The sequence below is a fragment of the Allobranchiibius huperziae genome (assembly GCF_013410455.1).
Classification (GTDB): Bacteria; Actinomycetota; Actinomycetes; order Actinomycetales; family Dermatophilaceae; genus Allobranchiibius; species Allobranchiibius huperziae.
Map to the genome: position 1 here is coordinate 3,134,688 of NZ_JACCFW010000001.1, position 56,485 is coordinate 3,191,172.

The following is a 56,485-nucleotide window of genomic DNA, read 5'->3' on the forward strand; positions in this document are numbered from 1 at the left end:
TACCTCTCAGCAACGGGATCGTGCGTCCCTTGGCAGAAACAGAACAACGACGGGTGAGTTCCTGACTGCGGGGACCGGAATCCCCTCTCACAGTGGCGCGACCGTGCCGGATTCTCACCGGCTTCCTCGGTCCCGTCGCGGGGTCAGTCAACCACCCCCGGACCCGGGCGTCGAGGCGCCCCGCTCCTACGCACCGTCGCCAGGTCGCGCAGGCACGCGGACGGGGGCCGGTGACGTCGTCGTCACCGGCCCCCGTGCTCCCTTTCCCCCTGGAGGGTCTGATCAGCCGACCGGCTGCAAAGGCACCTCCGCGTCGGTCGACTCATCCGGTGTACGTCGAGCGACGGCCTGCGCGTACCGGGTGCCCGCCGCGAGCAGCAGCAGGCCGACAGCCATGAAGGATCCGGCCCGGACCAGACCGTCGAGCGCGGCCAGGTCGTAGAGGAACAACTTGGCCAGGGCGGCCGCCACCAGTCCCAGACCGGCGACCGTGAGCCCGGCGGTGTTGGTCGTGGACCTCAGTCCCAGGGCGAGGGCCGCCATGGCCCCGGCCATCAGCGCGGCGGACACGACCAGTTGCGCGGCGTGGTAGCCGCCCTCGCCGCCCACTCCGGCCCCGAAGGTGAGGACGGTGACCAGCAGGCTCCAGAACGCCGGGACGGGTGCGATCAGCAGCAGCGGCAGCTGGGCCGGGCCGCTCGTCACCCGTCGGGCCGACCACAGGGTGCCGAGCACCGCGGCCAGCACGACCAGGCCGGCGAGCGCGTCGGTCGGACCGGTCGTCCGGGCGGCGTAGGCCGCGTCCCACGCGACCGCGGGATGCACCAGGTCGGCCTGCACGCCGACCGCGAGGATCGCGAAGAACGTGCCGATCCCCCAGACGGGCAGCGACCGCTGCTGATGGGCAGCAGCGAGCAGCCCGAGGGCCACGACGGCGATCAGGGCGGGGAGCAGGTGCCCGCGCGTGGTGGTTACGCACACCTCCAGGCCCGCGATGCTCGCGACGACCGCGGCCGCCGACAGGGTGAAGGCACCGACCGGCCGGGCGATGACCAGCGCGGCCACGGTGACGGTCGCCAGGACGGCCGCGGCGAGGATGCTCCACGGTCGCTCGATCATCGGGATCGCGACGAGGAACGGCAGGGACGCCACGGCGTACACCAGCGCGCCCACCGGATCGGCGCCCTTGCCCCGAGGCAACAGCACGGCCACCAGGTCGAGTGCTGCACACGTCGCGGCGGCGACGATCCGCAGCACGAAGTGGTCGCCGTCGTGGAAGACCTCCGCGACGAGCAACGCCAGGACGACGGGGATCGTGCGGACCGGGCCGACCGTCACCCAGCCGCGCAGCTTCTCCGGGACGATGCCCGCGGCCTGCAGCAGGAGCAGGAAACCCACGAGTTCGAGGTTCACGTCACCGGTGATGAAGGGGGCCAGGCCGACGATAGCGAGGAACGCCAGGACGGTCATCGGCTGCGAGCGCCAGTACGTCGACAGGGTCACCGCCCCGGTCGCGACCGACCCGGCGAGCGCGAGCCCGGCGATCGGGGAGAGCCAGTGGTAGTAGTCGGTCGTCGCGACGACCACCATGAAGAGCCCGGCGAAACCGGTCGTGGCGAGGGCGACGGCGCCGGTGCGGCCACCGGTGCGCCCGAAGAGCCGGACGCCCGCGGCGATGAGGACGACGGAGAGCGCGCTGCCTGCGCCCACCCGGGCCGCGGGGCCGAAGTAGCCGGCCTGTGCGGCCAGCACAAGCATCATCACCACGCCGATCAGCGTGATCAGGACGCCGAGTCCGGCGAGCAGTCGGCTGATGACGCCGTCGCGCTGCCACCACGGGGTGCGCGGCGGGGGCGGAATGGTCGGCGGCGGGGGTGGATAGCCGCCACCCGGCATCTGCGGACCGGCTGCGTACGGCTGCTGGTGCGGGCGGGATGCGTACGGCTGCTGCGGACCGGCGTGGGGCTGTGAGTTCGACGCTCCGACGTACGACTGGGCCGAGATCCCTCCCCCGGCGTTCAGAGGGAAGGGCGCGCGCTGCGGACCCGGTCCGCCGGCGGCATGGAAGACCGCCGGCGGTCGACCGTCTGCCGGCGGTGTTGGCTGGGTGGGTTGGGTATCTCGGGACGGGGTGGGGAGCTGTGGTGTGTTCATGCGCTTCAGCCTGCTGACCTACGGTGATACGCGGATCGGGGCGATTACGCACCCCGCGTGAGTACTTCTACTCAGGCGGCCGGGGCGGACCGCGTAGGAGAGCGGGCACGTCCGGGTGGTCAGTCCAGGCCCTGCTCCAGGGCGTAGCGCGCCAGCTCTACACGGTTGCCCAGGTGCAGCTTGCGCAGCGTCGCCTGCACGTGGTTCTCCACGGTGCGGTGGCTGATCCCGAGGCGGGTCGCGACCTGCCGGGCCGACAGGCCCTTGGCCACGAGTCGCAGCACCTCGGTCTCGCGGTCGGTGAGGGCGGGCAGACCGGGCGTCGCATCGGTCGGTGCGGCGTTCGCCGTACGGCGGTATTCGCCGAGCACCAAACCGGCCAGGCCGGGCGTGAAGACCGCCTGCCCGTGGGCGGTGCGGGTGACGGCGTCGATCAGCTCCGGGGCGGACGCACTCTTGACCAGATAGCCGCTGGCGCCGGCCTTGACCGCGTCGAGCACGTCGTCGCGTTCGGACGATGCCGACAGCACCAGCACGTGGGTGTGCGGCGACACCTCGCGCACCGCGGCGGTGGCCTCGACCCCGCTGCCGTCGGGCAGGTGCATGTCCATCAGGGCGACGGTGGGGACGGTCGCTGCCGCCCGGCGCTGTGCCGTGGCGACTGAGTCGGCGGTCGCCACGACCTCGAACCCGGCGTCGGTCAGATCGCGGCTCACGCCGTCGCGCCACATCGGGTGGTCGTCGACCACCATCACGGTGATCGCGGCGGCCTCGCTCATGTCGTCCCCTTGGCCAGGTGGATCTCCCACTCGGTGCCCACTCCCGGACCAGTCTCCAGCACGGCGGTGCCACCGAGAGCGCGTACGCGGCCCTGGATGGAGTCGGCGACGCCCATCCGCCCTTGGGCGCGCGCCTGGTCCAGCCGGCCGGGCGGGATGCCCGGCCCGTCGTCGCGCACCGTCAGCACCACCTCGTCCCCGAGGTCCTCCAGCAGCACGTACGACGACGCGTCCGGCCCGGCGTGCCGCTCGGTGTTGTGCAGGGCCGTGCGGACGACGGCGACCAGCTCGTCGACCCTGTGCCGAGGCAGCTCGATCGCGTCGGCGGGTGCGGCGAAGGTCGCGGTCGGAGGCAGCACCGCGCGCACGGCGTCGCGCAGGTCCGTGTGGGCAGTGGATCGCTGGTCCGGCAGCGCGCGGGACCGGCTCAGCAGCACCCGCAACGCGTCCTCCTGCTCGCCTGCCAGCTCCGCCAGGCGCGCACCCTCGCCGCCGACCTCGCGCCCGCGGCGGCGGACGAGGGCGAGCACCTGCAGCACCCCGTCGTGCACCTCCCGCGCCAGCCGGTCGCGCTCGTCGGTCGCGGCCTGCATGCGGATCGCGGTCTGCAACTCGGTGTGCGCGCGCCGGGCGATCTGGGCGCCCGCGCCGATCGCCAGACCGACCGTGCCGAGGATCGGCAGCGTCGCGTCGAAGAACCACCGGCCGAGCTGGTCCAACGCGCTCAGACAGACCAGGCCGATGACCAGCCCGGCGATCATGCCCGCGATCCGTCCGCGCAGGATCGCAACGGAGACAACGGCGTTCGCCACCCAGAAGGTGGTCGGCAGCGGTTGTTGATGCACGTAGAAGTGGTGCGGCACGACGGCGATCGTGCTGAGGACCAGCAGCAGGGTGACGACGACCTCGGCGACGACGAGCGGCGTACGCCGGGTGCGCGGGAGCAGGTAGGCGACGCCGAGGTAGGTCGTCCAGGCCAGCTGCAGGGCGATGAGGACCCAGCTCAGGGCGACCCGGTCGTAGTGGCCGTGCTGCACGATCTGGACGCCGACGGCGTACGCCATGGTGGCGAGGCGGAAGACCTGCGCGGCACGCCAGATGGGGAGCGTGCCGTCGGTGTCCCGCGCGCTGTCGGGCCGGACGTTGGAGCTCACGCACACGGTGTAGCACCTCGGGGGCCGCGCGCGCGCCCGCTCGCGCGGGTCCGTCACCCGACCGTGGCACAGATAGGCCCGAGAGCCACAGGTCGTCCTGTGGCTCTCCGACCTACCTGCGCCAGAGTGGGTCAGGGGGCAGGGACGGGCAGCGGGGTGTCGGCGACCGGCTCGGGCACGTGCTCGGTCGACGTACGCGCGAGCACCGCGGCGCCGGCGGCGAGGACCGCGAGGCCCGCGACGCCGGACACCACGAACGCGGGACGGACGCCCAGCAGGACCCCCAGCAGCCCTCCCAGCGCGATAGCGGCGGTCGACGACGTCTGCATGAGCCCGTTGACCGCGGCGGACACCCGGCCGCGCTGAGCCGACGGCGTGCGGGTGATGAACAGGGCACCGAAGCTTGCGTTGGAGATGCCCACTCCCGCCCCGACGACGACGAGCAGACCGAAGTACGCGATCACTGTGGTGGCCACGCCGAGGACTCCGAGCGCAGCGGCCGCGGCCGACAGACCGGTGAGCATCGCCCACGCGCGGGTCCGATCACGCGCGATCCGTCCGGCGAGCGCCGCGCCGGCGACCGTGCCCACGCCCGCTGCGATCTCGGAACAGCCGAACTGCGCGGCGCTCACCCCGATGTCGTGCCGCGCCAAGGAGACCTCGAGGACGTTCAACCCCTGCAGGACCACGACCAGCGGCACCATGCAGGAGAGCAGGCACCAGAGCAGCCGGTCACGGCGCACCGCGCCCAGGTCGGGCATCAACAGCTGCCGGAGTCCGGGTCCGGTGGCTTCGGCGGCCAGGGCCCGTCGGCGCACCTTCAGCCGCAGCGCCACCACGGCCAGGTAGAGGTAGCAACCGGCGGCGACCAGCATCGCACCGCCACCGCCGACGGCGCTGTAGAGGACACCCCCCGCCCCGGCCCCGAGCGGCGCCAGCGCCGCGGTGAGCGCCTGTTGTCCACCGACGGCGGCTCCGACCCTGTCCTCGCCCACCACCATCGGCACCAGCACGCTCCACACCGGCGCGATCAGGGAGGTCCCGACGCTCAGCAGGGCGATCGCCGCACAGGTGAGGGCGAAGCCGGGCGATGTGGCGAGCACCAGACAAGCGGCGACCTCGGCCGCGATGCCGACCATGAGCACGCCTTGGGAATCGCGATGGTCGGCGGCTCGCCCGATCGGGCCGGCACAGAGGATGACCGGCACCACCTCGGCGAGGAGCAGCACCATGATCCGGCCCGAGCCCGCCCCCTGCGCGGTCAGCCGGAGCAGCTGCACGATGAGCACCATCCCCGCCCCCGCGGCGGCGACGGAACGACCGACGGCCAGCCTGCGGAAGTCACGCACGCGCCAGACCGAGTCGTGAAGGGTTTGTTTCATATTGTGAAGTTACTGCTTCACGTCGGTATCTGCAAGAGTTGCAGCCATGGATCTGCGCATCTTCACCGAACCCCAGCAAGGCGCGTCGTACGACGACGTGCTGCGCGTCGCCCGAGCGACCGAGGACCTGGGCTTCGACGCCTTCTTCCGCAGCGACCACTACCTGCGGATGGGTGACGGCAACGGAGCGCCCGGTCCGACCGACGCCTGGATCACGCTGGCCGGCCTGGCACGGGAGACCTCCCGCATCCGGCTCGGCACACTCGTCACATCAGCGACCTTCCGCCACCCCGGCCCGCTGGCGATCTCGGTGGCCCAGGTGGACCAGATGAGTGGCGGCCGGGTTGAATTCGGTTACGGAGCAGGCTGGTTCAGCGCCGAGCATGCGGCGTACGGGATCCCCTTCCCACCAGTGAAGGAGCGCTTCGACTGGCTCGAGGAGCACCTCGCCGTCATCACCGGCCTTTGGTCGACGCCGGCGGGCGAGACCTTCTCCTACGACGGTGCGCACCTGCAGCTGCACGATTCCCCGGCCCTGCCCAAACCGGCGCAGGCCCGGGTGCCGGTCATCATCGGCGGCCACGGCAAGCGACGCACGCCGGCGTTGGCGGCGCAGTACGCGACCGAGTTCAACGTGCCGTTCTCCAGCCTGCCGGACACGTCCGCCATCTTCGAGCGGGTGCGAGCCGCCTGCGCCGAGCGCGGCCGGGACGCGGGCGAGCTCACCTGGTCGGCCGCACAGGTCGTGTGTTGCGGCAGAACCGAAGAGGATCTTTCACGACGCGCCGCGGCGATCGGCCGCCCGCTGGGCGACCTGCGGGAGCACGGCCTCGCCGGTACGCCGGCCGAGGTGGTGGACGCGCTCGGCCGGTTCGCCGAGGCCGGGGTGCAGCGGGTCTACCTGCAGGTGCTCGACCTCGCCGACCTGGATCACCTGGAGGTCATCGCCTCTGACGTCCTGCCGCAGGTCGGCTGAGCCATGGCGCGACGGGAGCGGACGGAGCGCACCCTCACCGACGTCCGTGCGCTGCGCGCACTGGCGCATCCGGTGCGTCAGCAACTCGTCGAGGACGTGCTGAGCACGGATGAACCGCTCACGGCGACGGAGGCTGCGGCCCGGTGTGGGATCACCCCGTCGGCGATGAGCTACCACCTGCGCGCGCTGGAGAAGTGGGGGATGGTCGAGCGGGTCGACTCCGGCGACGGGCGCGAACGACCGTGGCGCAAGACCGCGGACGGGTTCAAGATCGACAACTCGGACGGCACCGACATGCCGCTCGCCGAGCAGGAGACGGTGGTCACCGAGTTCCTGCGCTCCGCCACCCAGAACCTGGTGTCCGGGATGCGTGAGGACGACGACTCGCTGACGCTCTGGCGCGCGAGCCTGCTGCTCACCGAGCAGGAGACCAACGAGCTGGACGCCGAGCTCTCCCGGCTTCTCGACCGGTACCGCGACCTGCACGAACCCGGCGACCCGGGCGTGAAGCGGCGTCGTACGTTCTGGCTCAATGCCTCCGCGGAGCCGCGACCGACCGACTGAGGGCCGCCCCCGTCATCGAGCGAAGCGGTCATGTCCCCACCACTCGAGCATGAAGGCTCCGCTCGATGGAGAGAAGGGGTGCGCGGTCAGTCGATGGCGGCGCGGTAGCGCGCGACGGCCTGTTGCACGAGCCGCTCGTCAGCTCCCAGCGGCGCGGTCACGAGGTCGGCGCCGGCCTGGTGCAGCTTGTCGTGGAAGTGTCCGGGGCCGAGCAGGTAGGCCGCGATGGCGACCCGGCTCGCGCCGTCGGCACGCAGCCGGGCGACCGCTTCGGGGATGCTCGGCGAGCTCGCGGATCCGTAGCCCAACAGCACCGGGCCGGACCCGGCGCGGCGTTCGGCGAAGAGAGCAGCGGCCTGCTCGGCGTCCCGCGCCGCCTGCGGCCGGCTCGAGCCCGCCGCTGCGAAGACCACCGCGTCGCTCGGCTCGACGCCCGATTCGGCGCACCGCGCGATCATCGTGTCGGCGAGCAGGGGCGCCGGGCCGAGCGCGCTCGTCGCCCGGGTACCCGGATGGGCACGGACCACCCGGTCGATGTCGACCTCGACGTGGTAGCCGGTCGAGAGCAGCAGCGGCACGATCACGGGCGGGTTGGACGCGTCGTACAGATCGGCGACGACGTCGCCCGGGCCGGGTGCCTGGACGTCGACGTACGCCGCCTGGACGCGGACGCCAGGCAGCTCCCGTCGTGTCGCGGCGAGCAGATCGAGCACGACCTGCTGACCGGCCGGGTTGGCGGTGCCGTGTGCGCAGAGAACGAGCGGCGGCATCCGGATCGCGTCGTCGTTCAGGAGATTCCGAGGTCGTTCGGGCCGTACGCCCACAGGTAGGGCACGCCGCCGTCGGCCTGGATCCGCTCGGCGGCACCGGTCGCCCGATCGGCGATCACCGCGACGGCGACCACCTCGGCGCCCGCCTCGCGCGCGGCGGTGACCGCGTCGAGCGCGGACCCGCCGGTGGTGGAGGTGTCTTCGACGATCAGCACCCGGCGACCCTGGATCGAGGGACCCTCGACGCGTTGCTGCAGCCCGTGCGACTTGCCCTGCTTGCGCACCACGAACGCGTCCAGCGCCGGTCCGTCGTCGTCGGCGGCAGCCGCGTGCAGCATCGCGGTGGCGACCGGATCGGCGCCCATGGTGAGCCCGCCGACCGCGTCGTACGCGAGATCGCGGGTGAGGTTGAGCATCACGCGGCCGACCATCGGGGCGGCCAGCCCCGAGAGGGTGATCCGGCGAAGGTCGAGGTACCAGTCGGCCTCCTTGCCGGAGGACAGCGTCACCCGGCCGTGCACGATCGCTCGCTCCTGGATCTGCTGCAGGAGGTTGCGGCGGTCGACTTCCACGGAGTGCGTCACGGCGAAGGAGCCTAGCCGGGGTTACTTCTGCGGGCGGTGGGCGCTCGCCAGGCGGCCGCGGCGTACGAGCGGACGCGGGACCGTACGCAGCGCGGTGGTGATGACCTTGTACTGCAGCCCCGGCACCGAGATGACCTTGCCCTTGTCGACATCGGCCAGGCAGTCGCGCACGAGCCGGTCGGCCTGCAACCACAGGAACTCCGGCGAGCCCTTGTGGTTGATGCCGGCGCGCTCGTGGAACTCGGTGTGCGTGAAGCCCGGGCACAGGGCCGTCACGGTCACGCCGGTGCCGACGAGCTCACCGGCGAGGGACTCCGAGAACACGGTGACGTAGGACTTGGCGGCCGAATAGGTACCCGAGGCCATGAAACTCGCCACCGACGACACGTTGACGATCGCGCCGTGGCCGCGTTCCTTCATCGCGAGCGCCGCCGAGTGCGAGAGCACCATGACGGTGCGCACGAGGATGTCGAGCGAAGCGATCTCGTCCTGCACGTCGTTCTGCAGGAAGCGCTTCTTGAGCCCGTACCCGGCGTTGTTGACGAGCAGATCGACGGGCCGCTGCGGTTCGCTGAGCCGCCAGGCGACCTTCTGTACGTCGAGGGGATCGGTGAGGTCGGCGGTCACCACCTCGACGCTGACGCCGTGCCGCGCCTCGAGGTCGGTCTTGAGCGCCTCCAGCCGGTCGGTGGAGCGCGCGACGACCACCAGGTCGTACCCGCGCTCGGCGAGCTGGGCGCAGAACGTGGCACCGATGCCCGCGCTGGCTCCGGTGACGAGGGCGGTCTTCGCGTGGTTACTCATGGGTTCGGAGTGTAGGCAGCCTGCCGCGCCCGACGTCGGGTCGGCGCCCGCCCAACGAGCTCGAGGCGAGGTACGGGACGGTTCACGCATCGTTCACGCCGGGTTCAGCAACTGACGGTGGCGACCGCGGACGCACAGTCATTAGACAGGCCATCATGCGAACCCTCACGACATTCAGCCGGTGGAAGCGACGGGGCGTGACCGCCGTCGTCGCCACTGCGCTGGTCAGCGGCGGCCTCGCGGCCACGTCCGCGGCGTCCACCCCCACGGTCCACAAGGGCCTCACGATCTCCAGCACGGGCCTGCGTCCCGGGCAGATCAAGCACGTCTGGCTGATCATCCTGGAGAACAAATCGTACGACGCGACGTTCACCGGCCTCAACCAGAACAGCTACCTGTGGAAGACCCTGCCCAGCCAGGGCGTCCTGCTGAAGAACTACTACGGCACCGGGCACTACAGCCAGGACAACTACATCTCGATGGTGTCCGGGCAGGCGCCCGAGCAGGACACCCAATCGGACTGCAGCGTCAAGGACTTCGACTTCGGCAGCAACAAGGACATCGTCAAGACGGGCGTCGACCGCGGCCAGGTCGCCTCACCGGCGAAGGCGAACGCCGCCAACGGATTGAACGGCTGCACCTACCCCCGCGACACTCCGACCCTCTTCAACCAGCTCGACGCGGCGCACGAGAGCTGGAAGGGCTACGCGCAGGACCTGGGCAACCAGGCCGGCCGCGAGGACGCGGCCTGCGGCGGTCCGGGCACCTCGGCGAACGACCCCACGACCAACCCCCGCTACATGAGCGCCGACCCGGCACACCCGCTGCCGCCGGGCGTCACCAGCCTCACCGGCGCCCAGGCGAACGACCAGTACGTCGCCAAGCACTTCCCCTTCCCGTGGTTCCACGGAGTGACCGGCACCAAGAACGCCGACGGCAGCACCACCCCGGGGTTGACGACACCGGCCGGCGGTGGCTCGGACTGCGACTCCAAGCACATCGCCAACCTGGACAACGCCGGCAACGGGCTCTTCCACGACCTGCAGAAGTCCTCGACCACCCCGGCGTTCTCCTGGATCACGCCGAACAACTGCAGCGACGCGCACGACGCGATCTGCAAGGGCAACAACCTGTCCGGGTCCTTCTCCTCCACCGGCCAGCCGATCTACCAGTCGCCCACCCCGAACCCGGAGTCGACGACGCCGAAGAACTACACCGGCGGCCTCTACGCCTCAGACCTCTTCCTCAAGTACTACGTGTCGATGATCGAGAAGTCGCCGGCGTTCAAGGACGGCGGCCTGATCGACGTGACGTTCGACGAGGCCAACCCGCCGTTCACCTACACCGGCAACAGCTTCAACAACGCCAACTCCTACGGGCCCACCCAGGGCGACCAGCCGAACGCGACCGCCGGCATCACGGCGGACGCGGCCGGGCAGAACATCTACGGACGCAACGTGGACACCGAGCCGACCGGTCCGAACTCCACGCTGCAGACCGACGCCTCGGGCAACCAGCTCTTCCCCGGCCCCGGCGACAACGGCTTCATCGACCGACCGCCGGCCTGCACCCAGACCACTCCCACCCGAGTGCCGGCGAACTGTGTGCCGGGAATCGTTCGCGGCGGCTCGGGTGACACACCCGGAGCGCGCACGGACGGCGCAGCGGCGGGCGCGAGCTCGTCGTACGTGCTGGACAGCTCGATCGTGGCGGACGACACCGGGCGTGAGGTCACCGACACGACCGACAAGACCGGCCCCGGCGGCACGAGTCCGATCCCGGCGGGCAGTTTCGTCGGCACGGTGAGCGACACCGGCCCGCAACCGGCCGCCTCGTCGAAGGGCTCGGTCATCGACGGCTCCTTCCAGCTGGTGGACGAGAACGGCAAGCCCGTCACCCCGACCGGTGCGGTGACCTCGGTCTCGCTCAGCGCCGAAGGTGCGCCCGGCCAGCTGGCCGCCGGTCAGACGGCCGACCCGTTGTACGACGCGAAGGACGCGACGCCCGGCGGCGGCGACACCGGCAGCGTGCTGATCAGCCCGTACATCAAGCCGGGCAGCTCGAGCACGACGTACTACAACCACTACAGCTGGTTGCGCACCATGGAGGACATCTTCGGTGTCGGCCAGGGCAAGGACCACACGCCGCTGACCGTCGGCACCGTGTCGGGCGGGCTGGACGGCAAGGGCCACCTCGGGTTCGCCGCCCAGGCGGGTCTGACGCCGTTCGGTCGCGACGTCTTCAACAACGCTCGGCGCGTTTGGTGAGCGACGCACCGGCCCGCAGGTACGGCGCATACGCGCGTCGTACCTGCGGGCGCGCCGCCCTCGCGTTGGCCGGCGGGGCTCTCACGGTGGCTGCGGTGGCCGGCTGCGGATCGGCCGGCTCCGGTCGCACCGCCACCCACCCGGCGGCCCCGCAGACCTATGGAAGCCTGCCGTCCTGGCTGCCGCCGGACCCGGTCCACGCCGGTGATGTGGCGGTCGGCACCCCGACCCGTCCCGCGCTGGCGGCCCAGGGAGAGGCGGTCGACGTGCGCCCCTCCACCGGCGGCACGGTGCGCGCCACGGTCGTCGGACCGGCGGTCCCGGCCGAGGGGCTGCCGTACGAAACCCCGTCCACGACATGCACCTTCATCGTAACGCTGCGCGCCGGCGCGTTGCCCGTGCCGGTGCGGGTGTCGGACTTCGGGACGAGCGACCACCTCGGGGCGACGTACGCCGTGCGCCTCGCCGGAGCACGCAAGCCGCCGGCCGTCTTGGCTGCGGGGCGGTCGACGACGTTCCAGCTGCGCACCTCGATGCCCACGGGTGAGGGCGTCATCAAGTGGGCGCCGGACGGGCGCCGCGCGGCGGTGTCCTGGGACTTCGTGGTCGAGACCGACTGACACTCCCCTCATCGGGGGGGTAGAGAAATGCTCGAGGGGTGGGGACATATCCCCACCCCTCGAGCATTTCCCACCCCTCGACGGGGAGCGTCCTTCAGGCGCGGCGGTGCGCGACCCGTCGTACGGCGACGCCCAGGAACGGCAGGAGCGAACGCGCCGACCGGGGCCGGACGGCCGTGCTGCCGGTGACGACGAGACCGATGACCGACCGCTCTCCGTCCCCGATGCTCACGATCACTCCGCGGGGGCCCTCGACATCGAGATGGAGCTCGGCGTCGGCCATGGCGCGGGCCAGCCGGCCGACAGCCCTCGGACCGCTCACATCTGCGACCGAGTCCGGCAACGACGCCTGGGTGAGTGCGGACCACATCGCCTGGGGGTGCTCGCTGTGCAGCACGAGCCGCCGACCATCACCCGCGAGATGGGAGAAGACGCCGTCGACCTCGATGTCCAGATCGGCGGTCACCGAGAGCGGCCGTTCGCGACTGCCCTCGGTGCGCGTCACTTGGCGGTGGCCTTCTCCGAGGTGGTGATGCGCAGGGTGCCGTTGAGCTTCCAGGAGGCGCGCGCGGCGTCCGCACCGGTGGTCTTCGGCACCTCGACGGTCATGTCGACGAACTGGTAGTCGATCGCGGCGCCGCGACCGGTGAGGTAGGACCACAGGTCCTTGCCCAGGTCGGCGAAGCTGGTGACGTCCGTCGGCTGACCGGACGGCGGGGTCGTGTGCTGGCTCATGGATGCTCCGAACTCGAAAGGCTGGCGACAGTCGAACCGCCGCACCGGCACTCGAACGGTGCCAGACATTTTGTACATTAACAGACAATTAGTTCACTAATTTTCAACTTGTCTTCACACCGCCTGCAAGGAACTCGAGGACAGGTCGAGTGCGAAGACCACTATGGCTACGACGCGTGGAACGGCGACGAGCGCACCATGCGTCCGGCAGGTGCATCGATCAGATGCTGGACGTGGCGGGCGCGTGCGGATCCCCGAATGCGGCCAACGATGTCGGCTGCCACTCGCGCCAGGTGCGCAGACGCTCGGCGTAGTCCTGCTCGATTCCTTCGAGGGCGCGGCCGAACACGATTCGCTGCGGCGCTTCCTCGGCATCGACCACAGCGAGCATCGCCTGTCGCGTCGCTGTCGGATCGCCCAAGAGCCAGCCACCGCGGTCGATGCCGTCGCGCACCACGTCGTACTCGGCCATCGAGGTGCTGCGGCGCAGGCCGCTGCTTCCGAATCCGGTGGCGTAAGGCCCGGGTTCGACGCAGGTCACATGGATGCCGAAAGCCGCCACCTCCAGTCGCAGCGACTGCGACAAGCCCTCGACCGCCCACTTGCTGGCGTGATAAGCCCCGAATTGCGCGAATGCCGTGACACCACCTTCGCTGGTCACCTGCACGATGTGGCCGCTGCCCTGTGCGCGCAGGGCGGGCAGGACGGCCTGCGTCACCCACAGCGTGCCCAGCAGATTGGCGTCGAGTATCGCCCGGATCTCCTCGGGACTGATCTCCTCGACCATTCCGAGCTGACCGAAGCCGGCGTTGTTGACGACGACGTCGATTCCTCCGAAGTGGCGCAATGCCTCGGCGACGGCGGCGGTCACCTCCCCCCGATCGGTCACGTCGAGCGTCAGCGCAAGAACCGAGTCGCCGTACAGCCGTGTCAGGTCGGCGAGTCGATCGACGCTCCGTGCCGTTGCCGCCACGCGATCACCACGTTCGAGAGCCGCTTCGGTCCATTCCCGTCCGAATCCCCCCGATGCTCCGGTGATGAACCATGTCTTGGCATTCGGGCTGGTCATTGTGCGTCTCCTTGATTGGTTGGTCGTCTCCACCATGCGTCATATGTGCTCTGACCTGTAGCGATGGTTCAGCGCATCTGCTCTGCGCTTCTCGCATGGCAGGATCGACTGGTGATGGAGACCGTGACGTTGTTGGGCCTACGCATCCTGCGGCAGGTGGCCGTTACCGGGTCCTTCGCCGCCGCAGCCGTTGAGCTGGGCTACACCCAGTCCGCGGTGTCACGTCAGATGGCGGCCCTGGAGAGCGCCGTGGGCGAGCAGTTGTTCGAGCGCGGGCGACGCGGCGTGACCCTGACACCGGCCGCGCAGATCGTGCTGTCAGGTGCCGGCCGTGCGTTGGCCGAACTCGAGACCACGGGCCAGCAACTGGCCGGGCTTCGCGACCGGGTCGGGGGGCGATTGGTGATCGGGGCATTTCCGACGGCTTGTTCGGTGCTGGTGCCTCGAGCAGTGGCGGCTCTGCGTGACGGGCATCCAGCCCTGACCGTGATCATCGATGAGGCGCCCACGCCGGTGTTGCTTCGCCGGATGTCAGCTGGGCGGCTCGACGTGGCGCTCGTCGCGCTGAACGATGAATCGACCGACCGCGACCTCAAGGATCTTGCACGGTTCCCTCTGCCGATCGTGGGCATGCATGTCGCCGTTCCGGCGGAGCACCCTCTGGCGAGGCGCCCGACGGTGCGGCCGGAGGATCTCCTCGACGAGCCCTGGATAGTCGGGGTCGGCGGTTCGGGCGATCCTCAGTTCGGCCCATGGCCAGGCATCGCGAACCCTCGCATCGCGTTCTCCGTCCGCCACTGGACCACCCGACTGGGTCTCGTGGCAGCCGGCTTGGGCATCAGTGTGTTACCCGGAACCATGGCGGTCGCAGTCCCGCCGGGCGTGCGTGCCATCGAGGTGGATGACCCGTCCCACGCCGAACGCAGCAGCGTGCTGCTCGCGCGCAACGACGCCGGGCCCAGAACCCGCCTGGCTGTGAGGGCCCTGCTCGCCCAAGCCACCGCGTTGCGAGCCGAGCTCGTCCACTGAGCCACCCATCCCGATGCCTACGGTCCCGCGAGGGGCAGGAGCAACCCTCCCTCGATCTTCGGTGCACGCACGTCGCGAACGCCGGTTCACCGCGCAAGACCTGATCTGGCGCGGCGCACGAGTGCGCAGCGATCTGCCCCGGCGGGTGTCGGGGCGGGTCATTAGGGTGGCTCGCGTGCGTATCGCGACCTGGAACGTCAACTCCGTCCGCTCCCGCATCGACCGCGTCATGGGGGTGCTGGAGCGTCACGATCTCGACGTGCTGATGCTGCAGGAGACCAAGTGCCGCGACGACCAGTTCCCGGCCATGCCGGTGCAGGCGGCCGGCTACGAGCTCGCGCACGTCGGCTACAACCAGTGGAACGGCGTGGCGGTCATCTCACGCGTCGGCATCGAGGACGTCCAGGTCGGTTTCGAGGACATGCCGACGTACGGCGACCCGGCGGTGAGCGAGGCTCGCGCGCTGGGGGTGACCTGCGGCGGCGTCCGCGTGTGGTCGCTCTACGTGCCCAACGGCCGCGAGGTCGGGCACGAGCACTACGACTACAAGCTCGACTGGCTCGAACGACTGGGGGTCGACGCGGCGAAGTGGCTCGCCGACGACCCGCAGGCTCAGATCGCGCTGGCCGGTGACTGGAACATCGCACCCACGGACGCCGACGTGTGGGACACCGAGTTCTTCGAGGGGCGCACCCATGTGACCCCGCCCGAGCGGGCCGCGTTCCAGGGCATCGTGGACGCCGGGTACACGGACGTGGTGCGCCCGTACACCTCCGAGCCGCGCACCTTCACCTACTGGGACTACACGCAGCTGCGCTTCCCCAAGAAGCAGGGGATGCGGATCGACTTCGCACTGTGCTCCCCCGCGCTCGCCGCGCGGGTGACCGGGGCGTCCATCGACCGCGAGGAGCGCAAGGGCAAGGGTGCCTCGGACCACGCGCCCGTGCTGGTCGACCTGGACTGAGCTCGGACCGACGCGTCCACCGGCGCCTAAGCTGGCCACATCAATCGCCTCCAGGGGGACGCAATGACCGACGACGACCGCACACGGGGCATCCCGCAGACGCCGCACACCAACCCGATCCCGCTGCGCAAACCGCAGCAGCCGCCCACCGATCCGCAGGGTGGGCACTCGGGTGCCGTGGTCTTCGAATCCCCGGCGTCCCAGCCCGTCCAGGGGTATCCGCAGCAGGGGTATCCGCAGCAGGGTCAGGCGTACCCGCAGCAGGGCCACGGGTATCCGTCGCCGGGCCACGCGCACCATCCGGCCCCGGGCTACGGACCCGTCCAGGGGTACGCGCCGCAGTACGCGTACGGCTCGACGACGATGGTGGCCCGTCCGGCGCCGAACACCGCCCTCATCGTGGTCGCCTGGGTCGTCGCGGTGATCACGTTCTTCTACATGCTGCCGTGGGCGATCGCGGCGACGCGCGGCAAGTCCAACCAGTTGGCGATCGGCCTGGTCAACTTCCTGCTCGGATGGTCGTTCATCGGCTGGATGGTGGCGTTGGTGATGGCGTGCGGCGCCGAGCACCACCAGACGATCGTGGTCCAGCAGAACAACTACGCGCCGGGGCCGTACCGGCACTGAGCGCCATGGACGACCCGGTCAGGCGGTCGCTGCGAGCAGGGCGAACGACACCAGCCAGTGGGTCGACATGAAATCGCCCGCCACGATCTCGCGTTCGACGTGCGCGACCTGCCGTGCGCTCGCCCGGGCCACGCGACCGGACCGGTCCGGCGGAAGCAGGCCCTGCAGACGGCGAAGCTGCCAGGCACGCGACAGGGCGAGGCCGAAGAGGTGCACCGCATGCCCGTCGGAGCGGTCCCGCACCTCGGGCAGCTCCAGCAGCGGGTCATCCGGTGCGCCGAGCCCGGGCAGGAACGCCGCCAGCCACGCCTCGTACTCAGGCGCCGGCAGCACCCGTCCCATCAGGTCGGCTTCGCAGAGGGCGGGCGACAGGAAGTCGCTGCCGCCCGGCTCCCACGCCACCGGGTAGCCACGGTCCGCGCCGAACCATTCGCGAGCGCGTGCCGCGATGGCGTCGGCCACGCCGGGGCGCCCCAACGCGGATGCCGCCTCGTGCACCAGAGCAAGCGCGAACGCCGTGTTGGCGTGCGTGCCGTGCCGCACCGGATAGGCCAGTTCAGGCAGCCACGCCAGCACCAGATCGGCGACCACGTCGAAGAGCGGACGGGTCGCGAGCGCCCAGCCGTGCGCGCCGGGCTCCTCGGACTGCTCGGCCGCGAGCGCGAGCGCGGCGGCCCAGCCCCAGCCGTAGGGCCGCTCGAAGCTCGGGCGCTCGCGCAGGTACGCCGCCTCCCGAGCCAGGTGCACGGAGGTGAGCCGCGCGTCGAGGACGGCCCGCAGCCGCGCACGACGCTCGGTGCCGAGCTGCTCCGGTGCCAGGGTGAGCAGCCGCACCGCCGACCACTGCATGTGCACCGACGAGTGCCAATCGAGGCAGCCGTGGAACGCCGGGTGCAGACGGTCCGGCGTGACATCGACGTCGTCCGGCGTCAACGACTGGTGCGCTGCGCCGTACGGGTAGGTCGTTGCGAGGACGCTCGCGATCGTGTCGGCCCACTGCGCAGCACATCGCTCGCGCCAGTCGGCGCCTCGGTCGTCGGTCACGCGGATCGCACTCCTCGGGACGGGAGACCCGAACGTATCTGCCGATGAGTCACGGCACGTACGGCTCCGGCAGCGACCGTGACCGGCTCACCGTGTCGCGGACGCCGTCCTACGGATCTCCCGCACCGCGGTCGGCCACAGGCCGGACCCGGCGATGGCCAGGCCGCCGAGCGCGATGGCACTCACCGCGACGTCGACGCTGAGGCGTCCCTGCTTGGCCCAGTAGACGTCCTGCAGATCGATCAGCAGCGCTGCCTCGTCGGCGATCAGCGCCGTGCCGATGCCGTACGCCAGAGCCGTGCTGGGGTGACGCCGATGCCGCTCCTCGCCCCGGATCGCGACCGCACCGATGCCGGTCAGCAGCACGATCCCGATGTTGTAGTGGTGGAAGTGCCGGCCGCCCACGCTGATGCCGCCGCCGCTGGGTCCGTGGCCGTCACGCAGCCAATGGGTGAGGGCACGGACGCCGACGAACGTCCCGGCGAACGACGCCCACGCCAGCGTGGCGGACTGCTCCCCGTCGTCTAGGTGGTCGCCCCAGGCCCGTCGCAGACGAGCCCCCAAGGAAGCGTTCGCGGTCGTCGTCATGTGAGTCCCATCAAGTGCGGTCGGCGGGGCGGGCCCCATCGTGACGCTCCTTGCTGGGAGCCCGACGGGAAATGGGTGCTGGGACTCTCAGCCCGGTTGCGGATCGCCCTGGCGTCCTTGCGCCTGGAACGCAGGCTGCTGCGATCCCGCTGCACCCAGGTGGTCCGACAACCATGCGAGGGCGGTCCCGCGCACGGACTGGTAGTCGTGGAAGTTGTGCGCGCCGTTCTTCACCACGACCAGTCGGGCCGTCATCGGGGGCCGGACCAGGCCGATGAACTGCTGCGCTCCCGGCAGGCCTTCGATGCCGGGTTCGAGGGAGCCGATCGTGACCAGGAGCGAGATCGCCGGGGCGGGCAGGTGGGCCAGTCGCCAGTCCAGGTCGTTGAGGTCACGCCGCTTGGTGCTCCCGCCCCACAGGTCTCCCGTAGTGGAGTCGTGACGTGCGTTGTAGTACCCCGAGAGCGAGACGGCGGTGACGAACTGGTGCGGTGCCATCATCGCCAGCTTCGCGGCGCAGTACCCGCCGGTCGACTGTCCCATGACCCCCCAGCCGCCGGACGTGACACGCAGATTGGCATGGAGGTCGGCGGGCACGTCCTGCGTGAGGAATGTGACGACCTGCGGGCCGCCGGGGACGTTCGTGCACTCTGTGTCGCGGGGCAGCACCAGTGACGGGTTCAACATGACCAGGATCATCGGTCGCAGACGGTGGGCCCGGATGCCGTCGAGCAGGGCGCTCGGGAAGCCCAATCGCGTGACCAGCTGCTGCACCTCCCCGGGGTATCCCGGGAAGACCTCGACGACGGGGAAGCGTGCCGACGAGTCCGCCGCGTCGAAGTACTGCGGCGGGAGATAGATCAGGGCGCGGGCGCGCTGGCCGGAGCGCCGCCCGGCCAGCTCGACGGAACCGAGCTCACCCTTCTGTGTGTACTGCTTCGCATCGGACCAGTGGGTGGGTTGCAGCGCGGGTGCGCCCCCGCCCGCGTGGGATTCATCCCAGGCGGAGTGGCCACCGGCAGCGGTGGTGACGACACCGGTGGACCCGCCGAACAGATCGGACCAGGACCCGTAGAACGAACCCCAGTCGTTGACGGCGAGACCGACCATGACGAGCGCGACCACCTGCGCGCTGAGGACCAGGACCGTACGCTGTACGACGCCGACCCACCGAGGCCCCCACCGGGGACCTCCCATGACGGCCCCGACCGTTACGACGACCAGGGCGATACCGACGACGACCAGCAGGGGTCCCCCGACCAATGACACAGGCGGATCATAGATACCCCGTCTGATGATTCGGCGAGCAATCGGCGAGAACCACCTGACTCCCGAGGTCCCCGCACCCGTCGTACGCGTGGGTAGCCTGACCGGTCATGGACCCCATGCAGACCCCGGTCGATCACGACGTCGTCATCATCGGCAGCGGCTTCTCCGGCATCGGGATGGCGATCGCCCTGCAGCGGTCGGGCCGTTCGTTCACCGTCCTGGAGAAGGCGCACGACATCGGCGGCACCTGGCGGGACAACCTCTACCCCGGGTGCGCGTGCGACGTGCCGAGCCACCTCTACTCCTTCTCCTTCGAGCCGAACCCGTACTGGTCACGCGCCTACGCCACCGCCGATGAGATCCAGGACTACCTGCTCTACGTCGTGGAGAAGTACGACGTGCGCAAGGATGTGCAGTTCGACGCGCAGGTGACCCGCGGCGTCTACGACGAGAGCCTGCGGGTGTGGCATCTGACCGTCCTCGGCTCCGACGGCGTGGAGACGCACCTGGTCGCGGGCGCGGTCGTCCTGGGCGTCGGCGCGCTGCACGAGCCGTCGCTCCCCGACATCCCCGGGCTGGAGACGTTCGCCGGCGAGGTGATGCACACGGCGTCCTGGGATCCGGGCGCCAGCATGTTCGGCCGCAAGGTGGGCATCATCGGCACGGGCGCCAGTGCGGTGCAGGCGATCCCGCTGCTCGCGGAGGATGCCGACCACCTGACCGTATTCCAGCGCACCCCGGCGTGGGTGCTGCCCAAGGTCGACCCGGAGTACCCCGACGCGCTACAGGACGCCTACGACAAGCGGCCGTGGTTGATGAAGCTGCACCGCGCGAAGATCAGGACCGCGAACGAGCTGCGGGCGATCGCGTTCACCCGCGTGCCCGCGCTCCTGAAGGCCGCATCGGCCGGCGCCGCGGCCAACATCCGCAGGTCCGTGACGGACCCTGAGCTGCGCCGCAAACTGATCCCCGACTACACGATGGGCTGCAAGCGGATCACCTTCTCCAACGCCTACTACCCGGCCCTGGCGCGCGAGGACGTGGACGTCGAGACCGAGCACATCACCGGCGCGGACGCCCGCGGGCTGGTCACTGCCGACGGCGCCCGTCACGACCTCGACGTCCTCGTGCTGGCCACCGGCTTCGACGTCGCGGGCTCCTACCGGCACCTGAATTTCACCGGTGCCCGCGGCCACGACCTCGGCGAGGACTGGGATGCCGGTATCACGTCGTACTACGGGGTGACGGTGCCGCACTTCCCCAACCTGTTCTTCCTGCTGGGCCCCAACACCGCGCTCGGGCACACCTCGGTGTTGATGATGATCGAGGCGCAGATCGCCCTGACGCTGCGGCTGCTGGACGAGCGCGACCGGCGCCGTGCCGGCGCGGTGCAGGTGCGCGAGGCGGTCGCGCAGGCGCACATGGCCGCGCTCGATCGGCGTACGCAGCGCACGGTGTGGATCGCGGGCGGGTGCGACAGCTGGTACCTGGACCAGTTCGGCCGCAACCGGGTGCTCTGGCCCGGCAGCGTGCCGGAGTACGAGCGCGCGACCCGGCGCACCGAGATGGTCGACTACGAGTTCACCGGTTCCCGGGCGTCGGTCTCCTCGAGCAGGTGATGCACGGGGATCCGGCGGATCCCCAACGCGATCGCGATGAGCGCCGCAGCGAAACCGGCGATGGCGGCGCCCAGGAAGATGGTCTGCACCTGCACGACGGCCGCGGCGGCGATCTGCGTGTCGGTGGCATTCGGGATCTGCGCGACCCGGTCGTAGAACTGGTGCAGGCCGAGCGCCGTCAGCAGACCGAGACCCACCACCATCCCGATCATCCGGCTCACCACGACCAGCGCCGAGACGACGCCCTGCTGATCGGGGGCGGCATCGTGCAGGGCCGCGTCGTTGATGGGCGCGATCGACAACCCGATGCCGAATCCCACCGCGATCAGGACGAACCACGCGGGCAGGCTCTCCAGTGACCCGTTGCCCCAGGTGGACATCGCGAGCAGACCGACCGCAGCGACCGCGAGGCCGACCGGGGCGATCAACCCGGGCCCGAACCGGCGCAGCAGCAGACCGCCCACGAGTGCGCCGACCGGCACGGCGACGAGGAAGCGCAACAGGATGAGGGCGCCGTCGCGTTCGGTGCTGTGCGCGACGGTGAGCTGCGCGAGCAGCGGGACGTCGACCACGATCGACACCAGCGCGGTGCCGGCGAAGAGCGAGCACGCGAGCGCAGGGGTGACCCGCCGGCGTACGACGCCGGGTGCGACGAGCGGGTCGGAGACGGTCCGTTGCCGCCAGACGAAGAGCCCGGCGGCGACGGCCGCGACGGGCAGCAGCCACAGACCGAGCGGGCCGATCACCTGCTTGGAGGGGTCGGACGTGGCGAAGGTGAGGATGAGGGCGCCCAGCGCGACGCCGATCAGCGCGGCGCCCGGCAGGTCGACCCGGGCGAAGGTGCGCCATAGGAGCGGGACGGTCAGCACGAGCGCGATGGCGAGCGCGATCATCGCCCACACCCCGATGGGCGTGATCATCCGCGAGGTGTGCGTGCCGTACGGCACGAACGGGCCGCCCCAGCGGATCGAGGAGGTGAGCGCCGAGGGCGCGGTCAGGGCGAGCGTGAGCAGGACGGCGCCGGCCACGCCGGCGACCGCGGTGACCGCCGCGACGGGCCGCCACCAACGCGGGCGGGTGCCGGGCGTCGGACGCACCGGTCCCCCGATGACCCGGACGGCGACCGCGAGCAGCACCCCGGCCACGGCGTTCACCCAGAAGATCGCGCGCCAGTCCCAGATCGTCAGGATGAGGGCGCCGAGCAGCGGGCCCACCACGCTGCCGATCTCCTGGACGGCGCCGACCACGCCGAGCGGTGTGCCGCGTTTGCCGGGCGGCCACAGCTGGGCGACCAGGGCGAGGGTGGCGGGGACGAGCCCGCCACCGCCGAGACCCTGCAATACACGGCCGACGACCAGCACGGACAGCTCCGGTGCCATGGCGGTGATCGCCGAGCCCACCACGAAGATGGCCAGGCAGCCGAGCAGGATCCGCTGCCGGTCCAGCAGGTCGGCGAGCCGGCCGATCAGCGGGAGCACGGCGACGTAGCCCAGCAGGAAGCCGGAGATGATCGGGGTCGCCTTCTGCAGGGAGTCGATGCCGACCCCGACGCCGGTCATCATGTCGGTGAGCGCGAGGACGACGACGTAGGTGTCGGCGGCTGCGAGCGCCACGGCGATCGAGGCGACCCCGAGGAGCGCCTTCGGGCTCCTCTCGGCGGTTGACCTACGAGGGCTTGCTGACATCGACTTTCTCGCCGTACTTGGTGAAGCGCGTCAGGTAGGACGTCGTGTCGCCGGCCGTGTAGAACGGGCCGGTCACGCGGACCTGGCGCAGTTCGTTCGTGCTGGTGATCTCGTACTCCACGTTGTAGTTGAGGCCGGTGGAGTCCTTGCCGAAGCCCAGGGTCTTGTGCACGGCGCTCGAGGGCAGCGTGCCGGTGATGGTCTGCACGGTCTCGCTGCCGTCGCGCTTCTGAGATCCGTACGCGGCGCCCTGGGTGATGGGGAGCAGCGCCGACAGGCCGCCCGGGCCGGAGGAGAACAGCACGTTGGGGTCGGGCGCGCCGTACGTCGAGGGGTTGATCGTGGAGTAGGCCTTCGCGAACGGCAGCTTGGCGTAGACGACGTTGCCGATCGCGACGACGGGGACGCTGGCATTGGCGCCCGCGATCTGGACCCTGAGGTCTCCCTTGAAGGCGGGGGCGTGCGAGCCGTCACCGCTGCCCGACAACAGGCCGCTGGCCGTCGAGGGGACGTTCGCCGAGGAGAGCTCGATGTGGAAGCCGGTCGCGGCGTCCACCACCTTCTTCACCGCCTGCAGCCGCTGCACCGCCGTCTCCCCCGCGGTGGTCCTGGCCGCCGCCTTGCCTGCGGTGCTGCTGCATCCGGTGAGCGTGAGGGCACCGACCAGCAGGGTGGAGCCGGCCGCGGACAGGGCGGTGCATCGTTGCATGCGGTCAACCTATACGCGCGAGTAGGGAAAGGAACTCCTGCTCCGACGTCCGGACCGGCTGCGCGGGTTCCGCGTCGGGGCCCGCGACCGGCGCCGATGGCGCGGCCGTGGTTGGCTGCCCCTCGTGCCGACAACGACATTCGCCCATCGCACCGTGACCACCGCCGACGGGGCCCGCCTCGCGGCGTACGTCCGCGAACCTGCCGACCCCGAGGCGACCACGGTGGTCCTCTCGCACGGGTGGACCCTCGCGCACCAGTCCTGGGACCTCGTGGCCGAGAGACTGCCGGGCGACCTGAGAGTGGTGACGTACGACCAGCGAGGACACGGGCATTCGACGTTCGGACGGGGCAGCAAACGCCCGAAGGACGAGTCCGTGCGACGTCTCGGATCCGACCTCGACGCCGTCATCGACCAGTGCGTGCCGGCCGGGTCACCGCTCATCCTCGGGGGTCACTCGATGGGCGGGATGAGCGTGATGGCGTACGCGGGAGCCCACCCCGGCGCGTTCGACGGGCGGGTGCAGCGGGTGCTGCTGACCTCGACCGCCATCAGCGGTCTCACCGGCGCCGGGGTGCGCGGCGAGGCCGTCGCCATGCAGCTGCTCGCCCGCACTCCCTGGCGGATGGGCAGGCTGGTGACCCTGAAGGGTCAGCGCACGCTCTACGGCAAGGACCCCGACCCCGCGCTGCTGGAGAGCTCGCGCGCGCTCACCGCCCGGACGTCGATGCGCGCGTTCGGCGCCTTCCACGGGGCCTTGATGCAGCACGACGAGACCGCTGCCGCCGCGACACTGGCGAAGGTGCCGGTGACCGTGGTGGTCGGCACCCGCGACCGGCTCACCTCCAAACGGCTCGGCACCGCCCTGGCGAGCGAGATCCCGGGTGCCCGCCTGGAGGTGCTCGACGGCATCGGCCACATGACGCCGTACGAGGTGCCCGACCTCTTGGCCGGACTCCTGGTCGGCACCGCCTGACCCGCTGCGCGCTCGCCGGTTGTCCGCACTTTCGTGTCGACGGGTACACGCAAGTGCGGACAACCGACTCCCAGGGCGTCAGGCGAGGGTGAGGCTCGGCTCGCCCTGCGGCTTGTCGACCGTGACGGTCGCGCCGTCGAGCACGTCTCCGGCGAGGATCGCCTTCGCCAGCCGGTCGCCGATCTCCTTCTGCACCAGCCGCCGCAGCGGTCGCGCGCCGTACGCCGGGTCGTAGCCCTCGTCGGCCAGCCACTGACGAGCCGAGTCGGTCACCTCCAGCGAGATGCGCCGATCCGACAGGCGCCGGCCCAGGGCCGCGACCTGCAGGTCCACGATGCGCGCCAGCTCGGCCTTCGACAGCGGGTCGAAGATGACGACCTCGTCCAGCCGGTTGAGGAACTCCGGCTTGAACGACGTGCGGACGGCGGTCATCACCGATTCGCGCTTGGCCTCCTGCGACAGCATCGGGTCGATCAGGAACTGCGAGCCGAGGTTGCTGGTCATGATCAGGATGACGTTGCGGAAGTCGACCGTGCGGCCCTGCCCGTCGGTCAGCCGACCGTCGTCCAGCACCTGCAGCAGGATGTCGAACGTCTCCGGGTGCGCCTTCTCCACCTCGTCCAGAAGCACCACGCAGTAGGGTCGCCGCCGCACCGCCTCGGTGAGCTGACCGCCCTCCTCGTAGCCGACGTACCCGGGCGGTGAGCCGATCAGCCGCGCGACCGCGTGCCGCTCGGAGTACTCCGACATGTCGATGCGCACCATCGCGCGCTCGTCGTCGAAGAGGAAGTCCGCGAGCGACTTGGCCAGCTCGGTCTTGCCGACACCGGTGGGTCCGAGGAAGAAGAACGACCCGGTCGGCCGGTCGGGGTCGGCGACACCGGCACGCGAGCGGCGTACGGCGTCCGACACCGACTGCACGGCAGCGGCCTGCCCGATCAGCCGCTTGCCGAGGAACTCCTCCATCCGCAGCAGCTTCTCGGTCTCGCCCTCCAGCAGCCGACCGGCCGGGATGCCGGTCCACGACGAGATGACCTCGGCGATGTCGTCGGCGCCGACCTCGTCCTTGACCATCGGGCCCTCGCCCGCGACGCCCGCCGTGGACGACGTGGCCTCGGCGGCCTGGGCCTGGTCAAGCTGAGCCTCCATGGCCGGCAGGTCGCCGAAGCGGATCTTGGACGCCTCACCGAGGTCGCCGTCCCGCTCCAACCGGTCCGCCTGGGTGCGCAATTCGTCGATCTGCGCCTTGAGGTCGCCGACCCTGTTCAAGCCGGCCTTCTCCGACTCCCACCGGGCGTTGAGCGCCGCGAGCTGCTCCTGGCGGTCGGCCAGGTCGGCGCGCAGCCGCTCGAGCCGGTCCTTGGACGCCGCGTCGCTCTCGTTCTGCAGGTGCAGCTCCTCCATCCGCAGCCGGTCCACCGCGCGCCGCAGCTCGTCGATCTCGACCGGGGAGGAGTCGATCTCCATCCGCAGTCGGGACGCCGCCTCGTCGATGAGGTCGATCGCCTTGTCCGGCAGCTGCCGCGCGGTGATGTAACGGTCCGACAGGGATGCCGCCGCGACGAGCGCCGCGTCCGCGATCGCCACCTTGTGGTGCGCCTCGTAGCGCTCCTTCAGCCCGCGCAGGATCGCGATGGTGTCCTCGACGCTGGGCTCGCCGACATAGACCTGCTGGAAGCGCCGCTCCAGTGCGGGGTCCTTCTCGATGTGCTCGCGGAACTCATCGAGCGTGGTCGCGCCGACCAGCCGCAGTTCGCCGCGCGCCAGCATCGGCTTCAGCATGTTGCTGGCGTCCATCGCGCCCTCGCCGGTCGCGCCCGCCCCGACGACGGTGTGCAACTCGTCGATGAACGTGACGACCTGGCCGCCGGCGTTCTTGATCTCCTCCAGCACGGCCTTGAGCCGCTCCTCGAACTCGCCGCGGAACTTCGCCCCCGCCACCATCGCGCCGAGGTCGAGGCTCACCAGTCGCTTGTCGCGCAACGACTCCGGCACGTCGCCGGCCACGATCCGTTGCGCCAGACCCTCGACCACAGCGGTCTTGCCGACCCCGGGCTCGCCGATCAGGACCGGGTTGTTCTTGGTGCGGCGCGACAGCACCTGCACCACCCGCCGGATCTCCGAGTCGCGCCCGATGACCGGGTCGAGCTTGCCCTCGCGCGCGACGGCGGTCAGGTCGGTGCCGTACTTCTCCAGCGCGTCGAAGGTGCCCTCCGGCTGCGCCGACGTCACCTTCGCGCCGCCGCGGGTCGCGGGTACGGCGGCCTCGATCGCGTCGGCGTCCAGGCCGAACTCACCCGTGCGGGCGAGCGCCAGCAGCAGGTGGTCGGTGGAGGTGAAGGTGTCGCCCATCGCGGTCATCGCGGCGCGGGCCTGCTCCAGCACGTTGACGAACGCGCGCGACATGCTCGGTTGCGCGACCGAACTCCCGGTCGCGGCCGGCAACGCGGCGATCGCCGTACGCGCGGTGGCAGCCACCGCCGTGGTCGTCGTCCCGACCGCTTCCAGCAGCGGTGCGGTCGTCGTCTCGGTCTGCTCGGCGAGTGCGAGCAGCAGGTGCGCCGGCTCCACCTGCGGGTTGCCGGCGCTCGCGGCGCCCTGGACGGCGGTCGAGACCGCCTCCTGCGCCTTGGTGGTCAGTTGAAGGTCCACATGATCTCCCTGGTCGGACAGCTGTGTACGACGCTCCGCTCCGAGCGTGCCACTCGGCCACCGGTTACGGAATCGTCTTCGGTCATCTGCCAGATGCAACGCAGGGAAAGTTGAGTCGATTCCGCTCAACTAGGACTTTCTCCGTGACCGCCGATCGCGGCCTCGGACGCGACGCGCCCACCCACCCGGACCGGGTGGGTGGGCACGCGGCGGCCTGCAGAAACGGCCCTACTGGTTGCCGTCGATCGTCTGACCGCTGGTGTACCGCCCGCCTCCGGTCGCCGACGTACCGGCGAGGGTCCGGCGCGTACCGGTCGTCACGTCGTAGGTGAACACCGTGCCGCCGTTCGCGATGTCCGACACGACGGTCAGAGTCGATCCGCGACTCCCCGTCGGCTCCGCGTAGGACCCCAGGGGAAGGGTGCGGTTCCCCTTCGCGGTGTGCAGCACGAACGGCCCCGAGTCGACCTCGCCGCCGACGTTCGTCACGACTCCGGCCGAGGTGGGCCAGATGCCGCCGGCCGCCTGGCCCGGTCCGGCGAGGGCCGTGACGGCGCCGTCGGACCCGACCCGGTAGGTGCGATCGTCGCCGGCCCCGGACCCGCGGCATTCGAGGACGAACGAGCCCGGCGTCCAGGACCGCGTGGGGTCGCACGACCCGTTGACGGCCGGCGAGGGCGGGTTCACCGTCCTGATGACCTTCCCCGTCGCGGCGTCCCGCAGGTAGAGCTGCTTCCCGCTCTGGAGCAGGGTGCGCCCGTCGGGCGACACCGCGATGCCACGCGGGCCACCGGTCGCGACCGGGATGTCGGCGTACCGGGTCCGGACCGTTCCCGCGAACGTGCGGACGGTGACCCCCTTGCCCGAGGCCGGTGCCACCAGGATGCCGTTGCCTGCGAATGCCAGCGCGTAGCCGGTGCCGGAGAGTCGGAAGTAGTACGGCTTCCGGGTGTGCGTGTCCCACGCCGTCACCCGCGTCTGGTCGCCCTGCGAGGTGCTGCCGAAGACCTCCCGGGCCGTGATCACGTAACGGCCTCCGAGGGTGACGTCCTCGATGCGCGCGTCGTCCGAGACGTCGCCCACCTGGACGGTCCCGCCCGCCGGAGAGACCATCACCAGCCGGGCGTGGTCGTCGTCGCGACCGGTCTGGTGCTGCACGGCAGCGGTCCAGCCGATCGCATTTCCGGTGGCCGGCAGCGTCGCGCCCGACGACGCAGCGGGGGCGTGCCCGAGGCCGACAGCCGATGCGGACTGCTGGGCCGCGGGGAGTGCGACGAGTGCTGCGGCGACACCGAGCGCGACGCCGGTTCGTCGGGAGATGCGGGTGGTGGTCATCGGATTCCTCCGTCTGCGTCGGGCCCTGCCCCGACACCTGGGATGTGCGGACTCCCCCAGTGCACTGCCCACCCGCGCCGTAGGACTACAGGACTGAGTCCTAACCCTGACCGATCCAAGGTCTTAGGCCCTCGCTGGCAGCGGTGCGTGCTCCGAGGCCGCCCCCGTACGGGAGTGCGCGCGCGGTGCGATGCTGGGCGCAGCGCACCTCCCACCATCCGCCAGGAGCACCGTGACCGACGCCGCCACCACGAGCACGGCCCATCCGCTCGACCCCTTGTCGGCAGAGGAGTTCCGTGCCACTACGGCGATCCTTCGCCGTGACAAGGGATTCGGGCCGGGGTGGCGTGTTGCGTCGATCGAGCTGCGCGAGCCGTCGAAGGGCCTCGTCCGCGGATTCGAACCGGGACAGGACATCGCGCGCGAGGCGCGCGTCGTCCTCTGGGATCGGGCCGACGGGGCGGCGTACAAGGGCGTCGTCTCGATCACCGAGGACCGGGTGCTCTCGTGGGAGGCCGTGCCCGGTCACCAGCCCAACGCCACCACCGACGAGTGGCACGACTGCGACCACGCGATGCGCGAACACCCCGCCGTGGCAACGGCGCTCGCGAGTCGTGGCGTGACCGACATGTCGCTGGTGCTGATCGACCTGTGGACCTACGGCGGCTTCCTGGTGCCCGAGCAGTATCGCGGCCGCCGGGTCGGCTGGTGCGACGTGTGGGTGCGAGACGCGCCCACGTCCAATCCGTACGCGCACCCGGTCAGCGGCCTGAAGCTCATCGTGGACATGAACACGATGGAGTTGCTGGAGATCGAGGACACCGGTGCACCCGCGTCGCTGCCGAACGGGTTCGCGCCCGTCGACGGTGAGTACGCGCCGGAGCACATCGCCGGATACGCCGCCCGCACCGACCGCACGCTGCTGGAGATCACCCAGCCCGACGGGGTGAGCTTCCAGTTGCGGGGCAACGAACTACGTTGGCAGCGTTGGCGACTGCGACTCGGCTTCAACTACCGCGAGGGCCTGGTGCTGCACCGGGTCGGCTACGAGGACGGCGTCGACGAGGGCGGGCGGCCACGGGTGCGCTCCATCGCCGACCGGCTGTCGTTCGCCGAGATGGTGGTGCCCTACCGCGACCCCACGCCCAACCACGTGCGCCGCACGGCGTACGACATCGGCGAGTGGGGTCTGGGCTTCATGACCCGGTCGCTGGAGCTCGGCTGCGACTGCCTGGGCGAGATCGTCTACGTCGACGCCACGCTGCACGACACCGCCGGCGAGCCGCGCGAGATCCCGCACGCGATCTGCCTGCACGAGGAGGACGCCGCGGTGCTGTGGAAGCACGTCGACGAGCGGGCCGGCGCGCAGGTGCGCCGGATGCGCCGGCTGGTCGTGTCGTTCCACGTCACCGTCGCCAACTACGAGTACCTCGTCTACTGGCGCTTCTACGAGGACGGCAACATCGAGTGCGAGGTGCGCGCCACCGGGATCATGGTGACCACGCCGTACGACGGTGACACCCCGCCGCCGTACGGCACCGTCGTGGACCACCAGACCTACGCGCCGATCCATCAGCACTTCATCGTGGCCCGCCTCGATCTGGCGATCGACGCGGACGGCGACCCGGACACCGCGGGCAACACCGTCGTGATGTCCGAAACGCGACGGCTGCCGACGGATTCCGGCAATCCCTACGGCCTCGCACTCACCCAGGCGAATGTGCCACTGCGCACCGAGTCCGAGGGCCGCCAGGACTACGAGTGGTCCACCCAGCGGTCCTGGAAGGTCACCAACCCGGGCCGCACCAACAAGGTGGACGGGCCGGTCGCGTACAAGCTCGTGCCGGGTGCCGCAGTGCCGCCGATGTTCGACCCCGACTCCCCCGTGCTGGCGCGGGCACGCGTCCTCGAGCACGCCGTGTGGGTGACGCCGTACGACGCCGAGGAGCGTTGGCCCTGCGGCGAATTCGTCAACCAGAGCACGGTCGACGAAGGATTGCCCGCATGGACGAGTGCAGACCGGTCGATCGAGGACACCGACGTGGTGCTCTGGTACACCTTCGGCATCCACCATGTGCCCCGGATGGAGGAGTGGCCGGTGATGCCGGCCGACACCGTCTCGTTCTGGCTGAAGCCGGCGGGTTTCTTCGACCGGAACCCGGCGCTCGATGTCGCGCCCACACCCGGGAAGGCCTGCCACTGAGATCGCACCCGCGACCGGGCGCCCGCACCCGGATCGCCGCGGTGGCTGTCGTCGGCGCACTGCTCGCCGCCTGCTCGGGCGGATCGTCCGCGCCGTCGTCCTCCGCCGGCACGTCGACGACGCCGTCCGCACCGACGACGTCCACGCGCACCGCCACGCCCACGGTCCCGCCCGGCACCGGCACCGCTACCGGCACCAACTCCTATGTCGCCTTGGGTGATTCGTACGCCGCGGGCGTGGGCTCCGGCGGCTCGACCGGGGTCTGCTACCGCTCTGCGCACGGTTGGGCACCCCTCCTGGCTGAGCGCTACGACCTGCAGCTCAGCTATCAGGCGTGCAGCGGCGCGACCACCGCGTCAATGGGCGAGGAGCAGCTGTCCACCCTCGGTGCCGGCACGTCGCGGGTGTCGATCACCATCGGCGGCAACGACGTCGGCTTCGCGTTCGTGCTCTTCACCTGCGCGAGCCCGTCGTGGCTGAGCGACTGCAGGGGAGCGATCAGCGCGGGCCGCAGCACGCTGCGCACCCTTCTGCCGGGGCGCCTGCGGGCCCTCTTCGCCCAGGTCCGCGGCCGCGCCCCGCACGCGAAGGTGACCGTCGTCGGATACCCGCACGTGCTGGGCGATCAGGACTGCAACGCGCTCACCTTCTTCAGCTCCCAGGACCGCTCCGGTCTCGACGCGGGCACCGACGAACTGGACGCCCTGCTACGCACGACCGCCGCGTCGTACGGGTTCGGTTTCGTCGATCCTCGGTCCCGCTTCGCCGGCCACGCTCCCTGCGCGTCCGCGCCGTGGATCAACGGGCTGAGCCTGCCGATCGGTGACTCCTTCCATCCGAACCGCGCCGGGCAGCAGGCGTACGCCGGTCTCGTGGGTCCCGTGCTCGACCCGACCTCCACCGCGTCCGCGCCCCGGGTCACGGTCACCGCGGCGCCGTCGGATCCGCGAGCCGCGGCCGATGCCGTGCTGTCCATGCAGCTGGACCAACCGCAGAACCTGCGCCAGGCACAGGCCGCGGGCGTCTCCACCTCCCTGCTCAAGCAGTACGTGCAGGATCTGCGCTCCGGCGACACCGCCACCGTGGCGCGAGGACTCGCGGGCCTGCGCGCGTTGGATCAGGCGCACGCCGACCGGGCATCGCGCTGACTGAGCCGCCCCCGGTCGGTTGTCAGCGGGTTTCCGGGGCCGGCGCCGGGTATCCGCTGACAACCGGTGGATGCACAGTCAACGACTCTGTGTCCTGACTCACATTCGCCGGTTACCGTGGTCACCAAGGCCGCGTCCGCGGTCGGACGAGGTGCCACATGACGCTGTTGAAGTTCCACGCCCCCGAAGTCGTCTTCGGGGCGGGTTCGCTCGGTGAGGCCGGTTTCGCCGCCGGCCGGCTGGGCGCCAAGCGTCCGTTCGTGGTGACCGACGACGGGATCGTCGAGGCCGGCTGGCTGGCCGAGCTGGAGACGGTGCTGCGCGCCAGCGGCCTGGACCCCCAGGTCTACGAGAAGGTCAGCCCCAACCCCAAGGACCACGAGATCGCCGCGGCGCATGCTGCGTACGTCGAGCGCGAGGGCGACGTCATCATCGGCCTCGGCGGCGGCTCGTGCATCGACGCCGCCAAAGGAGTCGCGGTGCTCGCCGGAAACGGCGGCGACATCCTGGACTACCGCGGCGTCGACCAGGTGCTGTTGCCGATACCGCCCACGCTGATGATCCCCGCGACATCGGGCACCGGCGCGGACGTCTCCCAGTTCTGCATCGTCACCGACACCCGGCGCTCGGTGAAGGTGACGATCATGGGCCGCGCGCTGGTCCCGGACATCTCCATCACCGATCCCCGCCTGCTGCACACCATGCCGGACTGGCTCAACGCCGCGACCGGGCTGGACGCCCTCACCCACGGGGTCGAGGCCTTCGTCTCCCTCGCGCACAACCCGCTCGCGGACATGCACGCCCTGTGCGCCGTCCGCCAGGTGGTCGGCCACCTGCGGACGACGATGGACCATCCCCTCGACGGGGAGGCGCGCTCGGCGATGGCGGAGGCCAGCCTCAACGCCGGGCTCGCCTTCAGCAACGCGATCCTCGGCGCGACCCACGCGATGAGCCACCAGGTCGGCGGCCTGCTCGACGCTCCGCACGGCGTGATCAACGGCGTGCTGCTGCCCCACGTGATCCGCTACAACGCCCAGTCGGCACCGGAGCGCTTCATCGGGCTCGCGCAGGCGGTCGGCCTCGACACGCACGGATGGTCCGGCGAGCAGGCCGCCAACCAGCTCGCCGATCTGGCGCGGACGCTCGCCGACCAGGTCGGCGTACCGAAGGGCCTGTCGGCGCTCGGGGTGACCGAGCAGGATTGCGAACGGCTCGCCGGCACGACCCTGGAGGACGCCTGCCTCACCACCAACCCGCGCAGTGCCTCCGTCGGCGACATCAGGGCGTTGTTCCGGGCGGCCCTGTGACCGCCGATCCCCACCGGGCCGAGGACGTGGACACCCGCCGTCCGGATCTGGCGTCGCTCACCGGCCTGCGTTCGGGCAAGCGGTCCTACTACCGCGAATACCGCGAGTCCGACGAGCGACTCGCCCGCGCCGTGCGGGCGATGGACTCCATCTCACGTGCCCTGGTGCGGACCGTCGAAGGCCCCCGCGGACTGCTCGAGGAGGTCGCGCGGACGGCGAGCGCCCACCTCAGCGCCCAGTGGACGCTGCTGAGCCTCGCGGACGGTCAGCTGCCCGGGGCGCGGCCCCGCTTCGTGGTGGTCGACAGCGAGCGCCGGGTAGTGGAGGACGAGGAGCTTCCGGCCGGCGTACGACGCGAGCTGGGCTCGTTGCGGGCCGGGCACCAGGCACCCGTCATCGATACCCGCGGATGGGTGCGGGTGCCGATGAACCTGGAGGGAGCCACGGTCGGTGGCATCGCGCTGCTGCACGGCCTCCCGAGCGATCCCGAGCCGGGCGACCTGTCGGTGCTGCGCATCCTCGCCAACCAGGCGGCGGTCTCGCTGCACACCTCCGAGCAGTTCCAGGCCGGCACCGCCCTCCACCGGCGCGCTCAACGGCTGCACGACGAGACGGCGGCACAGGCACGTGACCTCGCCGAGCGCACAGCCGCCCTGCGGCGCGCCCAGGACCGTCTGGTGGTCGCGGACCAGTGGTTGATCGTCGACGAGGAACGGCACCGGATCGCCCGCGAACTTCACGACACGGTCGCCCAGCAGGTGCTGACCGTGGGAATGACCGTCGACCTGGCCGAGCGGGACGCCGCGCAGTGGCAGGAGCAGCACGGCGCGAGCACCGCTCCCATCCGGCAGCAGCTGCGCGTGGCGCGGGATCTGTCGCGTGACGTCGTCGACCAGCTGCGGCAGGCGATCTACGCGCTGAGCCAGCACCGCGACGACACGGTGCGCAGCCTGCCGGAGCTGCTCTCGGAGCTGGTGCGCCAGCACGACGGCAAGGTCAGCGTGCGGCTGCGGGTGCACGGCACGGAGATCGCCCTTCCCGAGAGCGTCCGGCACGAGCTGACCCGTGCGGTCGGTGAGGCCCTGTTCAACGTCAAGGTCCATTCGGGCGCCACCCGCGCCGTGGTGCGGGTGAACTACCGCCCCGACCTGGTGATCGTGTCCGTCGCCGACGACGGCCACGGCGACCCCGCGCAGCTGCGGCGAGTGCTCCGGGTGACGATGGCGGCCACCGGCGACGGGCGCCACCGCGGCCTGGCCAACCTGCACGCCCGCATCACGTCCACCGGTGGCGACCTGCGCTTCCGCCGGTCACGGATGGGTGGCGTCGAGGTGCAGATGCGGCTGCCGCTCCCGTTGCCCGACGCACTCGACCCGGGCCTCATCGGGCACCTGCTGGATCCGCCGCCCGTCACCGACCAAGCCACGCCGACGATGCTCGTCACCGGGACCGTACGAGCGCTCTCGCACCGCGTACGGTCGCGGTCATGAGCAGCACCGCAGGCCGGGAGCAGGACACGCGGGCGTCGGACGACGACGCGAGGTCGACCCCGGCGGGCGCGCCGTTGCGCGTCGTCCTGGTCGACGACCACGCCATCGTGCGGCACGGCCTGCGGGCGGTGCTGTCGCGCGAGCCGGACCTCGAGGTCGTCGGCGAGGCGGCCACCCCCGACGAGGCGCGTGCCGTGATCGGCCACCTGCACCCGGACATCGTCCTGCTCGACCTCAAGCTGTCGACGACCCACGAGGCCGAGGGGCTCGTACTGTGCGAGCAGCTCACAGCGGCCTACCCCCGGATCGGCGTGCTCGTGCTGACCACCTTCATCGACGACGCGCTCGTCCTGCAGGCAGTCCGGGTCGGCGCGCGCGGTTACGTGGTCAAGGACGTCGACACCTCCGCGCTGCTGCGGGCGATCCGCGACGTCGGCGCGGGCAAGAGCGCGTTCGACGCGCACAGCGCCGCGGCCATGGTGCGCGGGCTCAACGCGCCCACACCGTCCTCGGATCAGCTCACCGAGCGCGAACGCGAGGTGCTGGCGCTGCTCGCACGCGGACTGTCCAACCGGCAGATCGGCAGCCGTCTCTACGTCGCCGAGACCACCGCGAAGTTCCACGTCGGCAACATCCTGCGCAAGCTCGGGGTGTCCCGGCGCACCGAGGCCGTCTACGAGGCGAGCAAGCGCGGCGTTCTGTAGCGGACATGGACACCGGGCGATCGCGAGCGTCATGAGAGCCGCACAGTTCCGCCGGTTCGGCGGCCCCGAGGTCCTCGAGATCGTCGACCTGCCCGAGCCCCACGCGGGCGCCGGTGAGGTGCGAATCGCAGTGCGTGCGGCGGGCGTCAACGCGAGCGACTGGAAGAAACGATCCGGCCGGATGGATCAGGAACTCCCACAGACCCTCGGGTACGAAGCCGCTGGGGTCGTCGACGAGATCGGTGGCGGTGTCACCGACGTTCAGCTCGGCGACGAGGTCGTCGGGATGGGCGGTGGCGGCGCGGCGCAGGCCCAGTTCGCGGTGCTGTCGACATGGGCTGCGATCCCGCCGTCGATGAGCTTCGTCGATGCCGCCACGCTGCCGTCGACGGTGGAGACCGCTGCCCGCGCCCTGGATCAATTGGGCGTGACGCGCGGCAGCACGGTCTTGATCAACGGCGCGTCCGGGAGCATCGGCAGTGCCGCCGTGCAGTTCGCCGTCCACCGCGGGGCCCGCGTGATCGGCACCGGCAGCGCTGCGTCTCATGGCTACCTGCGCGACCTCGGCGCCGAACCCGTCGCGTACGGCGAGGGAATGACGGGCCGGGTGCGCGCGCTCGCCCCGAACGGGGTCGACCTGGCCCTGGACGTCGCCGGAAGCGGAGTCCTGCCGGAGCTGATCGACCTGGCCGGGGGCTCGGAGCACGTGGTGACGATCGCGGATTTCGCGGGTGCACACGAACACGGCGTGCGGTTCAGCCGCGGCGACTCCGGTCGCGCCGACTACGCGATCGCGCTGGCACTGCGGCTCATCGACGAGGGCACGTTCCGCGTGCCGCCCGTGCACACATTCCCGCTGCAGGAGGTCGCCGAAGCACACCGCGCCGGCGAGTCCGGAGACGTCCGCGCGAAGATCGTCCTCACCCAGGATTGAGTCGATCGGCTCAGCCGTGGGCCTAGAGTCCGGCGGGTGAACTACCTCGTGTGCCCGGACGACGGGGAGCAGCTGAAGGTGGTCCCGGGTCATCGGGACGCCGCGGCCGGTCTGGTGGTGCGGTGCCCCCGGTGCGCCGCGGTCTTCCGGTTCGCGAAGGGCAATCTCACCTCGATCGCCGACCCGGACGGTCGGTAGGCGCCCGCGCGCTCAGGCGATGAGAAGGCGAGCCCCGAGCTCCGCGGCATCGAGGTCGAGGATCTCGCTGTTGCGCTCGACCCATCGGCCTGAGGCCAGATCCCGCCGCAGACTGTGGACCGCGCGCTGTTCGACGTCCGGTCCCACGCCGTGCCACACCGACACGTTGCGACGGACCCGCTCGTCGAGGTAGGCCTCGGGCCGGCGCCAGTACGCCTCGTGGAAGCCGTCCTCGCAGTCCCAGGGGATGGCCACCGGATCCAACCGGGCCCCGATCGCGTCCGCCAGATCGCTCACGGATGCCAGGACCCGCACGGCTCTCAGCGCGGCGAACTCGGGCAGGTAGTCACGGTTCAGCCAGAACAGGCTCGGGTCGCTCGTGTCGAACAGGAGCACCACCACGCGACGTGCCACACGGCGCATCTCGCGCAGGCCGGCGATCGGGTCCTGCCAGTGGTGGAGGGTGAAGACAGCCATCGCGGCGTCGAAGGTCTCGTCACCGAACGGCAGGTGCTCCGCGGAGCCGGCAACGCACGGAGCCGAATGCGGGGGACGCTGCGAGCGCATGAGCGCCGAGGGCTCGATGGCAAGGACATCGCGGTCCGGGGGCTCGTAGCAACCCGTCCCCGCCCCCACGTTGAGCACGGTCCGCGCATCGCCGAGCGCGGCCCAGATGCGCGCGGCGATGCGCGGATCCGTGCGCCGGGTGGCGGTGTACGTGGCTCCGATGGTGTCGTACAACCGGACGGTTGACATGCGGACTCCCTCTTGCCGACCTGAGGAACGTGACCGCCGACTCCGCCGGCGTGACGCTCTACAGCTACACCAGCTCGGCCACCTGGGACTACCGGCCGTCTACACCGAGCAGTCCTACATCTTCGGCACCACCAGCCCGACCTCGCGACGCTGACCGACTCGTCGGCCAACTCTCCCGGGCGCAGGGCGTGCCCCGCCCGCGCATACCGCAGCTCAGCCGGTGCAGTCGATGGTCAGCCAGCCGCCGTGATCCTCCGCGACCTCGTACGGGCGACCGGTCCAACGGCCCCATCGGTCCAGGTCGGCCAGGTCGATGGTGCGCACGTGCCCGAACGTCTCATTGGCATCGGACTCCAGGGGTACGGCGATCACCGCACGCTCGCGGGCCAGTCGGATGGCCTCGGTGATGGCGCGCTCCCCCTGCTCGGGGTCCAGATGCTCCAGCAGATGCAGCATCAGCACCGTGTCAGCGCACCCGCTGGCGGCCGGCACGTGGGTGGCGTCGGCGACGAGGGTGCGGATGCCCAGGCCGAGCCGGCCCGCGACCGCGGACAGCAGTCCGACAGTGCCCGGGGAGACGTCGGACGCGACGGCCGCGACGCCGTCCCGCGCCAGCAGCAGGGACAGGAAACCGAAGCAGCACCCGAGCTCGATGACACTGCCGCTGCCCTTGCACAGGGTCCGGGCACGCGCGTAGACAGGGGCATAGCCCTCGATGCCCTGCGCGCACCCGTCACCACGTGTGGCCACCGTGTCGTCGAGGCATTCGTCCAGGCGTCGGATCGTGTTGCGGTAGAACGCTGTCCAAGCATCGAGCGGGTCGGCGGCGACGGTGCGCACCACCCCCGTCACGATGCGCTCGAACGAGTCGGCACCGCGCACCCAGCCGGGCTCGAACAGCTCGCTCCACAACAGACCGGTGAGGTCCTCATCGACCGTGTCCGCGTTCAGGGCGTGTCGCACGATCAACTCGGGCCCACGCCCCGACAGGTCGAAGTGCGGGGTGCGCACGATGTGCCGCGCACCCGGCGCCGGACGCAGGCCCTCCGGCGCGATGTCGACGGTGCCGTCGGCATAGCGGCCGTTCTGCAGCGGGCGGAACGGGTCGAGCGCATCGGCCCCGCCCACCGTCCCGACCGTCATCGCACTTCCTGAGCCAGCTCCAGCGAGAACGATTCGAGGGAGTCCAGTCCGCGCACCACGTGCACGGCGTCGCAGTACTCGGCGTAGAGCGGCACGTCGCAGCGTCCGAGCCCCCAGGAGTAGCGCGGCTCCGGCGTCAGCCAGATGGTGTGGCGGGCGCGCCGGGTCAGCTCCTCGAACGCGCGCAGACCCGGGTTGTGGCCGTTGCCCCTGCCGTCGCTCAGCACCACGAACGTCGTTCGGGAGTGCACGGCCGAGCCGTACTCCTCCAGGAAGGTGGAGAAGGCGCTGCCGCAGTCGGTGTCGGCGTCGACGTCGATCGGCCCGCCCCCCACGGGGCCGGCCATGATGCGGGTGAGTGCCTCCTCCGGACGCAGCTCGTCGAACATGTCGGTGACCTCGGCCACTTGGTCCACGAAGACGAAACTGCGCACCGAGGACACCAGGGACGCCAGGCCCTGCACGAGGTGCAGCGTGAACTGCGCGGTCGACCGGACAGACAGGGACACGTCGGCGAGCACCACGAGCCGGGGCCGGTCCGGTGTCTTGCGCACGGTCACCGGGCGGAAGGGGATCGCGTCGTACCGCATGTTGGCGCGCATCGTGCGACCGCCGTCGACCGTGCCCGTCGACGAGATCCGGCGCCGCGGGCGCGGCGCGCCGTGCAGCCCGCGGACGATGCGGCGCAGGGACTGCTCCATCGTGAAGCGTTCCCACTGGTCGATCTGCTCGGCCTGCGGGACCTCGTGCTCGCGCTGCTCCATGTCGATCTGCAGGTCGAGCATCTTCTGCAGGTGACGGCGCAGGCTCTCGGACAGCCCGTCGAGCAGCGGGGCCAGCTTCTGACGCATCGCCTCCAGGTCGAGGTCCTCCTCGTCGTCCGCCCCGTCCGGCAGGTCGGAGTCGGCCAGCCAGCCGAGCAACGCCATCTCCTGGGCGACGGACAGGTCGGCGTCCACCTCGACGCCGGGAGACTTGGCGATCGTGCCGGGCAGACCGGGGTTGTGCAGCCGGCGCACCGACAGGCGTACGCGGGCGGCCTCCACCAGCGCGTCGACCTTGTCCTTGGACAGCACCACCTCGTCGGTGCTGGAGGACATGTCGAGCTTGTTCGCCTCCTGGTGCAGGTTGAACTGCTGCACCAGGTCCTCGGGGCGGAAGTAGTCGCGGATGTCGTCGGGCTCACCGTGGCTGTGCCCCTGCGACGGGGTGTCGCCCGGTTCCTGGGACAGCGTGAACTGCTGCAGGTCGCCCTCGTCGGACAGGTCGTCGTGGGCGTGGGAGTGCTCCTCGTCCTTGGCGAGGACGGGCAGCAGGAAGAAGAAGGCGTCGAAGACCGTCTCGAAGGTGGGCAGGTCGCGCCGGTCCTTGATCAGCGTCACCGACAGGGCGGCCCGCAGGGCCTCCCTGTCGGTGAGCAGACCCGGTGTCGCGGCTGCCCGCATCGCGTCGAGGACCTCACTGACGCTGACGCGGACCCCGTGCAGCCGCAGCAGACGCACGAACCGGTGCAGTGCGGCTTCCATGGCCGCCTACAGGGGACGCTTGCGCGAGGCCGAGACGGTGCTGGGCCGGACGGGCATCGGGGTGCGCACCCCGGCCGCTCCCGCCTTGGCCGGACCGGTCGACCCGTAGTAGCCGTCGTCGTGGCGCCCGGGTCGGTCCTTCGCGGCCCGCCGTGCCACCCCTTCGGGGTCCTTGGCAGGTGCAGCCTCGGACGCCGGGTGGCTGTGCCCGTCGTCCGGGTGGTCGTGCGAGTGGTCGTGCCCATGGTCGTGACTGTGCCCGTGACCGGGCAGCGTGTCCGGGACCTCGGCGTTCGGGTCGATCAACCGGGGCAGCGTCCGGCGCGCCGTCTCCAGGTCACGCTCGTACTTCACCACCACCGACAATGTCTCGGAGAGCAGCGACGCGGACAGCTCCTGCGCGCCGAGGACCGCGAGGGTGCGGGCCCAGTCGATGGTCTCGCTCACGCTGGGCGCCTTGCGCAGGTCGAGCTCGCGCAGCCCGCGCACCACGTGCACCAGGCTCTCGGCCAGCGCGGGCTCCAGTCCGGTGTCCTTGGACGCGATGATGTCCAGTTCGCGCTCGGCCTGCGGGTAGTCCAGGAAGAGGTGCAGACAGCGTCGCTTCAACGCAGCGGACAGGTCACGGGAGTTGTTGCTGGTGAGGACGACGTACGGCTGCTGCGCGGCGGTGATCGTGCCGACCTCCGGGATGGAGATCTGGAACTCCGCGAGGGTCTCCAGGAGGACGGCCTCGAGCGCCTCGTCCGCACGGTCGACCTCGTCGATCAACAGCACCACCGGCTCCGGCGAGGTGAGCGCCTCCAGCAGCGGCCGCTGCGCCAGGAACCGTTCGGAGAAGAAGACGCTGTCCTGCTCGGAGATGCGATCGACGGCCTCTCCGATGGTGCTGGTGTCCGCGACGATCTGCCCGATCTTCTCCCGCAGGATCTGGGTGTAGAGCAGCTGCTTGCCGTAGTCCCACTCGTAGAGCGCCTTGGACTCGTCCTGCCCCTCGTAGCACTGCAGCCGCAGCAACCGCCGGCCCGTGGCGAGCGCCAGGCTCTGCGCCAGCTGCGTCTTGCCGACACCCGCGGGGCCCTCGATCAGCAGCGGTTTCTCCAGCCGGGTCTGCAGGAAGACGGTGGTGGCGAGCCGGTCGTCGGTGAGATAACCGACCTCGCGCAGCTTGGCCTTGGTGTCCTCGACGTCTGCGAAGGCGGGTACCTCGGTGTTCGTGTCGTCCACGTCGTCCTCTCCGGCGGATGCACTGGGGAATGTGAGCCCGGCGTGGCACACCCCTGACCTAAGGATGTGCCACGCCGAGTGTCCTTGTCTCAGCCGAGCAGGTCGTCCAGGTCGCCGTTCATGCAGTGGTCGACGACCGGGGAGACCGACTCGAACGTGCACTCCCGTGCGTTGCCGGGGGTGCAGGCGTCACCGAGCACGTGATTGGTGATGCGAGCGACGTCGTCCTTGTCGCCGGAGATCTCCGTGGTCTTCTCGTAGAACTTGGTGGGGCCCTGACCCAGGCGGTTCTTGGAGTAGCTGTCCTGGGTCACGTCGGTGAACTTCTCCGGGATGCCCACGTCGCGCAGCAGCCGGATCGACGCGGCCAGTGCGGCATCGGCCGCCTGGACGTCGGTCATCCCGTGCGTGTCGACACCGAGCGCCACGGCCATCTCAGCGAACCGCTTGTAGTTCGCCGGCATGTTGAACGCCCAGACGCGCGGCAACGCGATGGCGTTGTTGAGCCCGTGGTGGGTGTCGTAGAAGGCACTGATCGCGTGCGAGATGGAGTGGATGATGCCGAGCCCGCCGGAGTTGAAGGCCTGGGCGGCGATGTACTGCGCGTACATCATCCCCTGTCGCCCGGCGAGATCGTCGCCGTTCCAGACCGCCTGGCGCAGGTTCTCGCCGGTCAGCTTGATGGCGTAGAGCGCACTCCCGAGCGACGGCGGGAAGTCCAGCCGCGAGACGTACGGCTCGCTGGCGTGCGCGAGCACGTCGAAGCCGCACTGCGCGGTGTAGTCCGTCGGACAGGTGTAGTAGAGCACCGGGTCGTCGATGGCGAGCGTCGTGATGGCGGCGTCGTCGAACGCGACGTACTTGTGCGGCTGGTCGGGGTCGGTCGTGGTGTCGGTGATGACATAGGCCCACGACGTCTCCGATCCGGTGCCGGCCGTGGTGGACACGGCGATGTGCGGCGGGTTCTTGGGGTTCTCGGACTTGTTGAAGCCCTCGAACTCGTTGACGTTGCGCCCGTCGTGCGCCACGGAGATCCGGGCGCCCTTGCACGCGTCGTGGGCCGACCCGCCACCGATCGAGACGAACGAGTCGCAGTCGTTCTCCTGGTACATCGCGACGGCGTCCATCGTGTTGTAGTCCTTGGGGTTGGACTCGACCTTGTCGTAGACCACCACCTCCAGACCGTGGTACTTCATCGACTCCACGATCTTGTGCACCGTGTCGGTGCCCCGTAGACCGGTGGTCATCACCAAGGTCTTGCGGAAGCCGAGCTTCAGTGCCTCCGGTCCGATCAGCTCGTGGGATCCGGGGCCCAGAAGACCTCGGGGGAACGGGTGGAACTCTTTGATCGGAAACGGCTTGAGCAGCTCATCGACCTGCATCACGACCTCCTTGTCGAAGCGTTATTCGCCAGACAGTAGGAGCCGACAGCGCCGCCGCGACAGGCTCCGGAGCAAAGACTGATCCGAGCACTGGGGCATGCTCACCCAACGGTCACCGGCGCCCTGTCCCTTCGAACAGGACCGGTCGATGACGGGCGGTTCGGAGGCCGCTGCCCTGCCTGAATGTTCGGTGAAATCACCTGTCAAACCTATCTGTTCGGGCAGGTTGCCCTCGACCAGCGAGCAGTGCCCCGTGCGGGGACGCGGGCATAGCGTTGCGGTCACGAGCGGGCCCAGAAGGGTGCGCGAGCCGGAGGGAGTTCGTGATGCCAGCTGACCTTGACCAGCAGGAGCAGGTCGCCGACACGCAGGTCGAGGACCGGGCGGACGAGGCTCCCGTGGAGGAGAGCCTCGTCGAGGACGTGTCCATCGACGGAATGTGCGGCGTCTACTGATGCTGCACGAACGTTGGGAGCTGAGCGGCTCGGTGGCCCTGCGCCCCGAGCCGTTCGGCGCTCTCGCCTACGACTTCGACAGCCGCCGTCTGACCTTCCTGAAGTCACCTGGCCTGGTGCGGGTCGTGCGCGCCCTCGGGGCCGGCGGCGACGTCGAGGCCGCCCTGGTGGCCGGCGACGTGCCGCAGGAGCAGTGGCCGCGCTACCTAGAGGCGCTCACCCGGCTCGCGGAGCACCGCATGCTGCGGCCGGCGGAGGTGGCGGCATGACGATGGTCGAACCACGCCTGGTCGAGCGCTTCGAGCAGGGCCTGGATGCCCCGATCTGTCTCACCTGGGAGCTGACGTACGCGTGCAACCTGGCGTGCGTGCACTGCCTGTCCTCCTCAGGTCGGCGCGACCCGCGGGAGCTCAGCACGCAGGAGTGCATGGCGCTGATCGACGAGTTCAAGCGCATGCAGATCTTCTACGTGAACATCGGCGGCGGCGAGCCGACCGTGCGTCCGGACTTCTGGGAGCTGGTCGACTACGCGGTCGACAACTACGTGGGAGTCAAGTTCTCCACCAACGGTTTCCGGATCACCAAAGAGCGCGCGGAGCGCCTGGCGTCCACCGACTACCTCGACGTGCAGATCTCCCTGGACGGTGCGACGGCGGAGGTGAACGACGCCGTACGCGGAGCCGGCACCTACGACCGCGCGTTGCGGGCCCTCGGATACCTGGCCGACGCCGGCATGAAGGACACCAAGATCTCGGTGGTCTGCACGCGGGAGAACATTCCGCAGCTGGATGAGTTCAAGGCCATCGCCGACCGGTACAACGCGCAGCTGCGCCTGACCCGGTTGCGTCCCGCCGGCCGCGGCGCGGACACGTGGGGCGATCTGCACCCGCTGCCGGAACAGCAGCGGCTGCTCTACGACTGGCTGGTCGCGCACGGCGAGGGGGTGTTGACGGGCGACTCGTTCTTCCACCTGTCGGCATACGGCGAAGCCCTGCCCGGGCTCAACCTGTGCGGCGCCGGACGGGTGGTGTGCCTGATCGATCCGATCGGAGACGTCTACGCCTGCCCGTTCGCGATCCACGACCGGTTCCGCGCGGGCAACGTGCGTGGCGCGGGGTTCGCGCCGGTCTGGCGGGAGTCGGAGCTGTTCACCGAGCTGCGATCCCCGCAATCGGGCGGGGCGTGCACGCACTGCAGCGCGTACGACTCCTGCCGCGGGGGGTGCATGGCCGCGAAGTTCTTCACCGGCCTGCCCCTGGACGGGCCTGATCCGGAGTGCGTGAAGGGCAACGGAGCCGTCCCGGCCTCGGTGCGCCCGCAGCCCTCACAGGACCACTCCCACCGAGGTCCGGTGCGCAACCAGCCGGTGCCACTGACGCTGCAGACCCGCCGCCCGGAGCGGGCCTGCGACGAGAATCCGCTCGCCGGTCTGCGCGGATGATCACGGGGCCGGGCGGGTCGGGCGGGCCCAGTGCGCGTCGCACGCCGCCCGGCCCGCCCGCGTCCTCGTTCGCGCGGTGGACCTCCCCGCAGGCCGAGGGCGGCCCCACGTTGATCGTGCCGGTCGGATCCCTGGAGCAGCACGGGCCGCATCTGCCGCTCGACACCGACAGCGTGATCGCCGTCGCCGCAGCGACGTCGGCGGCCGAACTGCTGACGGCCGGTGGCGAGTACGTCGCGGTGGCCCCGGTCGTCGCCTACGGCGCCTCGGGAGAGCACCAGGACTTCGCGGGCACGGTGTCGATCGGGCGCGACGTGCTCACCGCGGTACTGATCGAGATCGGCCGCAGCGTCGGCACCTGGACGACGCGCCTGGTCTTCGTCAACGCGCACGGAGGCAACGGGGCGGCCGTACGCGACGCGGTGCGGCTGCTGCGCGCGGAGTCCAGGGACGTGTCCTGGGTGGCGGCCGGAGTGCCGGGCGGCGATGCGCATGCGGGCCATGTGGAGACGAGCATGATGCTGCACCTGCGCCCCGCGTCCGTGCACATGGATCGCGCGGTCCGCGGCACGGGCGGCGCGATCGAGCAGCTGCTCCCCGCCCTGCGGGAGGGTGGCGTACGCGCGGTGTCGCCGACCGGCGTGCTCGGAGATCCGCGCACGGCGGACGCCCAGGACGGCGCGCGCCTGTGCGGTCTGATCGCCCACGACGTCGCCGACCGCATCCGCCACGGATGCGTCGATGACGCCGGACTCCTGACGGCCCCTGCCCGGGAGACCGTGGCATCGCCGCAGCCGCCCGGCGTACCGGCAGGCTCGCGGTGACGGGTCCGGCCGCCCTGGTCACCGGCGCCGCCCGCGGCATCGGTGCCGCGACCTGCCGCCGACTGGCGCAGCGCGGGCTGCACGTGATCGCGGTCGACGCGTGCCTCGGCGCGGAGCAGGGGCGGTTCGCGGGCGCCGTACCGGCAGACCTGGCCATGCTGCAGGCCGAGCTCGGCGACAGCGTCACGACCGTGCGGGCCGACGTACGCGACGCCCGTGCTTTCGCGGCGGGTATCGCCGACGCGCTGGCAGCCGCCGACGGACTGCGCACCGTGGTGGCCGCGGCGGCGCTCATCGATGGCGGGGACGACCTCTGGAGCACCGATCCCGCCGTCCTGGAGGCGATGTGGCGCACCGACGTCGTCGGCGTCTGGAACACCGCAGCCGCCTGCGTGCCGGCGCTGCTCGCGACCGCGGACGGCGGAGGTGACGCCTCGTTCGTCGCGATCGCGTCCGCGGCCGGCGATCGGGGTCTGTGGCACCTGGCGGCCTACTGCACCGTGAAACACGCGGTCGTCGGGCTCGTGCGCGGGCTGGCCGCCGACCTGCAGGGCCGAGGCGTCGCCGTCAGCGCCGTGTCCCCCGGGTCGACCGCGACGCCGATGCTCACGGCGACGGCCGCGATCTACGGACTGACGGACACCTCCGAGCTCGCGCGCGAGATGACCGCTCGCGTACCCCTCGCCCCCGACGACATCGCGCAGGTCATCGAGACCGCGTGCCTCGCCGGTCCGGTCACGCACGGATCGATCTTCGACGCGACGGGCGGGTTCGGCGCATGAGCACCGTCGACTCCCTGGTGCCGCCGGGCGTGCGGGTGCGGCTCAGCGACGACGTCGTGCGCTGCGACGACGGCCAGACCCTCTTCGGCACCCGCAGCGGACGCATCCTGCGACTGGCGCCGGTCGCGGTGCGAATACTGCAGGACGGCGACTTCACCGTCTCCGACCGCACCGGCGCCGTGCTGTCCCGCGCGCTCTTCGACCGCGGCATGGCCGACCCGCTGTGGCCGGCGCGTCCGGCCGAGACCGACCCGGCGCGGGCGTTGCACGACGTCACGGTGGTCGTGCCGGTGCGCGATCGCACCTCGGCGCTCCAGGCCCTGCTGGAGGCTCTGCCGCCGGTCGGCGACGTGGTCGTCGTCGACGACGGCTCCCGCGATCCCGAGGCCGTCCGGGCGGCGTGCGAACGAGCGCGGGCGCGGGTCGTGCGTCATCAGGTGTCCCACGGGCCGGCTGCCGCACGCAATACCGGGATCTCCTGCTGCACCACCGATTTCGTCGCGGTGATCGACTCCGACGTGATCCCCGAGGAGCACGCACTCGCGCGCCTGCGCCGCCACTTCGACGATCCGCTGGTCGGCGTCGCCGGCCCGCGCATCATGGGCGCGCAGGTCTGCGGCACCGGATGGATCGCACGATACGAGGCGGCGTCCTCCTCCCTGGACCTCGGGCCCGTCGCCGGTCCCGTCGCCCCGCTGACCAGGTTGTCCTACCTGCCGTCGGCCACCCTGATGCTGCGCGTGGCCGCACTCGGATCGGGGTTCGACCCCGACCTGCACGTGGCCGAGGACGTCGACCTCGTGTGGCGGATGGTCGCCTCGGGCTGGCGGGCGCGCTACGCACCCGAGGCCCGCGTGCACCACGACCACCGCACGACCACGGGCGCGTGGGTCGCCCGCAAGTCGTTCTACGGCACCGGAGCGGCCCTGCTCGCGCAGCGGCACGGGGCCCTGGTCGCCCCGATGCGACTGCATCCGCTGAGCGCGGCGGTGGTCGCGTTCGCCGCGACCCAGCGTCGCCGCACCGTCACCGCGGCCGCGGCTCTGGCCGGGGTGCAGCTGCTCCTGACCGCCCAGCGGGTGCGCACCCAGCACCGCCACCATCCGGTCCGGCTCGGAGCGACGCTCACCGCGATGTCCCTGACCGCGGCCGCCATGCAGACCGGCGCCGCACTGACCCGCCACCACTGGCCGGTGGCCCTGCTGCTCGCGACCCGGTCGCGGCGCGCCCGTCGGATGCTCGTGCTCGCCGCACTCACCTGCGGTGCCCGCGGGCACCGCGAGAGCGAGCTGGACCCGGTGCGCTACCTGCTGGCCCGCCGCGCCGACGACCTGGCGTACGGGTTCGGGCTCTGGCGCGGTGCGCTCGCCGCGCGCTCGCCGCGGTGCCTGCTTCCGTCGTTCACCTCCCTGTGCGCCACCCGGACCGCCCCACCGTCGCCCGTGGGCGACGCACCCCTCACCCCCACGAGAGAAGGAACGCGCCATGGCTGAGCACCGCTGGTTCGAGACGGTCGCTGTCGCGCAGGAACGCGCGAAGAAGCGGCTCCCCCCGTCGGTCTACAAGGCGCTGCTCGCGGGCAGCGAGAAGGGGGTCACGTACGCCGACAACATGGCCGCCTTCGGCGAGCTGGGCTTCGCGCCGCACGTCGCCGGACAGCCGGCCGAGCGTTCCCTGGCCACCCGCGCGCTGGACCAGGACATGTCGATGCCGGTGATGATCTCGCCGACCGGCGTGCAGGCCGTGCACCCCGAGGGCGAGGTCGCCGTCGCGCGCGCGGCCGCCGCGCGTGGAGTGGCGATGGGGCTCAGCTCGTTCGCGAGCAAGCCCGTCGAGGAGGTCGTCGCCGCCAACCCGCAGACGTTCTTCCAGATGTACTGGATGGGTGGCCGGGACGCGATGGCGACCCGGATGGAGCGGGCGCGGGCGGCCGGCGTGGTCGGTGTGATCGCCACGACCGACTGGTCCTTCTCCAACGGCCGCGACTGGGGCAGCCCGATCATCCCGGCGCGGATGGACCTGCGCACCATGATCACCCGGTCGCCGGAAGCCATTCGCCGACCGCGCTGGTTCCTCGACTTCGCCAAGACCGGACGCCCCCCGGAGTTGACCGCCCCCAACCTCGGACCCGAGGGCAGCAGGGCACCCGGCTTCTTCGAGGCGTATGGCGAGTGGATGCAGACGCCGCCGCCCACCTGGGACGACATCGCCTGGATGGCGGAGGAGTGGGGTGGCACGTTCGTGCTGAAGGGCGTGTGCCGGGTCGACGACGCGCGGCGCGCCGTGGACGCCGGGGTGAGCGCGATCTCGGTGTCCAACCACGGTGGCAACAACCTCGACAGCACGCCGGCGACGATCCGGTGCCTGCCCGCGGTCGTCGAGGCCGTCGGCGATCAGATCGACGTCGTCCTGGACGGCGGGGTGCGCCGCGGCAGCGACGTGGTGAAGGCGGTGGCGCTCGGCGCGAAGGCGGCGCTGATCGGGCGCGCGTACCTGTGGGGGCTCGCGGCCGGCGGGCAGCCGGGTGTCGAGAACGTGCTGGACGTCCTGCGCGGCGGTATCGACTCCGCGCTGCGTGGCATCGGCAAGGCCGACGTGCACGACCTCACCCCGGACGACGTGCTGATCCCGGACGGTTTCCTGCGGACGCTGGGGGTGTCCGACCCGGCGTACGTGATGCACTGAGACGCTTGTTGTCATCGTGTATGAACAGACGAGAGACGGTCATGGCATGGCGGGGGGTCTCTTGACCTGATCCATAGCAACTCTTTGTTGTCGGCCAGGTGGCGCGCCGACAGGGTGAGTCACATGAGAACCCCTGCCCGCCTGTCGACCCTCGCGGGCGCACTGGCCACCACCCTGACCATCGCCGCGCTCGGCGCCACCCCCGCTCATGCGGTCACGAAGACCTACGTCGCACTGGGCGATTCGTATTCCGCAGGCGTCGGGAGCGGCGGCTCCACCGACAGCACGTGCTACCGCTCGCCCTACGGGTACGCACCGCTGATCGCCAAGCAGCGCGGTCTCACCCTCAGCTATCAGGCCTGCAGCGGCGCCACCACCGCCGACGTCACCAGTAAGCAGCTGGGAGCGCTCAGCAGCGCCACGTCGTACGTCTCCATGACGATCGGCGGAAACGATGTGGGCTTCGCCAACACCATCACCGAATGCGCGAAACCGGCCTGGGCCAGCGACTGCGCGGGCTCCATCAACGCCGGGCGCGCGATCCTGACCAACTCGATGCCCGGCCGCTACGCCGCCCTCTTCTCCTCCATCGCCGGCCGCGCCACGACCGCCAAAGTGGCCATCGGCGGCTACCCGCACATCTTCCAGGGCGAGGACTGCAACCTCGCGACCTTCTTCAGCCCCTCGGACGAGCAGGGCATCAACTCCGCGACCGACGACCTCGACAGCCTGATCAGCACGAAGGCGCGAGCCGCCGGGTTCACCTTCGTCGACCCGCGCGCGGCGTTCACCGGCCACGCGGTGTGCGACAGCACCGAGTGGATCAACGGCCTGTCCAATCCGATCGTCGACTCCTACCACCCGAACAAGGCCGGGAACGTCGGCTACGCGACGCTGTTCGGCCCGGCACTCACCGGCGTGGCGTACTCGGCACTGCGCACGGCGGCTGCCGCGCCGTCCGGACCGACGCTCCGAGTGCAGGCCGACAAGGTGCTGGCGATGGGCCTCACCTCACCGGCCAACCTGCGGCGCGCACGTGCAGCAGGCGTCGACCCCGCCGAAGTGACCCGATTGATGTCGGCGCTGCGGTCGGCGGACAGTGTGACGGTGGACAGGGCGCTCGCGCGATTGCACGCCCTCGACCGCCACGCCACAGCAGTGCTCGCCGCGCGCGCATGACGGTCCGCCATGGACATGCGTTGCGTTCGGCACGTCCGCGAGCAAGGGTGGAGTCATGAGTGATGACAAGAGAATCGTGGTCCAACGACAGATCGACGAGCCCGCGCAGGTGATCTTCGAGGTGCTCACCGATCCACACCGCCACAAGGAGCTGGACGGCTCCGGTTTCGTGCGCGGCGTCGACAACCCCCAGCGCATCACCAAGGTCGGCGACGTCTTCACCGTCGACATGGAGGGTGATCACATGGGTGGGGAGTACCAGACCGACAACCACGTGACCGGCTATGTGCCCGACAAGCTGATCGCCTGGAAGACCGCTCCGGCCGGCACCGAACCGCCCGGGTGGGAGTGGATGTACGAGCTCGAGCCGCAGGGCCCGGATTCGACGAACGTCACCCTCACCTACGACTGGAGCAAGGTGACCGACAAGGACCTGCTGTCCAAGATCACCTTCCCCTTGGTCCCCGAGAAGGACCTGGAGGCGTCGCTCGGCAACCTCGCGTCAGCCGTTTCGGACGCGAAGCACGTCTGAGAGCTCCTTCACAGCAACGGTGCCCGTGCCTCCCAGGCGCGGGCACTAGCTTGTTCGGGTGCCGTCGACGCAACTCGCGATCGCCGCCGCCATCGCGGCGGTCGCTCTCGGTCTCCCGCCCGGTGAGCTCTTCGCCCCATCGGACCAGTCCGATCAGCCGCACTCCATCAGCGTGCGGGCCTTGCCGACCGTCGCGGCGCTCTTCGCCGGCGGCGACGTCAGCCAGGACCACACCTGCACGGCCAGCGTCGTGTCCAGCACCACCGGCGACCTCCTGATCACCGCGGCCCACTGCGTGTCGGGGAACGGCAAGGGGATGAAGGTCGTGCCCGGTTACGACGCCGGCGACGCGCCGTACGGCGTCTGGCCGGTCACGGCAGTCTTCGTGGACAGCGCCTGGCGATCGGATACGAGCGAGGCCGACGACGTCGCCTTCCTGCGGGTGGCTCGCACGGTGGTGGGGGGCACCACGCGCCGGCTGCAGGACGTGACGGGCGCGAACACACTGGGCGACACGCCCGCACCCTCGACCAGCATCACCGTCCAGGGGTTCAATGCCGGCCGCGACGATCACGCCGTGTCGTGCACGGTCGGCCTGGACATGACCGTCACCGACCCGACGTTCCGCTGCGGCGGCTACGTGTCCGGCTCGAGCGGCAGTCCATGGCTGGCTACCGGGGCCGACGGGATCACCCGGGTCACCGGGGTCATCGGCGGCCCGGATGAAGGCGGCTGCACCGACGCCACGTCGTACAGCCCGGTCTTCGCCGCGAAGACGGCCGCGCTGCTCGCACGTGCGGAGCGCTCGGGCAACGACGGTGACACCGCCCCGGACGCGGGCCCGGCCTCCGACTGCAGCTGACGCACTGCCGCCGGACGCTCAGACGCGCTCGTCCAACCACCCGTCATGCTCCTCGGCGAGCGCCGTGAAGCGTTCGACCAGAGCACGTGCTGGGGCTGAGGCGGGGTCGTCGATCGTGTCGAGTCCGACGTAGACGGCCCACTCGTGGGACTCCGAATCGTCCTCTCCCGCGAGCGCTTCCCGAGTGACGCGCACCTGGGTGAAGGCCTCCTCGGCGCGCAGCTCCTCGGCCACGTCCTCGGCGTCCTCGCGTTCGGGGAAGATCAGCAGGTACTCGATCACGACACCACCATGCCAAACAGACCGGTCGCCGCGCGGTCGACACCCGGACGCCATGGGCACGGCATCAGAAACGCCAGTCCTGCGCGCCGTCGTGCAGCACCGCCGCCGCCCCGGCCCGCACGCCGGAGGCGAGCGCCGCACGCCGGTCGGCTCCCCCCGCAAGAGCGGCGGCAAGAGCTCCGGCGAAGGCATCACCAGCGCCGGTGGTGTCGACCGGATCCTCCACCCGCTCTGCCGGCACCACCACGTCACCCCAGCGCACGTCGCCGGATCCTGCGGTCACGACAGCGCGCGCCATGTCGAACCCCGCCTCGCGCAGCTCCTCGGCCTCGACAGCGTTGACGATCACCGTGTCGCAGGCATCCAGCAGCTCGTCCTCGAGGCGCCGCCACGGCGAGGGGTTCAGCAGGACGGTGCACCCGACCGCCCGCGCCTGGCGCACCGCATCGCGCACCGCCGTGACCGGCACCTCCAACTGGAGCAGGAGCACATCGGCAGGCTGCAGGCGCAGGGCCTGAACCTCGGCGTCGCCGACCTGCTCGTTGGCTCCCGGCACCACCACGATGGTGTTCTCGCCGGCGTCGTCGACCGTGACGAGAGCGTGCCCGGTGGCGACGGCCGGCGGGACGCGCACCCCGTCGACGTCGACGTTGCGCTCGGCGAGGGCCGCCCGATAGGCCGGCCCCTCGTCGCCGTCGCCCACGCAGCCGATCAGTCGGGTGACCACGCCTGCCCGCGCGGCGGCGGCTGCCTGGTTGGCGCCCTTCCCGCCCGGTCGGCGTTCGACGGACGTGCCCGTCACCGTCTGGCCCGGCGTCGGCAGCCGCTGCGCCCGCACGACCACGTCGATGTTGAGCGAGCCCAGGACGACGACGTCTGCCATGCGATCGATTCCACCACGACACGGGTAGCCCCGACACTTCGCCGTGGCCTGCGCGACTAGGCCGTCTTGCCCCCGTCGACCGAGAGCGTGGTGCCCATGACGTACCCGGCCTGCGGGGAGGCCAGCCAGGTCACCGCGTTCGCGACCTCCTGGGCGGAACCCATCCGTCGCAACGGGGTGTACCCGCCGACCCGTTCGCGGACCTCGGGGCCCAGCGCCATGATCGGCCCGGATTCGATGGGACCGGGTGCCACCGCGTTGACGCGGATGCCCTGCTCGCCGTAGTCGATGGCAGCGGTGCGGGTGAGTCCGACGACGCCGTGCTTCGCCGCGGCGTACGCCGACATCCCCGGCGTCCCCGACAGACCGGCACTGGAGGCGACGTTCACGATCGCGGCCCCGGCACTCATGTGGCCCAGTTCGAACTTCATCGCCGCAGCCACCGCACGCAGCGTCGTGGCGATCACGCGGTCGAACTGCTCGAGGTCGAGCTCGGTCAGTGGAGTCGGTCGGTGGCTCAGGCCCACGTTGTTCACCGCCACCCGCAGGCCGCCCTCGGCCTCGGCCGCCTGCGCGATGGCGGCTTCCAACGCCGCGTCGTCGGTCGCGTCCAGGGCCACGGCGGTGATGCGGGCCGATGTCGAGGAGGCCAGTCGTTCCAAGGCTGCGGCGTCACGACCCAGCACCCAGACGGCGTGGCTCCGGGCCAGGGACAGAGTGACGGCATTGCCGATCAGGCCGTTGGCGCCGACGACGACGGCACTCATGCGGGCACCTCGCTCCAGGGCGACCGCCGCGACGCGGGGAGCAGGAATCCTGCCGCCACGAGCCAGAGCAGTCCGCCGAAGCGGCCGATCGGGAAGAGGAACTGCAACGGCTGCGCCACCATCGCCACGAAGCTGAGCTCGCAGCACGCGGCGAGCACCAGGCCGACCCACGTCAACCACCTGGGAAGCAGTCGCAGCAGATGCCCGGGCACGGCGAGACCAGCGACGAGCAGTCCCATGCCGAGGACGAAACCCACGCTGCCGGTGATGAAGGACAAGAAGCTGAGGGCGTGCAGCAGGGTGGGGTCCGTGGCGAGTTCGTGTCGGCTCGAGACCCACCCGATCAGGCCGGAGAGCATCAGCATGGTCGAGGCGAGGAAGCCTCCGAAGACGCCGATGACCGGCCCGGGCACCCGGACCCCGAGCTTCTGCTGACGCACGTAGATCGTCGCGCTCAGGATGCCGAGGGGTACGGCCGAACCGACCTGGATCCACGCCATCACCCGGGTCGCGGACCGGTACTGCCCGATCCTGTGGGCGAGGTGCTGCGATGAGGTGAACGGCGACTCCAGCGCGTGGCCCTTGGACATCGCCGCACCGACGACCAGTCCCAGCAGCGTGAGAAGCAGCGCGACGAGGGCCACGATCCCCGGATGCGGACCGCCCAGACGACGGCCGCTCGACGGCGCTGCCCGGCGTACGAGATTTTCAGTCATATTTAGAATCATTCACTTGCAGAATGATTCTGTCAACGTCGATATACTTCCGACGTGCCCGGCCCTTCGCGAACCGCCTTCCGACTCTCCCAACTGGGGAACTTCGCTGCCGCCCGGTTCGCCGAGCTCACCCGTTCCCTCGGGCTCACGCCGAGCGATGCGGGCGTACTGCGGCTCCTCGGGCGCGAGCCGGGCATCAGCCAACGCGGCCTGGCGGACCGGCTCGGTGCGGTTCCGAGCCGAGTGGTGGTGCTCATCGACTCGATGGAACGGCGCGGCCTGGTGACGCGCACCCGGAGCAGCACCGACCGGCGCACCCAGGAACTGACGCTCACCGAGCAGGGCCAGCACGCGCTGCTGCAGTTACGCGGACTCGCCCAGGAGCACGACGCAGCCGTCCTCGCGCCGCTCACGCAGGAGGAGAGGGAGCAACTGGTCGCGCTGCTCGCCAAACTCTCCGAAGGTCACCGCCTCGACCCGGACGTGCATCCCGGCTACCGCGACAGCGCCTGAGGACTCACCGACCCGCGGTCCGCGCGACCTCGCGCTCGGCGAGGGCGAGTACGTCGGCCGCAAGGCGATCCGCGTCGCTCTGATCGGTCGGGTGGCCCATCAGCACCCGGCCGTAGAGCGGCATCACCAGGTGGTCGATGATCTGCTCCACGCTCGGCGCGCGTTCGCCGCGAGCCACAGTGCGCTCGATGAGTTCCGTTGCCATCACGCGGCGTTGAGCCAGGCACGGGCAGTCCGGCGCGAGTCCGTCCCGGGCGGCCACCATGGCCCTCAGATAGCGGGTGCGCTTCGGGGTGCCGATGTCCTCCAGGACGATGCGGGCCCAGGCCTGCAGGTCGCCCGCCAGCGAGCCGGTGTCCGGCGCGCGGTCGCCGTCCTTGGTGAGGGCCGCGACGGCGACCTCCTCCAACAGCTCGTCGATGTCCCCCCACCGACGGTAGATGCTCGTGGGGTTGACCCCGGCTCGCTCGGCGACCACCGGGATGGTCAGCCGGTCAGGTTTGCCCTCGCCCATCAGCTGGCCGACGGCGGTGTAGATGGCATCGAGCACGCGGGCACTGCGGCCACCGGTGCGACGAAGTGGTGCAGTGGACGTCATACGGGCATTATTGCAAAGATCTTTCCGTTAAGCCTCCGAGCCTGCTACGGTTGCTAAAGCCAATCCCGTTGCGTTAACACTCGAGGTCACCGTGTTCACACCCCTGCACCGTCCCGCGGCGTTCGTCGTGGCAGGCGCGGCCGCCACCGCGATCTTCGCCGGTTCCGGAGCTCCGTCGCCCATCTACCCGCTCTACCAGCAGCTCTGGCACTTCTCCCCGTCGACGCTGACCCTCATCTTCGCGGTCTACGTCTTCGCGCTGCTGCTCGCCCTCCTCACCGTGGGCTCGTTGTCGGACCACATCGGGAGGCGCCCGGTGGCCGTCAGCGGTCTCCTGCTGCTGGCCGTCAGCATGGCGCTCTTCATCGACGCCCACGGCACCGGCGGGCTGATGGCCGCCCGCATCGTCCAGGGGCTCGCGACCGGCGCGACGATGGGAGCGATCAGCGCACTCATCGTCGACCGACAGGCCACTCCCCGCACGGGCTCGGTCGTGACGTCGTCGGCGCCAGTGGCCGGCATCGCCCTCGGGTCGGCGTTCGCCGGCGCGCTCGTGCAGTGGGCCCCCGCGCCCCGGCTCCTCGTCTACTGGGTGCTGCTGATCGCCTACCTCGTCCTGGCGCTGCTGCTCGTGCGCATCCCGGATGCGCCACGCGCGGCGGACGCCGGGCGGCCGTCCGTCTGGCGCACCCTGCGCCCGAGCGTCGGAGTGCCCGCCGCGCTACGCGCGACCTTCCTCGCCGCGGTGCCGATGCTCTGCGCCACCTGGGCGCTCGGGGGTCTCTACCTGTCGCTCGGCTCATCGGTCGTGGCGCGCATCCTCGGCGTCCAGAACCACTTCGTCGCCGGCCTCGTCGTCGCCACCAACTTCGCCGCCGGCGCGGTGGGCGCCGCGTTGGTCTCCAAGTTGCCGCAGCACCGACGCGAGGTGCTCGGGTTCCTCACGCTCGGCGGTGGACTCGCGTTGACCATCGCCGCCGTACTGGTCGAGTCGCTGCCGCTCTACGTGGTCGGCGCGGCGATCGGCGGCCTCGGCTTCGGCAGCTCGTTCCTGCTGATCCTGTCCGGCTTCGCCGCCCGCACGGAGCCGGAGCATCGCAGCCAGGTCTTCTCGGCGACGTACATCGTGAGCTACGTGGCGTTCAGCATCCCGGCCGTCGTGGCGGGTTTCGCGAGCCAGTCCTTCGGACTGCGTCCGACGGTGCTCGTCTATGCCGCCGTCGTGCTGGCACTCGTGCTGCTGGCGGCGGGGCTTGCGCGGCGGACCCACCTCGCGGGAGTGGGCGCCGAGCGCACCGTCACAGTCGACGCCGGGCCGGTCCCGGTCGCCGCCTGCTCCTGCGACGTCGCGCCGTCGACCGATTGACGGGACTCGTCGACCGCCGGCAGATCAGTGCTGCGCCAGGAAGGTGAGCGCGGCGGGCAGGTGGGCCGCCCAGAACGACCCGTCATGGCTTCCCGGCGCGAATCCGCCCGCAGGAGAGGGCTTCAGACGGCTTCTCAGGGTGTGCGTGGCGGACGCGAACGGGTCGGAGTCGCCACAGTCGATGCGCAGCGGCACCCGCTCCAAGGCGGGGATGAGACCGAAGATCG

The 56,485-nt window shown here is 70.8% G+C and carries 56 protein-coding genes and 1 riboswitch (1 of these 57 running past the window's edge); of the genes, 28 read left to right on the forward strand and 28 right to left on the reverse strand.

All coding sequences use genetic code 11. The annotated features are described in order from the left end of the window. Positions 1–2 precede the first annotated feature (2 nt). Positions 3–154, reverse strand: a riboswitch (adenosylcobalamin (AdoCbl) riboswitch). Between the two features lie 128 nt (positions 155–282). The 4 genes from HNR15_RS14875 to HNR15_RS14890 all read right to left on the reverse strand — a co-directional run bounded on the left by HNR15_RS14875 (position 283) and on the right by HNR15_RS14890 (position 5,469). Then, positions 283–2,154: a DUF2339 domain-containing protein gene (locus HNR15_RS14875; protein ID WP_179483098.1), complete on the reverse strand. Its 1,872-nt coding sequence runs from the start codon at positions 2,152–2,154 to the stop codon at positions 283–285. A 119-nt stretch (positions 2,155–2,273) separates the two neighbouring features. Next, positions 2,274–2,933: a response regulator gene (locus tag HNR15_RS14880; RefSeq protein WP_179483099.1), complete on the reverse strand. Its 660-nt coding sequence runs from the start codon at positions 2,931–2,933 to the stop codon at positions 2,274–2,276. Further along, the gene (gene macS / locus HNR15_RS14885) at positions 2,930–4,087 is read right to left on the reverse strand and encodes a MacS family sensor histidine kinase (RefSeq protein ID WP_179483100.1); all 1,158 of its coding nucleotides are present in this window, start codon (positions 4,085–4,087) and stop codon (positions 2,930–2,932) included. Before macS ends, HNR15_RS14880 begins: the two co-directional genes overlap by 4 nt. 131 nt (positions 4,088–4,218) lie before the next feature. Beyond that, positions 4,219–5,469: an MFS transporter gene (locus HNR15_RS14890; RefSeq protein ID WP_179483101.1), complete on the reverse strand. Its 1,251-nt coding sequence runs from the start codon at positions 5,467–5,469 to the stop codon at positions 4,219–4,221. Between the two features lie 46 nt (positions 5,470–5,515). On the opposite strand from HNR15_RS14890, the gene HNR15_RS14895 reads away from it, so the two are divergent. Next, positions 5,516–6,445 carry an LLM class F420-dependent oxidoreductase gene (locus HNR15_RS14895; RefSeq protein ID WP_179483102.1) on the forward strand — a complete coding sequence of 310 codons (930 nt, stop codon included), beginning with the start codon at positions 5,516–5,518 and terminating at the stop codon, positions 6,443–6,445. A 3-nt stretch (positions 6,446–6,448) separates the two neighbouring features. After that, on the forward strand, positions 6,449–7,009 hold the full coding sequence (locus tag HNR15_RS14900; protein WP_179483103.1) for a winged helix-turn-helix domain-containing protein: 561 nt from the start codon (positions 6,449–6,451) through the stop codon (positions 7,007–7,009). Positions 7,010–7,095: 86 nt separating this feature from the next. Here the strand turns inward: HNR15_RS14900 and HNR15_RS14905 are convergent, their stop codons facing one another. From HNR15_RS14905 to HNR15_RS14915, 3 genes are read right to left on the reverse strand one after another with little or no spacing between them, the layout of a single operon-like run. Beyond that, positions 7,096–7,779, reverse strand: a complete 684-nt coding sequence (locus HNR15_RS14905) for a sirohydrochlorin chelatase (RefSeq protein WP_179483104.1) — start codon at positions 7,777–7,779, stop codon at positions 7,096–7,098. A gap of 17 nt (positions 7,780–7,796) precedes the next feature. Next, positions 7,797–8,363, reverse strand: coding sequence for an orotate phosphoribosyltransferase (gene pyrE / locus HNR15_RS14910; protein WP_179483105.1), 567 nt, complete (start codon positions 8,361–8,363; stop codon positions 7,797–7,799). Positions 8,364–8,384: 21 nt separating this feature from the next. Further along, complete coding sequence (locus tag HNR15_RS14915) at positions 8,385–9,167, reverse strand: SDR family NAD(P)-dependent oxidoreductase (RefSeq protein ID WP_179483106.1); 783 nt, start codon at positions 9,165–9,167, stop codon at positions 8,385–8,387. Positions 9,168–9,322: 155 nt separating this feature from the next. On the opposite strand from HNR15_RS14915, the gene HNR15_RS14920 reads away from it, so the two are divergent. Continuing rightward, on the forward strand, positions 9,323–11,434 hold the full coding sequence (locus tag HNR15_RS14920; RefSeq protein WP_179483107.1) for a phosphoesterase: 2,112 nt from the start codon (positions 9,323–9,325) through the stop codon (positions 11,432–11,434). After that, the gene (locus HNR15_RS14925) at positions 11,431–12,054 is read left to right on the forward strand and encodes a hypothetical protein (RefSeq protein WP_179483108.1); all 624 of its coding nucleotides are present in this window, start codon (positions 11,431–11,433) and stop codon (positions 12,052–12,054) included. Before HNR15_RS14920 ends, HNR15_RS14925 begins: the two co-directional genes overlap by 4 nt. Positions 12,055–12,148: 94 nt before the next feature. Here HNR15_RS14925 and HNR15_RS14930 read toward each other — a convergent pair whose 3' ends face one another. From HNR15_RS14930 to HNR15_RS14940, 3 genes are all read right to left on the reverse strand, one after another. After that, positions 12,149–12,559: a hypothetical protein gene (locus HNR15_RS14930; protein WP_179483109.1), complete on the reverse strand. Its 411-nt coding sequence runs from the start codon at positions 12,557–12,559 to the stop codon at positions 12,149–12,151. Further along, entirely contained in the window at positions 12,556–12,789 is a 234-nt protein-coding gene (locus tag HNR15_RS14935; RefSeq protein ID WP_179483110.1) for a hypothetical protein, read from the reverse strand. Before HNR15_RS14935 ends, HNR15_RS14930 begins: the two co-directional genes overlap by 4 nt. Positions 12,790–13,009: 220 nt before the next feature. Next, positions 13,010–13,894, reverse strand: a complete 885-nt coding sequence (locus tag HNR15_RS14940; protein WP_246305937.1) for an SDR family NAD(P)-dependent oxidoreductase — start codon at positions 13,892–13,894, stop codon at positions 13,010–13,012. Positions 13,895–13,921: 27 nt separating this feature from the next. On the opposite strand from HNR15_RS14940, the gene HNR15_RS14945 reads away from it, so the two are divergent. From HNR15_RS14945 to HNR15_RS18420, 3 genes are all read left to right on the forward strand, one after another. Continuing rightward, the gene (locus tag HNR15_RS14945) at positions 13,922–14,887 is read left to right on the forward strand and encodes a LysR family transcriptional regulator (protein WP_179483111.1); all 966 of its coding nucleotides are present in this window, start codon (positions 13,922–13,924) and stop codon (positions 14,885–14,887) included. A gap of 175 nt (positions 14,888–15,062) precedes the next feature. Further along, entirely contained in the window at positions 15,063–15,851 is a 789-nt protein-coding gene (locus HNR15_RS14950; protein WP_179483112.1) for an exodeoxyribonuclease III, read from the forward strand. A gap of 63 nt (positions 15,852–15,914) precedes the next feature. Then, positions 15,915–16,478 carry a superinfection immunity protein gene (locus tag HNR15_RS18420; RefSeq protein ID WP_246305938.1) on the forward strand — a complete coding sequence of 188 codons (564 nt, stop codon included), beginning with the start codon at positions 15,915–15,917 and terminating at the stop codon, positions 16,476–16,478. Positions 16,479–16,496: 18 nt separating this feature from the next. Here the strand turns inward: HNR15_RS18420 and HNR15_RS14960 are convergent, their stop codons facing one another. From HNR15_RS14960 to HNR15_RS14970, 3 genes are all read right to left on the reverse strand, one after another. Further along, positions 16,497–17,522 (reverse strand): DUF2891 family protein, encoded by a 1,026-nt coding sequence (locus HNR15_RS14960; protein ID WP_179483113.1) that lies wholly within the window; start codon positions 17,520–17,522, stop codon positions 16,497–16,499. An 87-nt stretch (positions 17,523–17,609) separates the two neighbouring features. Continuing rightward, complete coding sequence (locus HNR15_RS14965) at positions 17,610–18,110, reverse strand: hypothetical protein (protein WP_179483114.1); 501 nt, start codon at positions 18,108–18,110, stop codon at positions 17,610–17,612. A gap of 87 nt (positions 18,111–18,197) precedes the next feature. Continuing rightward, on the reverse strand, positions 18,198–19,379 hold the full coding sequence (locus tag HNR15_RS14970) for an alpha/beta hydrolase-fold protein (RefSeq protein WP_179483115.1): 1,182 nt from the start codon (positions 19,377–19,379) through the stop codon (positions 18,198–18,200). 107 nt (positions 19,380–19,486) lie between these two features. Between HNR15_RS14970 and HNR15_RS14975 the strand changes: the two genes are divergently transcribed. Continuing rightward, positions 19,487–20,998 (forward strand): flavin-containing monooxygenase, encoded by a 1,512-nt coding sequence (locus HNR15_RS14975; protein WP_246305939.1) that lies wholly within the window; start codon positions 19,487–19,489, stop codon positions 20,996–20,998. Here the strand turns inward: HNR15_RS14975 and HNR15_RS14980 are convergent. After that, a complete protein-coding gene (locus tag HNR15_RS14980) occupies positions 20,953–22,611 on the reverse strand; it encodes an MFS transporter (protein WP_343048555.1) in 1,659 nt (552 codons plus the stop codon). The genes HNR15_RS14975 and HNR15_RS14980 overlap by 46 nt on opposite strands. A gap of 52 nt (positions 22,612–22,663) precedes the next feature. Continuing rightward, positions 22,664–23,392, reverse strand: coding sequence for an LppX_LprAFG lipoprotein (locus HNR15_RS14985; protein ID WP_179483117.1), 729 nt, complete (start codon positions 23,390–23,392; stop codon positions 22,664–22,666). Positions 23,393–23,546: 154 nt separating this feature from the next. Between HNR15_RS14985 and HNR15_RS14990 the strand changes: the two genes are divergently transcribed. After that, positions 23,547–24,368: an alpha/beta fold hydrolase gene (locus HNR15_RS14990; protein ID WP_179483118.1), complete on the forward strand. Its 822-nt coding sequence runs from the start codon at positions 23,547–23,549 to the stop codon at positions 24,366–24,368. 78 nt (positions 24,369–24,446) lie between these two features. Here HNR15_RS14990 and clpB read toward each other — a convergent pair whose 3' ends face one another. Both clpB and HNR15_RS15000 read right to left on the reverse strand, forming a co-directional pair. Further along, a complete protein-coding gene (clpB, locus tag HNR15_RS14995; RefSeq protein ID WP_179483119.1) occupies positions 24,447–27,020 on the reverse strand; it encodes an ATP-dependent chaperone ClpB in 2,574 nt (857 codons plus the stop codon). Between the two features lie 228 nt (positions 27,021–27,248). Continuing rightward, positions 27,249–28,355 carry a WD40 repeat domain-containing protein gene (locus HNR15_RS15000; protein ID WP_179483120.1) on the reverse strand — a complete coding sequence of 369 codons (1,107 nt, stop codon included), beginning with the start codon at positions 28,353–28,355 and terminating at the stop codon, positions 27,249–27,251. Between the two features lie 232 nt (positions 28,356–28,587). Between HNR15_RS15000 and HNR15_RS15005 the strand changes: the two genes are divergently transcribed. From HNR15_RS15005 to HNR15_RS15035, 7 genes are all read left to right on the forward strand, one after another. Next, complete coding sequence (locus tag HNR15_RS15005; protein WP_343048556.1) at positions 28,588–30,558, forward strand: primary-amine oxidase; 1,971 nt, start codon at positions 28,588–28,590, stop codon at positions 30,556–30,558. Positions 30,559–30,599: 41 nt separating this feature from the next. Next, a complete protein-coding gene (locus HNR15_RS15010; RefSeq protein ID WP_179483122.1) occupies positions 30,600–31,706 on the forward strand; it encodes a GDSL-type esterase/lipase family protein in 1,107 nt (368 codons plus the stop codon). Positions 31,707–31,864: 158 nt separating this feature from the next. After that, positions 31,865–33,013 (forward strand): iron-containing alcohol dehydrogenase, encoded by a 1,149-nt coding sequence (locus HNR15_RS15015; RefSeq protein ID WP_179483123.1) that lies wholly within the window; start codon positions 31,865–31,867, stop codon positions 33,011–33,013. Continuing rightward, positions 33,010–34,503 (forward strand): MadS family sensor histidine kinase, encoded by a 1,494-nt coding sequence (locus HNR15_RS15020; RefSeq protein WP_343048557.1) that lies wholly within the window; start codon positions 33,010–33,012, stop codon positions 34,501–34,503. Before HNR15_RS15015 ends, HNR15_RS15020 begins: the two co-directional genes overlap by 4 nt. Continuing rightward, positions 34,500–35,207 carry a MadR family response regulator transcription factor gene (locus HNR15_RS15025; protein WP_179483124.1) on the forward strand — a complete coding sequence of 236 codons (708 nt, stop codon included), beginning with the start codon at positions 34,500–34,502 and terminating at the stop codon, positions 35,205–35,207. The genes HNR15_RS15020 and HNR15_RS15025 overlap by 4 nt, the downstream gene beginning before the upstream one ends. A gap of 31 nt (positions 35,208–35,238) precedes the next feature. Continuing rightward, positions 35,239–36,141: an NADP-dependent oxidoreductase gene (locus HNR15_RS15030; protein WP_179483125.1), complete on the forward strand. Its 903-nt coding sequence runs from the start codon at positions 35,239–35,241 to the stop codon at positions 36,139–36,141. Positions 36,142–36,177: 36 nt separating this feature from the next. Beyond that, a complete protein-coding gene (locus HNR15_RS15035) occupies positions 36,178–36,339 on the forward strand; it encodes a hypothetical protein (protein WP_179483126.1) in 162 nt (53 codons plus the stop codon). Between the two features lie 12 nt (positions 36,340–36,351). On the opposite strand, the gene HNR15_RS15040 is transcribed toward HNR15_RS15035, so the two are convergent. From HNR15_RS15040 to mdo, 5 genes are all read right to left on the reverse strand, one after another. Further along, complete coding sequence (locus tag HNR15_RS15040) at positions 36,352–37,095, reverse strand: class I SAM-dependent methyltransferase (RefSeq protein WP_179483127.1); 744 nt, start codon at positions 37,093–37,095, stop codon at positions 36,352–36,354. A 213-nt stretch (positions 37,096–37,308) separates the two neighbouring features. Then, a complete protein-coding gene (mftM, locus tag HNR15_RS15045) occupies positions 37,309–38,238 on the reverse strand; it encodes a mycofactocin oligosaccharide methyltransferase MftM (protein WP_179483128.1) in 930 nt (309 codons plus the stop codon). Then, entirely contained in the window at positions 38,235–39,764 is a 1,530-nt protein-coding gene (locus HNR15_RS15050; protein ID WP_179483129.1) for a VWA domain-containing protein, read from the reverse strand. The genes mftM and HNR15_RS15050 overlap by 4 nt, the downstream gene beginning before the upstream one ends. A 6-nt stretch (positions 39,765–39,770) precedes the next feature. Next, on the reverse strand, positions 39,771–40,991 hold the full coding sequence (locus HNR15_RS15055) for an AAA family ATPase (protein WP_179483130.1): 1,221 nt from the start codon (positions 40,989–40,991) through the stop codon (positions 39,771–39,773). A gap of 89 nt (positions 40,992–41,080) precedes the next feature. Further along, positions 41,081–42,373 (reverse strand): NDMA-dependent methanol dehydrogenase, encoded by a 1,293-nt coding sequence (gene mdo, locus HNR15_RS15060; protein ID WP_179483131.1) that lies wholly within the window; start codon positions 42,371–42,373, stop codon positions 41,081–41,083. A gap of 326 nt (positions 42,374–42,699) precedes the next feature. Here mdo and mftA point away from each other — a divergent pair, with 326 nt between their 5' ends. The 10 genes from mftA (at position 42,700) to HNR15_RS15110 (ending at position 51,133) form a co-directional block, all read left to right on the forward strand. After that, a complete protein-coding gene (gene mftA / locus HNR15_RS15065; RefSeq protein WP_179483132.1) occupies positions 42,700–42,828 on the forward strand; it encodes a mycofactocin precursor MftA in 129 nt (42 codons plus the stop codon). Next, complete coding sequence (gene mftB / locus HNR15_RS15070; RefSeq protein WP_179483133.1) at positions 42,828–43,097, forward strand: mycofactocin biosynthesis chaperone MftB; 270 nt, start codon at positions 42,828–42,830, stop codon at positions 43,095–43,097. The genes mftA and mftB overlap by 1 nt, the downstream gene beginning before the upstream one ends. Next, a complete protein-coding gene (gene mftC, locus HNR15_RS15075) occupies positions 43,094–44,269 on the forward strand; it encodes a mycofactocin radical SAM maturase (RefSeq protein ID WP_179483134.1) in 1,176 nt (391 codons plus the stop codon). Before mftB ends, mftC begins: the two co-directional genes overlap by 4 nt. Next, on the forward strand, positions 44,266–45,093 hold the full coding sequence (mftE, locus tag HNR15_RS15080; protein ID WP_179483135.1) for a mycofactocin biosynthesis peptidyl-dipeptidase MftE: 828 nt from the start codon (positions 44,266–44,268) through the stop codon (positions 45,091–45,093). Before mftC ends, mftE begins: the two co-directional genes overlap by 4 nt. Beyond that, positions 45,090–45,875 carry a mycofactocin-coupled SDR family oxidoreductase gene (locus tag HNR15_RS15085; RefSeq protein WP_179483136.1) on the forward strand — a complete coding sequence of 262 codons (786 nt, stop codon included), beginning with the start codon at positions 45,090–45,092 and terminating at the stop codon, positions 45,873–45,875. Before mftE ends, HNR15_RS15085 begins: the two co-directional genes overlap by 4 nt. Next, positions 45,872–47,368, forward strand: a complete 1,497-nt coding sequence (mftF, locus tag HNR15_RS15090) for a mycofactocin biosynthesis glycosyltransferase MftF (RefSeq protein WP_179483137.1) — start codon at positions 45,872–45,874, stop codon at positions 47,366–47,368. Before HNR15_RS15085 ends, mftF begins: the two co-directional genes overlap by 4 nt. Further along, a complete protein-coding gene (gene mftD / locus HNR15_RS15095) occupies positions 47,361–48,560 on the forward strand; it encodes a pre-mycofactocin synthase MftD (RefSeq protein ID WP_179483138.1) in 1,200 nt (399 codons plus the stop codon). Before mftF ends, mftD begins: the two co-directional genes overlap by 8 nt. A gap of 123 nt (positions 48,561–48,683) precedes the next feature. Next, positions 48,684–49,739, forward strand: a complete 1,056-nt coding sequence (locus HNR15_RS15100) for an SGNH/GDSL hydrolase family protein (RefSeq protein ID WP_179483139.1) — start codon at positions 48,684–48,686, stop codon at positions 49,737–49,739. A gap of 55 nt (positions 49,740–49,794) precedes the next feature. Continuing rightward, a complete protein-coding gene (locus HNR15_RS15105) occupies positions 49,795–50,271 on the forward strand; it encodes an SRPBCC family protein (protein WP_179483140.1) in 477 nt (158 codons plus the stop codon). Between the two features lie 58 nt (positions 50,272–50,329). After that, positions 50,330–51,133: a trypsin-like serine protease gene (locus HNR15_RS15110; RefSeq protein WP_179483141.1), complete on the forward strand. Its 804-nt coding sequence runs from the start codon at positions 50,330–50,332 to the stop codon at positions 51,131–51,133. A gap of 18 nt (positions 51,134–51,151) precedes the next feature. On the opposite strand, the gene HNR15_RS15115 is transcribed toward HNR15_RS15110, so the two are convergent. From HNR15_RS15115 to HNR15_RS15130, 4 genes are all read right to left on the reverse strand, one after another. Beyond that, a complete protein-coding gene (locus HNR15_RS15115) occupies positions 51,152–51,415 on the reverse strand; it encodes a ribonuclease E inhibitor RraB (protein ID WP_179483142.1) in 264 nt (87 codons plus the stop codon). A 64-nt stretch (positions 51,416–51,479) separates the two neighbouring features. Then, positions 51,480–52,298, reverse strand: a complete 819-nt coding sequence (locus HNR15_RS15120) for a PfkB family carbohydrate kinase (RefSeq protein ID WP_179483143.1) — start codon at positions 52,296–52,298, stop codon at positions 51,480–51,482. A 56-nt stretch (positions 52,299–52,354) separates the two neighbouring features. After that, on the reverse strand, positions 52,355–53,065 hold the full coding sequence (locus HNR15_RS15125) for an SDR family NAD(P)-dependent oxidoreductase (RefSeq protein WP_179483144.1): 711 nt from the start codon (positions 53,063–53,065) through the stop codon (positions 52,355–52,357). Continuing rightward, complete coding sequence (locus HNR15_RS15130; RefSeq protein WP_179483145.1) at positions 53,062–53,781, reverse strand: hypothetical protein; 720 nt, start codon at positions 53,779–53,781, stop codon at positions 53,062–53,064. The genes HNR15_RS15125 and HNR15_RS15130 overlap by 4 nt, the downstream gene beginning before the upstream one ends. 54 nt (positions 53,782–53,835) lie before the next feature. Here HNR15_RS15130 and HNR15_RS15135 point away from each other — a divergent pair, with 54 nt between their 5' ends. Next, positions 53,836–54,294: a MarR family transcriptional regulator gene (locus tag HNR15_RS15135; RefSeq protein WP_179483146.1), complete on the forward strand. Its 459-nt coding sequence runs from the start codon at positions 53,836–53,838 to the stop codon at positions 54,292–54,294. 4 nt (positions 54,295–54,298) lie between these two features. Here the strand turns inward: HNR15_RS15135 and HNR15_RS15140 are convergent, their stop codons facing one another. After that, positions 54,299–54,892 (reverse strand): TetR/AcrR family transcriptional regulator, encoded by a 594-nt coding sequence (locus tag HNR15_RS15140; RefSeq protein ID WP_179483147.1) that lies wholly within the window; start codon positions 54,890–54,892, stop codon positions 54,299–54,301. 91 nt (positions 54,893–54,983) lie between these two features. Here HNR15_RS15140 and HNR15_RS15145 point away from each other — a divergent pair, with 91 nt between their 5' ends. Next, complete coding sequence (locus tag HNR15_RS15145; RefSeq protein WP_179483148.1) at positions 54,984–56,258, forward strand: MFS transporter; 1,275 nt, start codon at positions 54,984–54,986, stop codon at positions 56,256–56,258. Between the two features lie 24 nt (positions 56,259–56,282). Here the strand turns inward: HNR15_RS15145 and HNR15_RS15150 are convergent, their stop codons facing one another. After that, positions 56,283–56,485 carry the 3' end of an alpha/beta hydrolase gene (locus HNR15_RS15150; protein WP_179483149.1) on the reverse strand. It continues 652 nt past the right edge of the window, so the window shows 203 of its 855 coding nt (coding positions 653–855); its start codon lies off the right edge, out of view; its stop codon occupies positions 56,283–56,285.

Bases quoted from the DNA above. Each gene is read 5' to 3' on its own strand.
- mftB (WP_179483133.1), top strand. From the start codon at position 42,828: ATGCTGCACGAACGTTGGGAGCTGAGCGGCTCGGTGGCCCTGCGCCCC.
- HNR15_RS15100 (WP_179483139.1), top strand. From the start codon at position 48,684: ATGAGAACCCCTGCCCGCCTGTCGACCCTCGCGGGCGCACTGGCCACC.
- HNR15_RS15125 (WP_179483144.1), bottom strand. From the start codon at position 53,065: ATGAGTGCCGTCGTCGTCGGCGCCAACGGCCTGATCGGCAATGCCGTC.
- HNR15_RS14900 (WP_179483103.1), top strand. From the start codon at position 6,449: ATGGCGCGACGGGAGCGGACGGAGCGCACCCTCACCGACGTCCGTGCG.
- HNR15_RS15105 (WP_179483140.1), top strand. From the start codon at position 49,795: ATGAGTGATGACAAGAGAATCGTGGTCCAACGACAGATCGACGAGCCC.
- mftF (WP_179483137.1), top strand. From the start codon at position 45,872: ATGAGCACCGTCGACTCCCTGGTGCCGCCGGGCGTGCGGGTGCGGCTC.
- mftE (WP_179483135.1), top strand. From the start codon at position 44,266: ATGATCACGGGGCCGGGCGGGTCGGGCGGGCCCAGTGCGCGTCGCACG.
- HNR15_RS14985 (WP_179483117.1), bottom strand. From the start codon at position 23,392: ATGCAACGATGCACCGCCCTGTCCGCGGCCGGCTCCACCCTGCTGGTC.
- mftD (WP_179483138.1), top strand. From the start codon at position 47,361: ATGGCTGAGCACCGCTGGTTCGAGACGGTCGCTGTCGCGCAGGAACGC.
- HNR15_RS14940 (WP_246305937.1), bottom strand. From the start codon at position 13,894: ATGGTGGAGACGACCAACCAATCAAGGAGACGCACAATGACCAGCCCG.
- HNR15_RS15130 (WP_179483145.1), bottom strand. From the start codon at position 53,781: ATGACTGAAAATCTCGTACGCCGGGCAGCGCCGTCGAGCGGCCGTCGT.
- HNR15_RS14935 (WP_179483110.1), bottom strand. From the start codon at position 12,789: ATGAGCCAGCACACGACCCCGCCGTCCGGTCAGCCGACGGACGTCACC.
- mdo (WP_179483131.1), bottom strand. From the start codon at position 42,373: ATGCAGGTCGATGAGCTGCTCAAGCCGTTTCCGATCAAAGAGTTCCAC.
- HNR15_RS14905 (WP_179483104.1), bottom strand. From the start codon at position 7,779: ATGCCGCCGCTCGTTCTCTGCGCACACGGCACCGCCAACCCGGCCGGT.
- HNR15_RS14915 (WP_179483106.1), bottom strand. From the start codon at position 9,167: ATGAGTAACCACGCGAAGACCGCCCTCGTCACCGGAGCCAGCGCGGGC.
- mftA (WP_179483132.1), top strand. From the start codon at position 42,700: ATGCCAGCTGACCTTGACCAGCAGGAGCAGGTCGCCGACACGCAGGTC.
- HNR15_RS15015 (WP_179483123.1), top strand. From the start codon at position 31,865: ATGACGCTGTTGAAGTTCCACGCCCCCGAAGTCGTCTTCGGGGCGGGT.
- HNR15_RS14920 (WP_179483107.1), top strand. From the start codon at position 9,323: ATGCGAACCCTCACGACATTCAGCCGGTGGAAGCGACGGGGCGTGACC.
- HNR15_RS15050 (WP_179483129.1), bottom strand. From the start codon at position 39,764: ATGGAAGCCGCACTGCACCGGTTCGTGCGTCTGCTGCGGCTGCACGGG.
- HNR15_RS14945 (WP_179483111.1), top strand. From the start codon at position 13,922: ATGGTTCAGCGCATCTGCTCTGCGCTTCTCGCATGGCAGGATCGACTG.
- HNR15_RS15000 (WP_179483120.1), bottom strand. From the start codon at position 28,355: ATGACCACCACCCGCATCTCCCGACGAACCGGCGTCGCGCTCGGTGTC.
- HNR15_RS14875 (WP_179483098.1), bottom strand. From the start codon at position 2,154: ATGAACACACCACAGCTCCCCACCCCGTCCCGAGATACCCAACCCACC.
- HNR15_RS15140 (WP_179483147.1), bottom strand. From the start codon at position 54,892: ATGACGTCCACTGCACCACTTCGTCGCACCGGTGGCCGCAGTGCCCGC.
- HNR15_RS14880 (WP_179483099.1), bottom strand. From the start codon at position 2,933: ATGAGCGAGGCCGCCGCGATCACCGTGATGGTGGTCGACGACCACCCG.
- mftM (WP_179483128.1), bottom strand. From the start codon at position 38,238: ATGACGGTCGGGACGGTGGGCGGGGCCGATGCGCTCGACCCGTTCCGC.
- HNR15_RS18420 (WP_246305938.1), top strand. From the start codon at position 15,915: ATGACCGACGACGACCGCACACGGGGCATCCCGCAGACGCCGCACACC.
- HNR15_RS14895 (WP_179483102.1), top strand. From the start codon at position 5,516: ATGGATCTGCGCATCTTCACCGAACCCCAGCAAGGCGCGTCGTACGAC.
- HNR15_RS15120 (WP_179483143.1), bottom strand. From the start codon at position 52,298: ATGGCAGACGTCGTCGTCCTGGGCTCGCTCAACATCGACGTGGTCGTG.
- mftC (WP_179483134.1), top strand. From the start codon at position 43,094: ATGACGATGGTCGAACCACGCCTGGTCGAGCGCTTCGAGCAGGGCCTG.
- HNR15_RS15030 (WP_179483125.1), top strand. From the start codon at position 35,239: ATGAGAGCCGCACAGTTCCGCCGGTTCGGCGGCCCCGAGGTCCTCGAG.
- HNR15_RS15025 (WP_179483124.1), top strand. From the start codon at position 34,500: ATGAGCAGCACCGCAGGCCGGGAGCAGGACACGCGGGCGTCGGACGAC.
- HNR15_RS14965 (WP_179483114.1), bottom strand. From the start codon at position 18,110: ATGACGACGACCGCGAACGCTTCCTTGGGGGCTCGTCTGCGACGGGCC.
- HNR15_RS14890 (WP_179483101.1), bottom strand. From the start codon at position 5,469: ATGAAACAAACCCTTCACGACTCGGTCTGGCGCGTGCGTGACTTCCGC.
- HNR15_RS15040 (WP_179483127.1), bottom strand. From the start codon at position 37,095: ATGTCAACCGTCCGGTTGTACGACACCATCGGAGCCACGTACACCGCC.
- HNR15_RS14975 (WP_246305939.1), top strand. From the start codon at position 19,487: ATGGACCCCATGCAGACCCCGGTCGATCACGACGTCGTCATCATCGGC.